The 57671-nt window shown below is 62.7% G+C and carries 48 protein-coding genes and 4 pseudogenes (2 of these 52 running past the window's edge); 26 read left to right on the forward strand and 26 right to left on the reverse strand.

The window, feature by feature from the left end:
• Window positions 1-113, forward strand: the 3' portion of a protein-coding gene (locus G6N37_RS26635) for an acyl-CoA-like ligand-binding transcription factor (RefSeq protein WP_158243996.1). 82 nt of this gene lie to the left of the window's left edge; the window shows 113 of its 195 coding nt (coding positions 83-195); its start codon lies beyond the left edge, outside the window; its stop codon occupies window positions 111-113.
• Between the two features lie 56 nt (window positions 114-169).
• On the opposite strand, the gene G6N37_RS14950 is transcribed toward G6N37_RS26635, so the two are convergent.
• Window positions 170-1000 (reverse strand): enoyl-CoA hydratase/isomerase family protein, encoded by an 831-nt coding sequence (locus G6N37_RS14950; protein WP_174813835.1) that lies wholly within the window; start codon window positions 998-1000, stop codon window positions 170-172.
• Between the two features lie 888 nt (window positions 1001-1888).
• Between G6N37_RS14950 and G6N37_RS14955 the strand changes: the two genes are divergently transcribed.
• A complete protein-coding gene (locus G6N37_RS14955; RefSeq protein WP_067923854.1) occupies window positions 1889-2794 on the forward strand; it encodes an alpha/beta fold hydrolase in 906 nt (301 codons plus the stop codon).
• 362 nt (window positions 2795-3156) lie between these two features.
• On the opposite strand, the gene G6N37_RS14960 is transcribed toward G6N37_RS14955, so the two are convergent.
• Entirely contained in the window at window positions 3157-4176 is a 1020-nt protein-coding gene (locus tag G6N37_RS14960; RefSeq protein WP_068057233.1) for a TIGR03617 family F420-dependent LLM class oxidoreductase, read from the reverse strand.
• Between the two features lie 85 nt (window positions 4177-4261).
• Here G6N37_RS14960 and G6N37_RS14965 point away from each other — a divergent pair, with 85 nt between their 5' ends.
• The 3 genes from G6N37_RS14965 to G6N37_RS14975 are packed head-to-tail and all read left to right on the forward strand — an operon-like array spanning window position 4262 to window position 7409.
• Window positions 4262-5209: an acetoacetate decarboxylase family protein gene (locus G6N37_RS14965; RefSeq protein WP_142393486.1), complete on the forward strand. Its 948-nt coding sequence runs from the start codon at window positions 4262-4264 to the stop codon at window positions 5207-5209.
• Window positions 5206-6261, forward strand: a complete 1056-nt coding sequence (locus tag G6N37_RS14970; protein WP_068057232.1) for an acyl-CoA dehydrogenase family protein — start codon at window positions 5206-5208, stop codon at window positions 6259-6261. Before G6N37_RS14965 ends, G6N37_RS14970 begins: the two co-directional genes overlap by 4 nt.
• Window positions 6262-6266: 5 nt before the next feature.
• Window positions 6267-7409, forward strand: a complete 1143-nt coding sequence (locus tag G6N37_RS14975) for an acyl-CoA dehydrogenase family protein (protein WP_068057230.1) — start codon at window positions 6267-6269, stop codon at window positions 7407-7409.
• Window positions 7410-7544: 135 nt separating this feature from the next.
• On the opposite strand, the gene G6N37_RS14980 is transcribed toward G6N37_RS14975, so the two are convergent.
• Window positions 7545-8306 carry an SDR family NAD(P)-dependent oxidoreductase gene (locus tag G6N37_RS14980; protein WP_174813836.1) on the reverse strand — a complete coding sequence of 254 codons (762 nt, stop codon included), beginning with the start codon at window positions 8304-8306 and terminating at the stop codon, window positions 7545-7547.
• 151 nt (window positions 8307-8457) lie between these two features.
• Between G6N37_RS14980 and G6N37_RS14985 the strand changes: the two genes are divergently transcribed.
• A complete protein-coding gene (locus G6N37_RS14985; RefSeq protein ID WP_082962731.1) occupies window positions 8458-9123 on the forward strand; it encodes a TetR/AcrR family transcriptional regulator in 666 nt (221 codons plus the stop codon).
• Window positions 9124-9307: 184 nt separating this feature from the next.
• Window positions 9308-10120: an SDR family NAD(P)-dependent oxidoreductase gene (locus G6N37_RS14990; RefSeq protein ID WP_068057225.1), complete on the forward strand. Its 813-nt coding sequence runs from the start codon at window positions 9308-9310 to the stop codon at window positions 10118-10120.
• Between the two features lie 10 nt (window positions 10121-10130).
• Here the strand turns inward: G6N37_RS14990 and G6N37_RS14995 are convergent, their stop codons facing one another.
• The 3 genes from G6N37_RS14995 to G6N37_RS15005 all read right to left on the reverse strand — a co-directional run bounded on the left by G6N37_RS14995 (window position 10131) and on the right by G6N37_RS15005 (window position 13500).
• Entirely contained in the window at window positions 10131-10910 is a 780-nt protein-coding gene (locus G6N37_RS14995) for an enoyl-CoA hydratase/isomerase family protein (RefSeq protein WP_102420102.1), read from the reverse strand.
• A gap of 289 nt (window positions 10911-11199) precedes the next feature.
• Window positions 11200-11682, reverse strand: a complete 483-nt coding sequence (locus G6N37_RS15000) for a hypothetical protein (protein ID WP_102419660.1) — start codon at window positions 11680-11682, stop codon at window positions 11200-11202.
• Window positions 11683-12378: 696 nt separating this feature from the next.
• Window positions 12379-13500, reverse strand: a complete 1122-nt coding sequence (locus G6N37_RS15005; RefSeq protein WP_163681525.1) for a spirocyclase AveC family protein — start codon at window positions 13498-13500, stop codon at window positions 12379-12381.
• A gap of 456 nt (window positions 13501-13956) precedes the next feature.
• Here G6N37_RS15005 and G6N37_RS15010 point away from each other — a divergent pair, with 456 nt between their 5' ends.
• The 3 genes from G6N37_RS15010 to G6N37_RS15020 all read left to right on the forward strand — a co-directional run bounded on the left by G6N37_RS15010 (window position 13957) and on the right by G6N37_RS15020 (window position 18530).
• Window positions 13957-15111, forward strand: a complete 1155-nt coding sequence (locus G6N37_RS15010; RefSeq protein WP_163681527.1) for an aromatic ring-hydroxylating oxygenase subunit alpha — start codon at window positions 13957-13959, stop codon at window positions 15109-15111.
• Window positions 15081-16658 (forward strand): AMP-binding protein, encoded by a 1578-nt coding sequence (locus G6N37_RS15015; protein WP_068057217.1) that lies wholly within the window; start codon window positions 15081-15083, stop codon window positions 16656-16658. The genes G6N37_RS15010 and G6N37_RS15015 overlap by 31 nt, the downstream gene beginning before the upstream one ends.
• Window positions 16659-16733: 75 nt before the next feature.
• Entirely contained in the window at window positions 16734-18530 is a 1797-nt protein-coding gene (locus G6N37_RS15020; RefSeq protein ID WP_102419659.1) for an acyl-CoA dehydrogenase, read from the forward strand.
• Between the two features lie 147 nt (window positions 18531-18677).
• Here G6N37_RS15020 and G6N37_RS15025 read toward each other — a convergent pair whose 3' ends face one another.
• Together G6N37_RS15025 and G6N37_RS15030 are read right to left on the reverse strand one after the other, a co-directional pair.
• Window positions 18678-19268, reverse strand: coding sequence for a carboxymuconolactone decarboxylase family protein (locus G6N37_RS15025; RefSeq protein WP_068052728.1), 591 nt, complete (start codon window positions 19266-19268; stop codon window positions 18678-18680).
• Entirely contained in the window at window positions 19261-20367 is a 1107-nt protein-coding gene (locus G6N37_RS15030; protein WP_068052709.1) for an LLM class flavin-dependent oxidoreductase, read from the reverse strand. The genes G6N37_RS15025 and G6N37_RS15030 overlap by 8 nt, the downstream gene beginning before the upstream one ends.
• A gap of 363 nt (window positions 20368-20730) precedes the next feature.
• Here G6N37_RS15030 and G6N37_RS15035 point away from each other — a divergent pair, with 363 nt between their 5' ends.
• Window positions 20731-21912 (forward strand): amidohydrolase family protein, encoded by a 1182-nt coding sequence (locus G6N37_RS15035; RefSeq protein WP_158243994.1) that lies wholly within the window; start codon window positions 20731-20733, stop codon window positions 21910-21912.
• A 282-nt stretch (window positions 21913-22194) separates the two neighbouring features.
• Here the strand turns inward: G6N37_RS15035 and G6N37_RS15040 are convergent, their stop codons facing one another.
• The 4 genes from G6N37_RS15040 to G6N37_RS15055 form a co-directional block, all read right to left on the reverse strand.
• Window positions 22195-22983, reverse strand: a complete 789-nt coding sequence (locus G6N37_RS15040; RefSeq protein WP_102420101.1) for a crotonase/enoyl-CoA hydratase family protein — start codon at window positions 22981-22983, stop codon at window positions 22195-22197.
• A 14-nt stretch (window positions 22984-22997) separates the two neighbouring features.
• On the reverse strand, window positions 22998-24140 hold the full coding sequence (locus tag G6N37_RS26270; protein WP_068052715.1) for a thiolase family protein: 1143 nt from the start codon (window positions 24138-24140) through the stop codon (window positions 22998-23000).
• A gap of 129 nt (window positions 24141-24269) precedes the next feature.
• Window positions 24270-25520, reverse strand: a complete 1251-nt coding sequence (locus G6N37_RS15050; RefSeq protein ID WP_082962369.1) for an acyl-CoA dehydrogenase family protein — start codon at window positions 25518-25520, stop codon at window positions 24270-24272.
• Between the two features lie 58 nt (window positions 25521-25578).
• Entirely contained in the window at window positions 25579-26766 is a 1188-nt protein-coding gene (locus G6N37_RS15055) for an amidohydrolase family protein (RefSeq protein ID WP_142393483.1), read from the reverse strand.
• Window positions 26767-27061: 295 nt separating this feature from the next.
• On the opposite strand from G6N37_RS15055, the gene G6N37_RS15060 reads away from it, so the two are divergent.
• Both G6N37_RS15060 and G6N37_RS15065 read left to right on the forward strand, forming a co-directional pair.
• Window positions 27062-27556 (forward strand): flavin reductase family protein, encoded by a 495-nt coding sequence (locus G6N37_RS15060; protein WP_232075020.1) that lies wholly within the window; start codon window positions 27062-27064, stop codon window positions 27554-27556.
• Window positions 27557-27601: 45 nt separating this feature from the next.
• Window positions 27602-28474 carry an SDR family oxidoreductase gene (locus G6N37_RS15065; protein ID WP_067923810.1) on the forward strand — a complete coding sequence of 291 codons (873 nt, stop codon included), beginning with the start codon at window positions 27602-27604 and terminating at the stop codon, window positions 28472-28474.
• Between the two features lie 52 nt (window positions 28475-28526).
• On the opposite strand, the gene G6N37_RS15070 is transcribed toward G6N37_RS15065, so the two are convergent.
• The 4 genes from G6N37_RS15070 to G6N37_RS26025 form a co-directional block, all read right to left on the reverse strand.
• A complete protein-coding gene (locus G6N37_RS15070; protein WP_067923807.1) occupies window positions 28527-29279 on the reverse strand; it encodes an SDR family oxidoreductase in 753 nt (250 codons plus the stop codon).
• Window positions 29279-30106, reverse strand: a complete 828-nt coding sequence (locus G6N37_RS15075; protein ID WP_067923805.1) for an SDR family NAD(P)-dependent oxidoreductase — start codon at window positions 30104-30106, stop codon at window positions 29279-29281. Before G6N37_RS15075 ends, G6N37_RS15070 begins: the two co-directional genes overlap by 1 nt.
• 264 nt (window positions 30107-30370) lie before the next feature.
• The gene (locus G6N37_RS15080; RefSeq protein ID WP_102419657.1) at window positions 30371-30973 is read right to left on the reverse strand and encodes a TetR/AcrR family transcriptional regulator; all 603 of its coding nucleotides are present in this window, start codon (window positions 30971-30973) and stop codon (window positions 30371-30373) included.
• Window positions 30966-31277, reverse strand: coding sequence for a CoA transferase (locus G6N37_RS26025; protein WP_068052724.1), 312 nt, complete (start codon window positions 31275-31277; stop codon window positions 30966-30968). Before G6N37_RS26025 ends, G6N37_RS15080 begins: the two co-directional genes overlap by 8 nt.
• 202 nt (window positions 31278-31479) lie before the next feature.
• Here G6N37_RS26025 and G6N37_RS15090 point away from each other — a divergent pair, with 202 nt between their 5' ends.
• The 10 genes and pseudogenes from G6N37_RS15090 to G6N37_RS26030 form a co-directional block, all read left to right on the forward strand.
• Complete coding sequence (locus tag G6N37_RS15090; protein WP_067923797.1) at window positions 31480-32619, forward strand: amidohydrolase family protein; 1140 nt, start codon at window positions 31480-31482, stop codon at window positions 32617-32619.
• A gap of 4 nt (window positions 32620-32623) precedes the next feature.
• Window positions 32624-33823 carry a thiolase C-terminal domain-containing protein gene (locus G6N37_RS15095; protein ID WP_067923794.1) on the forward strand — a complete coding sequence of 400 codons (1200 nt, stop codon included), beginning with the start codon at window positions 32624-32626 and terminating at the stop codon, window positions 33821-33823.
• Between the two features lie 16 nt (window positions 33824-33839).
• On the forward strand, window positions 33840-34271 hold the full coding sequence (locus G6N37_RS15100) for a Zn-ribbon domain-containing OB-fold protein (protein ID WP_163685077.1): 432 nt from the start codon (window positions 33840-33842) through the stop codon (window positions 34269-34271).
• Entirely contained in the window at window positions 34264-34476 is a 213-nt protein-coding gene (locus tag G6N37_RS15105; RefSeq protein ID WP_369807551.1) for a hypothetical protein, read from the forward strand. Before G6N37_RS15100 ends, G6N37_RS15105 begins: the two co-directional genes overlap by 8 nt.
• An 18-nt stretch (window positions 34477-34494) precedes the next feature.
• On the forward strand, window positions 34495-35310 hold the full coding sequence (locus G6N37_RS15110) for a mycofactocin-coupled SDR family oxidoreductase (RefSeq protein ID WP_067923786.1): 816 nt from the start codon (window positions 34495-34497) through the stop codon (window positions 35308-35310).
• A gap of 21 nt (window positions 35311-35331) precedes the next feature.
• Window positions 35332-36792 (forward strand): aldehyde dehydrogenase family protein, encoded by a 1461-nt coding sequence (locus G6N37_RS15115; RefSeq protein ID WP_102420100.1) that lies wholly within the window; start codon window positions 35332-35334, stop codon window positions 36790-36792.
• A gap of 11 nt (window positions 36793-36803) precedes the next feature.
• On the forward strand, window positions 36804-37826 hold the full coding sequence (locus tag G6N37_RS15120; protein ID WP_174813837.1) for a DUF2889 domain-containing protein: 1023 nt from the start codon (window positions 36804-36806) through the stop codon (window positions 37824-37826).
• A 568-nt stretch (window positions 37827-38394) separates the two neighbouring features.
• On the forward strand, window positions 38395-40854 hold the full coding sequence (locus G6N37_RS15125) for a CaiB/BaiF CoA transferase family protein (protein ID WP_102419656.1): 2460 nt from the start codon (window positions 38395-38397) through the stop codon (window positions 40852-40854).
• Between the two features lie 475 nt (window positions 40855-41329).
• Window positions 41330-42463: a spirocyclase AveC family protein gene (locus G6N37_RS15130; RefSeq protein WP_082962371.1), complete on the forward strand. Its 1134-nt coding sequence runs from the start codon at window positions 41330-41332 to the stop codon at window positions 42461-42463.
• A 315-nt stretch (window positions 42464-42778) separates the two neighbouring features.
• Window positions 42779-42990, forward strand: a pseudogene (locus G6N37_RS26030) (ATP-binding protein); the annotation flags it as partial.
• Between the two features lie 222 nt (window positions 42991-43212).
• Here the strand turns inward: G6N37_RS26030 and G6N37_RS15135 are convergent.
• Window positions 43213-44133, reverse strand: coding sequence for a LysR family transcriptional regulator (locus G6N37_RS15135; protein WP_158243993.1), 921 nt, complete (start codon window positions 44131-44133; stop codon window positions 43213-43215).
• Between the two features lie 106 nt (window positions 44134-44239).
• Here G6N37_RS15135 and G6N37_RS15140 point away from each other — a divergent pair, with 106 nt between their 5' ends.
• Window positions 44240-45193 (forward strand): alpha/beta hydrolase, encoded by a 954-nt coding sequence (locus G6N37_RS15140; RefSeq protein ID WP_067923768.1) that lies wholly within the window; start codon window positions 44240-44242, stop codon window positions 45191-45193.
• Window positions 45194-45556: 363 nt separating this feature from the next.
• Here the strand turns inward: G6N37_RS15140 and G6N37_RS15145 are convergent, their stop codons facing one another.
• The 3 genes from G6N37_RS15145 to G6N37_RS15155 form a co-directional block, all read right to left on the reverse strand.
• Window positions 45557-46390 (reverse strand): acyl-CoA thioesterase, encoded by an 834-nt coding sequence (locus G6N37_RS15145; RefSeq protein ID WP_163681529.1) that lies wholly within the window; start codon window positions 46388-46390, stop codon window positions 45557-45559.
• Window positions 46391-46905: 515 nt separating this feature from the next.
• The gene (locus G6N37_RS15150) at window positions 46906-48135 is read right to left on the reverse strand and encodes a CaiB/BaiF CoA transferase family protein (RefSeq protein WP_163681531.1); all 1230 of its coding nucleotides are present in this window, start codon (window positions 48133-48135) and stop codon (window positions 46906-46908) included.
• 69 nt (window positions 48136-48204) lie between these two features.
• Window positions 48205-49347, reverse strand: coding sequence for an acyl-CoA dehydrogenase family protein (locus tag G6N37_RS15155; protein WP_067928013.1), 1143 nt, complete (start codon window positions 49345-49347; stop codon window positions 48205-48207).
• A gap of 638 nt (window positions 49348-49985) precedes the next feature.
• Here G6N37_RS15155 and G6N37_RS15160 point away from each other — a divergent pair.
• Window positions 49986-50312 (forward strand): acyl-CoA synthetase, encoded by a 327-nt coding sequence (locus G6N37_RS15160; protein ID WP_174813838.1) that lies wholly within the window; start codon window positions 49986-49988, stop codon window positions 50310-50312.
• A gap of 446 nt (window positions 50313-50758) precedes the next feature.
• Entirely contained in the window at window positions 50759-52426 is a 1668-nt protein-coding gene (locus G6N37_RS15165) for an NAD-dependent malic enzyme (protein WP_102419648.1), read from the forward strand.
• Between the two features lie 100 nt (window positions 52427-52526).
• Here G6N37_RS15165 and G6N37_RS15170 read toward each other — a convergent pair whose 3' ends face one another.
• The 6 genes and pseudogenes from G6N37_RS15170 to G6N37_RS15195 form a co-directional block, all read right to left on the reverse strand.
• On the reverse strand, window positions 52527-53144 hold the full coding sequence (locus G6N37_RS15170; protein ID WP_163685079.1) for a TetR/AcrR family transcriptional regulator: 618 nt from the start codon (window positions 53142-53144) through the stop codon (window positions 52527-52529).
• Window positions 53145-53206: 62 nt separating this feature from the next.
• A pseudogene (locus G6N37_RS15175) lies at window positions 53207-55579 on the reverse strand (MMPL/RND family transporter); the annotation flags it as partial.
• Between the two features lie 43 nt (window positions 55580-55622).
• Window positions 55623-56510: pseudogene (locus tag G6N37_RS15180) on the reverse strand (DUF5078 domain-containing protein); the annotation flags it as partial.
• Window positions 56511-56596: 86 nt separating this feature from the next.
• Window positions 56597-56725, reverse strand: a pseudogene (locus G6N37_RS26460) (DUF5078 domain-containing protein); the annotation flags it as partial.
• Window positions 56726-56865: 140 nt separating this feature from the next.
• Window positions 56866-57192, reverse strand: a complete 327-nt coding sequence (locus tag G6N37_RS15190) for a DUF732 domain-containing protein (protein ID WP_163681533.1) — start codon at window positions 57190-57192, stop codon at window positions 56866-56868.
• On the reverse strand, window positions 57189-57671 hold the end of the coding sequence (locus G6N37_RS15195) for an MMPL/RND family transporter (RefSeq protein ID WP_163681535.1). The gene runs 2427 nt beyond the window's last position; 483 of the gene's 2910 nt are visible here — the last part of the coding sequence; the start codon falls outside the window, past its right edge; its stop codon occupies window positions 57189-57191. The genes G6N37_RS15190 and G6N37_RS15195 overlap by 4 nt, the downstream gene beginning before the upstream one ends.

Raw genomic sequence — 57671 nt, forward strand, 5'->3', positions numbered from 1 at the left:
CCGCCACGGTGGGGATGAGCCTGCTGGAAAGCGCTATGAGCCAGTGGCTGGCCGGAAGCGCTCGCAGTCCTTCTCGGACTTCACGTTCCGTACCGTCGATCGCGACGTCGTGACGGCCGAGGCCAACACCTGAGGCGGGATGCGGCGCCGTGGTGCGTCGCCATCGTCGTCACAGCCGCCCTTCGACGCGAAGCGCGGGATGGACCCATTCCGGCGACCGTTTCTCCTTGAACGCCGTGAAGCCCTCTCGCGCCTCGGGCCCCAGGACGCTTTGGTACATGTTGATCCGGTCGTACAGCCCCATGTAGTTGTCGAGATTGCCCTTGACCACTGCGCGCGCCTGCGGTGCGGTTCGGCAGCATTGAGCGAGTATCTCGCGCGCGGTGGTCAGCAAGTCGGCGTGAGGAACGACGCGGGAAATCATCCCCCATTCGAGCGCCTCCTCGGCCGACAGTACCCGGCCGGTGAACATCAGGTCCCGCGTGCGAACCGGTCCAATGATCCGTGCGAGCATCTGACTGTAGTAGGTATCAGCAATGCCGCGGTACAACTCCGGTATGCGAAAAGTCGCACGCTCGCTCACCACCGCCATGTCACTGCACATCGCAATCTGCAATCCGCCGCCCTGCGCCAGGCCGTTGACCGCGGATACCACCGGCTTGGGCGACTGACGCAAGGCCTCGAAAGGCGTGACGTCCATTCCCAGGGCAAAAGCCAATTCCATCCAGTTGTCCTCGGCGCGGTGCCCGAGATCGCCGCCGGGGGCGAACACGTCGCCGGTGCCCGTGATCAGCAGACCGGCCAAGTTGTCGTCTGCAGCCACTCGCGAGACTGCGTAGCGAATACCGAAATACATCGCCGCTGTCATGGCGTTGCGCGCGTGCGGACGATCCAGTGTGACTATCGCTAGCGCACCCTCGCGCTCGAACCGCAGGTACGGTGTGCCCAGCCAGTCGCCGTCCGGCGGTCGAGCCTCACCTGCGCTGATTTCCTTCGTCATGGACCGTTCTTCTGCGATTGATGACATAGGACTGTCATATTAGCAGCCAAAAGGCGTGCACATGCGCAGCAGAAGCTGCTCAATTCCAGGGATATACCGATCGGTGAATCACCATCTGACAGTCATCTGCCGCGACCCTTGGGGTGAACCCGTGGTCGCTGTCAACGGACAGTCCCGCTGAGCCCGGAGGAGCGGCCGACCCGGATGTACTCCATTCGAACCCATCCGGCACTCGACAATCGACAGTTCTCGGTGCCCTACCACCTGGTCATGTTGACTATTGGACAGCAGCACGCGGTCATCGAGGAGATCCCAGTGCTCAATTTGGCCAGAGCGCCCAAGATTTCGTCGACAACTGCGGATAACAGAGCGGCTGCACCCAGGGGTCCACGTATTGCCAGGACGAGCTGCTCCCCATGGGCCATGCCGAGCGACTCGACGCCTGTTTCCGTGCCTCCTTAGCGGAAGTGGACTCGTGGCCCTTGATACGGATATAACTATATGCCGGATTAGCGAAGGGTTAGGAGCTGAGCACTGCGCTGCTGCTCGAGATGGCAGTCTCGGGCCGGGTCGCCCATCCCGGATCGCATCGAAATCGTCGATCATCTGCGGCCACCGAGACCGGCAAGGTGCTGCGGCGCGAGATGTCCGAGGCCTGGGCGAAAACATCAGGAGTGCAACATGATTAGGGACAGGAGCCACCTGCAGAGCCAGTCCGCAACAGCCAGGTGACCGTCGCACCGGCCATCTCCAGCCAGGGCGGAGTCGGCGTGCTCGGGGCCAGGCGAGTGAGCTCGTATGACGATGAGTGGGCAGTGTGAGCGTATTGCGAGAACCTGGCACGGTTTACGCGGTGGCTTCACACCCAGCGACTAGTTGAGGAGCGACATGACCAACACCGGCCGCCGGCCACCACACGCGGCGCTGAAGATTCCGGCGGGTGACGTCACCATGGTCGCGGATGCCTATGGTGATCCGTCGGATCCGCCAGTGGTGTTGCTGCACGGTGGTGGCCAGACCAGGCATTCCTGGGGTTCGACCGCTGCCGATCTTGGCGCCAAGAACTGGTATGCCATCACGGTCGACCTGCGTGGGCATGGCGACAGCAGCTGGTCCCCGGACGGCTACTACGGGCTGGACCGGTTCGCCAACGATGTGACCCGGGTGGGCGACTTCCTCGGCCGCCCACCGGTCTATGTGGGTGCCTCGCTAGGCGGCAATTCCTCGTTGGCGGCGATCGGGGTCCGGCCCGATCTCGCGCTCGGCTTGGTCCTGGTGGATGTGTCGCCGTTCCTGCAACCAGCGGGGACGAGCCGGATCCGCGAATTCATGGTGTCGCACGCCGAGGCCGGCTTCGGCACGCTGGAGGAGGCCGCCGATGCCGTCGCGGCCTACGTTCCTCACCGACCGCGGCCGCGCAACCTCGACGGCCTGAAAAAGAACCTGCGCTTTCGGGACGGCCGGTGGTACTGGCATTGGGACCCTGCGTTTATGGCGTCGCCGAACGATCAGGCCGTGCAGCGCGATCAGCTCATTGACCCAGCCCGGCTGGGTGCGGCGGCGCGGGACCTGCGGCTGCCGACTCTGCTGGTGCGCGGCGGCGAGTCCGATGTGCTCAGCGTCGGCGACGCAGTGCGCTTCCTAGAGTTGGTGCCGCACGCCGAGTTCGCGTCGGTTGCCGGTGCGCACCACATGGTGGCCGGTGACGACAACGCGGTCTTCGAGAACGTGCTCGACGACTTCCTCGAGCGCCGGGTGCGCTCGCGGCTCAAGCTGTTCGACACTGCACGCTGACGAGGCGAATACGGCGAGGATGTGACGGCACTGCCTGCGACGGCGGCGACCAGCATTGGCAATCGGCCACGAATGCACTCATGGGCACCCGGCACATCGACTGGTACCTCTCCCCCGTGATCACTGCACTTCCGTCACGAGAAGCGGCCAGGGAGCGGGCCGTCGAGATCGCGTACGGCTACCTCGGTCTGCGCGCCCGGACCACGCTCGCAGAGACCACTCAGCTCGGAGACGAACTGATCGGGACGGCTGAGCAATGCCAGGGACGAGGCCGCAGGAAACGGCCGGCGAGCCGATGACTGAGGTTCGTGAAGCACACGCGGGCTCAAAGAATTCCCTGTAGCCCTGTCAGGGGCTTCAAGTCATGAACGCCGCCAGTCGCGCAACTCCTCGACGATCGGCTGCCAGAGCCCTTCCGAGGTGTCATATGGCGCAGCCAGGGCAACCCGGCTCAAAACGGAACCGAATCTGTCCGTCAACGCCCGCGCCACATCCGGCGGATCGGCGACAACGGCGAAGGCGTCGAGCATCTCGTCATCGATAACCTCGCCTAATTGGCTCCAGCGATCAGCCTTGATCATGGCCCGCAGCTCATCACCGATCACTTCCCAGCCGTGGGTCTGCAGGACGGGAAGGTACGCGGGGGTGGACGCGTAGAAAGCAATGCGGCTGCGCACCGCCGCATCGGCGGCCGCCCGAGCGGCCGCGGTTTCACCCGTTACGACGAACACCGCTCCACTGATCTGAAAACCATCCAGATCGTCTCGACCCGTGGCTGCCCGGCCCTCGATAAGCGCAGGCAACGTCACGGACCTGAGGTACCGCTCGGTTGTAAAGCTGTGCAGGAGAAAGCCATCGGCGACCTCCCCCGCAACACGCGACATTTTGGGGCCAACGCCTGCCAGAAGCACCGGCGGATTGCCGTGTGGGTTGGGCCCCGGATCGAAGAACGAGGTCATGAGCGTATGTCGGTAGAACTTCCCCTCATGGTCAAGTCGCTCGCCGGTTCGCCAGCTCCCCCAGATCGCCCGGATGGCCAGGACGTAGTCGCGCATCCGGTCGGCCGGAGCTGACCAGGGCATGCAGAACCGGCGGCTGATATGAGCCTTCACTTGCGAGCCCAGCCCCAGCATGAATCGACCTCGGGAGTAGAGCTGCAAGTCGTTCGCGAGCAGCGCTGTGGTCATAGGGTTGCGAGCGAACGCGACGGCGATATTGGTGCCCAGGGCAACCGTGCTTGTGTCCTGCGCGCACATCGCCAGCAGCGGAAACGGATCGTGCTTCATCTCGGGCATCCACACTCCGCGATATCCGGCCGCTTCCGCTTTCTTCGCGGCGGCCAGGGCGCCGACGTCATTCGGAGCAACCAGGTCGACGTCCATGACTCTCCTTGATCGCGGGGTGGTGTTACCGGCGGGATGCTTCCAGCGCCGCACTGGCAGATTCTAGTTGTCGACAGATTCTAGGGTGAAATGGACTCCCACCGCCTCTTGTCGCATTATCGAACTTTCGGTAGATTTTGATCCACCTAGGGAAGGAATACTCGAGATGTCGTCAGCCGATCAGGGGTTCACATGTCACCCGGGCGAGCGTTATGAGATGCCCATCGTGTTCGGGCCGACGGAGCTTCCGCAGGTATCACAGTGGGGATATCTCCGAGCGCTCGACATCACCTTCGTCACCGATCCGGTCGCGGTGCGTCCACTGGTACCGGCGGAGCTCGACCTCCCGGAGCAGCCGACGGTCGTCATCAGCAGGCGCTCATTCGACCAGGTGGACTACCTCGCAGGTCACGGCTACGAAGAGCTGTGCGTCGGTATCAGCGTGACCCACAACGGCGAGGAGGGGACGACCAGAGGGAACTTCTGGCCCGTGATGTGGGTCGACCAGATTCGGCCGGTCACCGTCGGCCGCGAGTTCACGGGTTTCGCCAAGCTGGGCGCAGACTTCAGCCCGATACGAGACGATTCCGGCGACCTATCGTGGGAAATGTCGGAGTACGGAACGGTGTTGGCGCGCGGCACAATACGCAACGCGAAGCCAGTCGACGACGTCGCGCTGGACAAGATCGCGCAGGCGGGCAGCATCGGGTACGCCTTTTGTTCTCGCTACATCCCACCTATCGTCAACAGCCCCGGTGTCGACGAGGTGACTCGTTGCCAGATGCGTTCGCAGATCACTTCCGTGCAGGTGGGTGAGGCCGAACTCGAGTTGGCCTCACCCTCGTGGAAGGATGCTCCGAACGGGGCACGCGCAATGTCAGCCTTGGCTTCTCTCCCGATACTCCAACTCCGTCGGGCCATGGTCATCGAAGGATCCTCCTCCTTCGACCGCTCGACGATCACTGCTCTGCCCCGCACGCGATCGCTGAGTAGCGCGACCACCGCTGTCGCCGCGAGCGGGCCGGCGCGTTGAAGGTCAGCCTCAGCGAGGATCAGCGAGCAGTCGAAGAACTGTTCTCCGAGTTCTTCGCAAAGACTTCGGAACCGATCGTCGTCCGGCGAGCGGAGCCGCTTGGCTTCGACTCCGAGCTGTGGTCGAAGCTGTGCGCTCTGGATGCGCCGGCGATGGGGGTCGCGGCGGAGAAAGGAGGCGGCGGAGCCACCATGGCCGACCTCGTGGTCTTGGGCGAATGCGTTGGGAGATCGGTAGCGCCCGTTCCCATCATCGAACACACGGTAGCCTTGCGCGCCCTGCCCGAGCCGTCCGCTGAACTGCTCGCCGGGGACGAGCTTGCGACGATCGCGCTGCAGTCTGCAACCGGCGGACTCGACTGGGGCCTCATTCCCGCCGGGGCGGTCGCCCGCACCGTCGTCGGCCCGTGTGACGAGGTCACGGTAGCCGTGTCTGCCGAGCCCCCCGGAGTGGCGCCGGCAAACCACGCGTGCATGCCCGTGGCCTTTCGGACCTTCGACCACAACACCGCATCGAACCTAGGCGACAAGTCGGTGTGGTCACGTGCGCTGTCGGAGTGGCAAATACTCACCGCCGCATCGCTGGTCGGCATCGCTGCGAAGAGCCTCGACACCGGAGTGGAGTACGTAAAGTCACGCGAGCAGTTCGGCCGGCCGATCGGCACGTTCCAAGCGGTACAACACGGATTGGCCGATTTGCCGGGGCTTATCGATGGCGCCCGGCTGCTCACTTTCAAAGCGGCGTGGGCCATGGACACTTCGGATTCCACCGCGCCGAGGTCCACCGATGTCGACGACAACGAGGTCAACGATCCGACATCGCTTGCTTTGATGGCCTATCTCTTCGCGACCGAAGTGGCGGCCCAGGTCACCGACCGTGTGCTGCACTACCACGGCGGGTACGGGTTTGCCAACGAGTACGACATCGGTTTGTACTACCGCCGAGCGCGCGGCTGGTCGCTCGTGCTCGGCGACCCCGCTGTTCAGTACCAGCACTTGGCAGACCGATTGTTCGGGGCAGTCTCTACCGATGACACGTCGAGAAAGCGGTAGCGGCAATGGATTTCAATCTCTCCACTGAGGCGGCGGCATTCCGTCAGGAGATCAAGGACGTCATCGCCCTCACTTACACGCCAGATCGTCGCGGTGAACACCATCGCACCGGCACATTCGCCTGCCCGGCCTTGTATCAGGAGCTCGCACGGCGAGGGCTGCTCGAACGCACCGTACCGGGGCTGGGCAAGGGTGATCCGATCGAACTCTGGATCCTCTTCAACGAGCTCGAGAAGGCGACGGTGCCCTACGACGCACTTTCTGTGATGCTGATCGTTTCCGCGATGGTTAACCGGCTAGGGTCCGAGTTCCATCGAGAACGCATCCTCTCCTCGTTGCTTTCTGCGAAATCCTATGCCTGCCTTGGCTACAGCGAGCCGGGGAGCGGAAGTGACGTGGCTTCGGTGTCGACGCGCGCGATTCGCGATGGCGACCAGTGGGTGATCAACGGATCCAAGATGTGGACGACGATGGCCCACGAAGCCGATTGGATCCTGCTGCTGACGCGCACGGACCCGACTCTGCCGAAGCACCGCGGTCTCACCATGTTCGTGCTTCCCATGGACACTCCCGGCATTTCAGTGGAACCGGTGTGGACGATCGGGTCCGAGCGCACCAACGCGACGTTCTTCGACGATGTCCGCGTGGGCGATGAGTGGGTCCTCGGAGGCGTTAACAATGGTTGGGCGGCGATGGGCGTCGGGTTGTCGTTCGAACGCGGCGTCGTCGGTGAGACAAACGGCGGTGTTGCGCTGTTGCGGCATTTTCGGCAGTGGGCCGAAGACACCGGTGCGGTGCGCGACCCCGCCATACGACAGCAGATGGCCCAGACCGCTATGGACAATGAAGTCGCGAAGCTGCTGACACAGCGGTCGGCGTGGCTGGCGGCGAGCGGTGAGTTGCCCGTAGTCGAAGGTGCGATGACCAAGCTCTTTGCGACCACGGCATATCAAAAGGCTGCCCATTGGTTCCAACAGCGCGCCGGAGCGGCGGGTCTGCTTCGGTTTGGCGAGGCTGGCGCAGCCGCGGATGGTTGGATCGAGTACGAGGGCCGCCATGCACCACTTTGCACGATCCGCGGGGGCACTACCGAGATCAACCGCAACATCGTGGCGGAGCGTCATCTTGGACTTCCGAAATGCGTCTGACTCAATTGCCTTCGACGCCTTGGCTGTTGGTCCGACGGCCCGGCCTGCAACCGAACGAGGGTAGCCATGTTTCGCCACGGTCGGCGTCCAGGCGACGGGTTGGCGAACCGGGCGCGGCCCGCGGGTTCGTCACCGCTAGCGGGCTGGCATTCGCAGGCCCGCGTCGAGCCGCACCACTTCACCGTTGAGCATCGGGTTCTGCGTGATATGCACGACGAGCTGGCCGAATTCGCTCGGCCTTCCGAAACGTTTGGGATGGGGTATTACTCGGGTCATCGCGCCGAGTGCCTCATCGGGCAGGACGCCGAGTAATGGCGTTTCGAAGAGTCCCGGCGCGATAGCCATCACGCGAATGGCGTGACTCGCCAGATCGCGGGCCAACGGCAGCGTCATCGCCGCGACGCCCCCTTTCGAGGCAGAATAGGCGACCTGGCCAATCTGCCCGTCGTAGGCGGCGATCGATGCGGTATTCACGATGACACCCCGCTCTTCGGCGTCGAGCGGGGTGGTCGTCATCCGGGCGACCGCGGACCGGATGACATTGAACGTGCCGATCAAGTTGACGCCGATCACCCTGGCGAAATCCGCCGTCGGGTGCGCGCCTTCTCTGCCGAGCACGCGACGAGAGATACCGACCCCGGCGCAATTCACGACTATCCGCAAGTCGCCGGCCGACTGCGCAAGGTCGAGTGCCGCTTCGACAGTGGATTCGTCGCACACGTCCGTTGGCGCAAACAGAACGTCCTCGCCGAGGTCGGCCGCAACCGCCCGACCCGCAGAAGACGGCAGATCGGCGATGACGACTGTCGCGCCACTGTCTCGCAACGCTGCGGCGGCTGCAAGCCCCAGGCCGGAAGCGCCCCCAGTGACCAACGCTACGGAATCGTCCATCCGCACCGCTTACCCCTTCCCGATCAACACCTACTTTCTACTAGCGAATAGAATATAAGCTTATCCTGCAACCCCCCGCAATCGTGCACGACGGGCCGGTGCCGAGCGACGCGGAAGCCGCTCCGACCCACCGCATGCGTCGACGGCGACCGGAGAAATGCGCGGTTTCTCGTATACTCGGGCGGTGACAACGAAGAGCCGGACCAGGGTGCCATTCGCGAAGTCAGCACGAACGCGGGCACGGATCCTCGATTCCGCCGCACGGGTGTTCAGCCAGAACGGATACGCCGGCACGCGCCTCACCGACATCGCGGAGGCCGCCGAGGTCAAACAAGGCAGCCTGTACTACTACTTCGACTCGAAGGACACGCTAGTCGCAGAGATGCTGCGCGTCGGACTCGAGAAGACGCACGAACACGTCGTCTCGGCCGTCGAAGCCCTGGGCCCCGAAGCCTCGGCGACCGCGCGTCTTGGCGCCGCGATTCATGCGCACGCCGAGGCCGTGATCGAGGCCGTCGACTACACGGCAGCCAATGCACGCATCCTCGGCCAGCTTCCCGACGAGCTGCGCAAGCGTCACATCCGCGTCGACCAACGGCCCTACGGCAAGCTCTGGGACGGACTCCTCAGCGACGCGCGCGACGCTGGCGAAATTCGAGACGACCTCGACCTGCAGACCCTGAGGCTCCTCATCATGGGATCGCTGAACTGGACCGTCGAATGGCCCGACCGCGCCAAGCGATCCCCTGAAAAGGTCGCCGACCTTCTCATCTCAGCACTGTTCGACGGGATCACCATCCGGGACCATGCGGTCCAGATATAGGCCGGCCCCTAGCGCATTCGTCCTGTCGGCCAGTCGTTCCGTTGGGGCCGCGATTCCGCATCCTTCGGTGAATCAGTAAACTATATAACATCTTGTAGCGCGATGCATGCGCGCCCTCGCCACGGTGCGCGTGCACCACTTTCAGCGCGCATGCTGTCGCCGGGGCGAGGGAGAAAAGCTAAGTATGGAACTGGCCGTAAAGGACGCGCGGGTGATCATCACCGGGGCGACCGCAGGCATGGGGCTGGCAACCGCGCACGTCTACGCGCAAGAGGGGGCACGACTAGCCATTCTGGCGCGCAGTCGCAGACGGCTCGAGCAGGTGGCGGCCGAACTTCGCGCCGCGGGTAGCCCGGAGGCGCTCGTGGTGCCCATTGATCTTGCTCAGGCGCAAAGCGTGCACGCGGCCTTCCGGCAGATCGAATCTTGTTGGGACACTGCCAATGTCCTGATCAACACCGTGGGCCCCGGCCTCGAACTCGTGGCTGGGTTCGATGAGCTGTCCGATGACGATTGGACGAGAGCGCTCGACCTGATTCTGCTCAGCGCTGTGCGGACGTGCCGCGCTGCGCTCCCGCTGCTGCGATCTGCCGACTGGGGGCGCATCGTCAACATCTCAGCGCATTCCGTGCAACGGCAATCACCCAGGCTGATCGCCTACACAGCCGCCAAAGCTGCATTGACCAGTATGACCAAGAACTTGTCCCAGACACTTGCCCGTGAGGGCATTCTGGTCAATACCGTTTCGCCGGGGACCTTCATGACCGAGCAGGTCAGCAACTTCATCGAGGCGATGCCTCGGGAGCCCACGGGGCCGCGCACTGCCGAGGATGTCGGCGCGCTTCTACAGCAGGTTTTCGGCGATGCTCTCGGATACGTCGGCCGCGCCGGGCGCCCCGAGGAGATCGCGCCGATGATCGCGCTGCTGGGCTCGCGACTCAACTCTTTCACCACAGGGGCAGATCTCAACGTGGATGGAGGTTCGGACTTTCGATGAGTCGCAGGGACTACCGCAACCTCCATTGCGGCTTGCCAGCTCCACCGCGAGTCACCTTCACGGTCTCCACGCCGTTGGCTAGCTGCGTGTAGTGCACACCATTGCGGATGGCATCGGTACGTCCGACGTCGAGTGAGTCCCAGATCGCCTTCACCGTTCCCTGCACCGCCAGGGGCTCGTTGGCCGCGATCTGGTGAGCGATCTCGTCGGCACGTGGCCAAAGCTCCTCACGCTCGGTGACCTCCGATACCAAGCCCATTTGCATGGCACGGCTGGCCGACATTCGCTCGTTGAGGCCCATGAGCGCGATCCGCAGCACTTCACCCAGCGGCATCCGGGCGGCGAGCCCCACAGGCTCGAGCACGGCAGCAAGCCCGTAAGTCACATGCGGATCGAAGAACGTCGCATCGTGGGAGCTGATGATGATGTCCGCCTCATTGAGCAAATAGAACGCGCCACCCGCCGCCATTCCGTGCACTGCGCAGATAACCGGCTTCCACACCTGATTAGCCTTGGGGGACAGATAACTGCTGGGATCCTCGCGGCTCCACAGATTGGGCCGGGACACCATCTCCAGCGTGTCGTCCGTGTCTACGCCCGTGCAGAAAGCGCGCTCACCAGCCGCTCGCACCACCACGGCGTGCACCTCGTCATCGAGCCGAACATGGCGCCAGACCTGCGAGAAATCCTCGCACATATGCTGATTGAAGGCGTTCAGCCGGTCGGGTCGATTGAGCGTGATGGTCGCAACGTGGCCATCCAACGCGTAGAGCAGCGTTTCCAGTTCCATCATCGTCCCTTCGAAACGGTCGGCTGACCATCGGCTCACAAGTTATGCAGTCGATATCTTGCCACCCTTTAGTTATCGAATCAGAAACAGATTCTATCCGATTGGGAGACGTCATTCGGGCGGCAGACCGTGACACCAAATGGTTCTCATTGTGGGTAGGCGCGAAAGGGATCCATCATCTCGCCCGCACGCGTCCACCCGCGGATGCCCCGCAGACTCGCCCACCTTCCGCGGTATCGCGCGTATCCGAGGCTTACGGCCGAATGGCCCTCACCTAAGAAGCCTTTCGTTATCGCGCCCAGGGCATCTCGGGATCGGCGACCATCACCAGCGCCTGGTAACCACGCTTGCCCAACTCCTCGGCAATCGCGGCGTAGGCTGCCGCAGTCCACCCCGCAGGAGAACGCACCATGAGGCCGTCTGCGAGATCGAGGTGATCGATATCGAAGACCAAGCCGGCCAATCCACGCGCCGTACCCGTATAGGGCAGCCCCTCGCCCATCGCATTAGTCCCGTTGTCCATCCGCCGGCATGCCGCGGCGTTGTCGACTTCGATGCATACGTTGACCGCCAACAGAATCGGACGTTGCCGATGTCCGCGCGCACACCGCGCCGCGCGCTCCTCAACGACTCGCTTCTTGGCTTGCCGCAGGTCGCTGGCCGCCACGAGTGTGGCTGGACTCACGAAAATTCGATCCTCGGGCCCCCGCAGCGAACTGCGCCCGCTCTGCGCCGGGTTCGCGATCGCCGCGCGCTCGTCCTCAGAGACCACGAGCGCTACCCGGAAAGGACGAGCAGCACGCGCAACAGTAGAGCTGCTCGCTGAACTCACGACTGACGAAGTCATCGGATGGACCCTTCGACGAAGTTCAGGTGCCAACGCAGGCTTCGATGTCCGGTCCGCTTGCCTCACCACCTAGCTGCAGCAGAATCTACTCTGCTATAGAAAATTTTTCAATGGCAGGCTCTCAGAGGTCAAGGACCGTAACAATTCAGGTCGCGGTGGCGCCCGGATGCTGACCGCCGGCGATCCCAGGCGCGTACACCCCACGGGCCGTGGTAGGTGTCTGCCAACGCGGCGGTGACCTACGCCGATAACCCTGTCCGGTCGGCGAGCTCACGCACCATGGCCATCCGGGCATGCGACACGACATCATGGCCGCCGGCCGAGACTTTCACCCGCGATGGATGCCACCGCGACATTCTTCACCTGCGAAGTGCCTTATCGTCAGGATCTTTGAACCGTAGAGCAGTGCAATTATCCCTTGCAGGACGGGCACTTTCGCTTGTCTACACCCCCGGGCACCTACACCGATCCAGGAAAATTCGAGTGAGCAGGACCGCGTCCGCTGGTTTGAATGGTCGTGGGCCCTTCCTTTGAGAATGGATAGGGCGGTGGTGCAACACGACTCGCGGTCACACCACCGCCCCACCGCGTCCTTTTCTCGCGCTGGCAGGCGCGGCTGGGTCAGCGCCCGAGATAAACGTCGACCCAAGTCCGTCCGTTGCCCGGCACGTCGCTCGGCGATGCCGGCTTGCCGCCCGTAGGTATCGACATACCGGTCCCCGGAGTGGTGCACTTGTTCTGCGGGCCGCACAGCGAGTTGGTCAGGTGCGACGGGTAGACCGCCGAGGCATCATTGTCGTTTTGCAGGCTGATGCCGATCATGACGATGTTGTAGCTCACGTAGCAGATGTTGGTCACCGCGCCCAGCGCGAGAATCTGCAGGAGGACCTTCGTCTTGTAGGACACGTTGAGGCGATCAACGCCGCGCTCCACGACCGAGTGACCACGGTCGTCCAGGTAGAACCGGAGCACCATGAGGGGCGCCCACCCGAGCCCTCCCCATACGAGCGCTTCGTAGATTGGGAACTGATGAGATGTCCCCTGCCACAACGTCAGCCAACCCACGGTGTTGAAGTAGGCGATGTTGTGACCGAAGCACAGAACGCTCTCGATGAGGATGTCCATGACAGCCATGAAGCCGACCGACCACAGGATGATGCCGAGCTTGCCGGTCTCCGGCCACCGCCTCATCACGACTTTGCGCAGGAATCCGCACCCGAGCATGCACAGCGCTGCACTCCACATGAACCCGATGCCGATCGCGGCGGTCGGCTCAGGCATCAGGTTGGCCCCCGGCGACACCCAGCCCGGCACGTCGGTCGTCCACGAGCCGAAGTTGATCATCAATGAGGTGTAGGAGAACGTCGGCACCACGTAGTTGAGCACCGGATCCCATTGGACGAGCATCACATAGGCGATCATGAGCATCAGATCGAAAGTGACGCGCCGTTCCCTGATGCATCTGCGGATCACGAAGAAGAGCGCGATGCCGACGGCGACGAGGGCTGCCACCTGAGCGCCGATATTGAACGCGATCTCGCCGCTCGTCGGCTCGTCCTTGCCGAGCGGGGTGGGTGTGGCGCGACCGCCGAAGATCCAACTCGCCGCAATATATGCCGCAAGCACCATGAACAAAGCGCCGATCGTCGCCCACACAAGGATGGGGGTTGACGTCCGCACCCGCGGCGCTTTCTTGAGTCTGTCCATGCCGCTGAGCTGCGGCTCGACATCCAATGTGGCCACGAGCACCTCCCCTGTGATTAGTTAAACAAATAACTCTTAATGTGAAATGTAACGCAGAGCAAACCCGATTGGAAGCCAGAATCGAAGCGTGAACCGAAAAGCGGCAGGCATCTGCGGACTGCGCTGGCCCGATCTCGGGCACGTCGCCGGCCCGAGGGCGGCGCGCAGGACGCGCGCGGGCGCAACCTGATTGAAAAAAACACCGCCAGCGGCTTGCGGCTGTGTGCGGGCATGTTCGCCGAACGTGTTGACGCGGGCGAGCCAATTCGCAAGAGCTGCGGATCCCGGCGGCGTTCGACGCGGTCTCGGATAAGTCAAGTTGCTCCGCGTCAACAACGGCCAATCGAGTGGCGACGCTGTCGTCCCTCCGCTTGCCTCACCACCTAGCTACAGCTAGAATCTACTCGTCTATAGAAAATAGCAATGGCAGGCTCCCCGAGGTCGAGGATCGTAACAATGCAGGTCGCTGTCCAGCACGAGCTCATCGAGCGCTTCCGCAAGCTCGCTGAGGCGAAGTCCACACAACTGAGCGATGGCCCGCGGATGTTGCCCGCCGGCGAGTACACATCGAGCGAACAGCTGGAGCAGGAACGCGAAATCCTGTTCAGGCGTCACCCGGTGGTGGTAGCGCTCACTGCAGACGTTCCGCATTCCGGGGCCGTCTTGGCGACGCATATCGATGGTGTGCCGCTGCTGGTGACTCGCGCCAAAGACGGGCGCGCCAGGGTATTCATCAATGCGTGCCGGCATCGGGGTGCGCCGGTCGTCGAGCCCGGCTGCCGTAGAACGGGTGCGCGAAATCTGAGCTGCCCGTTCCATGCGTGGTTGTACGCGCTGGACGGCAAGCTGATGCGCAGACCGATAGCCCAGGATTACTTCAACGGTGAGTCGTCCAATCTGACGGAGGTCTCCTCCGACGAGGCGCACGGTCTGATTCTGGCTCGGCTCGACGGCGCCCCCGTGGACGCCAACGCCTACCTAGGTCGGTTGAGCGAGGATCTGGACAGTTTTGGGCTGGCCAACTTCCATCACGTCGAGACACGCAAGGCAATTCAAGACTGCAACTGGAAGATGATCATCGACACCTTCCTCGAGACATATCACGTCTTCTCGCTGCACAACTCCTCGATATCGCGGCTCTACCACTCGCACCCCCAGCTGTTCGACGCCTTCGACCAGCACTGCCGCAGCATCGGCGTCCGAAAATCGATTGATGATATCGGCGAGGACCAGAGCACCTGGCAGTTTCCGCCGCATGCCACGATTCACTACGCCGTCTTTCCCAATACTCTCGTCGTGCATCAGCTCGACCATTTCGAGGTATGGCGGATCTTCCCTCACGACACGCCGGGCAGCTCGGTGGTGGAAACGAGCATCTATGCACCGGAACCGCCCAATGACGACACGATCAAGAAGTGGATTCTCAATCTCGACATCCTGATGCAAGTCACCGGTCAGGAAGACTTTCCGATGTGTAAGAAGATCCAGTCGGGGTTGAACAGCGGTAGTGTCGATTCGCTGGTGTTCGGCCAGAACGAACTGGGGTTGATCCATTTCCACGAACAGATTGCCGAAGCCTTGTGCAAAGTGAATTCTGGTTCGAGCCGCTGACGCCCGTCAGCTTCTTGCGTCGCGCCGCCACCATCTACGGCGACAACACGGCCGTCGTCGACGGTGAACGCACGTTCAGCTATCGCGAGCTGCTCGACCGCAGTACGCGGCTGGCCGGGGCGCTCATCGACCTCGCCGGCGGAAAAGCCGTGGCGATTCTTGCGCCGAACAGCCACGCGTTGCTCGAAGCGCACTACGGCGTGCCGTGGTCCGGCTCACCTTTGCTCACGCTCAACATCCGGCTGTCTGCGCCTGAGCTCGCCTGGATCATCGACCATGCGGAAGCGGCCGTCCTCATCTACGACAGTTCACTGTCGACACTGGCTCACGCAGTATCGGACATCGTCGACTCGCGGATGAAACTGGTGTGTTGCGGCGGGGAGAATGACGAATACGAACAGCTGCTCGCCGAGGCGGAGCCTCGAATCCAGCCGATCACGGACGAGAACGCCTTGCTCTCGCTCAACTACACCAGTGGCACAACCGGCAAGCCCAAGGGCGTCATGTATCACCACCGCGGGGCATACCTGCAGTCTGTCGCGATGGCCACGCAGATGCGCCTGGAGAACAAATCGAAGATGCTGTGGACATTGCCGATGTTCCACTGCCATGGGTGGTGCTTCACATGGGCCGTCACCGCTGCGGGCGGGGCCCACATCTGCTTGCGATCGGTCGATCACACCGAAATTTGGCGCCTGATCGACGACGAGGGGGTCACTCATCTCAATGGCGCGCCCGTGGTCCTGAACTCGATCGCGTACGGCGATGCGGCCCATGGGCTCGTCCCTCCGCGCAATCTACTCATCGGTACCGGTGGAGCACCCCCGACGCCCACCATCCTGGCGCGACTCGCCGCGCTCAACATGGACGTCGTGCACCTTTACGGTCTCACCGAAACCTATGGGCCGGTCGTCATCTGCGAGTGGCAGCGATCGTGGGATTCATACGACGCACCGCGGCGCGCGCGACTCAAAGCCCGGCAGGGGGTGTGCAACATCGTCTCGCAACCCGTCCGGGTCCTTGATGCGAATGGTGATGACGTACCGAAGGACGGGCGAACCATGGGCGAGGTCGCCATCCGCGGAAACAATGTGATGGCGGGCTATTTCAAAGACCCCGGGGCGACTGAAGCTGCCGTGCCCGACGGGTGGTTCCGCACCGGAGATCTCGGCGTACTCCACGAAGACGGTTATCTCGAACTTCGCGATCGCAGCAAGGACATCATCATATCCGGCGGCGAGAACATCTCCTCGATCGAAGTGGAAAACGCTATCGCCTCGCACGAGTCGGTGCTCGAGGTCGCCGTCGTCGCCGTGCCCGACGATCGTTGGGGCGAAGTTCCGGTTGCACACATCACCCTGCATCCGGGAGCAACCGCGGACCAGGCCGACATCGAAAGACACGTCCGAGAGCAACTCGGTGGGTTCAAGGTGCCCAAGCGAATAGTGTTCGAGGCGCTGCCGAAGACTGGCACCGGCAAGGTGCAGAAATTCGCACTGCGAGAACAGTGGCGTCAGAAGCTGCAGTCGCCTGATTTAACAGTCTAATTGGCTACCGGCACCGGCGGGCTCGTCACCGGCGCCATGTGCTGTGCCGCCACGATCGAAAAGTAGGGAGCGTCCATGCCCAACGACCTCATCTCACGGCGCGACGTCGAATTCTTGCTCTACGAGTGGCTGGGTGTGGACGAGCTGCCGAAGCGTGAGCGCTACTCCGACCACAGCAGGGAGACATTCGACGGGGTCCTCGACCTCTGCGAGCAACTCGCCGAGAAGTACTTCGCACCGCACAACAAGCTCAATGACACCAGGGAACCGACCTTTGATGGACGTCACGTCCACGTCAACCCCGAGGTGAAGCGAGCGCTCGATGCATTCGCGGCCGCCGACCTCATCGGCATGAGCATGGATTACGAACTCGGCGGCGCGCAGTTACCGGTCACCGTGGCAAGCGCCGGCTTCGCCTGGTTTCACGCCGCCAATGTCAGTACCGCAGCCTATCTAATGCTCACCATGGCCAATGCGAACTTGCTGGCCACATATGGGAGCACGCGTGACCACGAGCTCTTCGTCAAACCTATGCTCGCCGGCCGGTTTTCGGGCACCATGTGTCTGTCCGAGCCGCAAGCTGGGTCGTCGCTCGCCGACGTCAGCACCCGCGCCGAACCCACCGATGATGGCCATTACCGACTTTTCGGCAGCAAGATGTGGATTTCGGGCGGTGAGCACGAGATGACCGAGAACATCGTGCATCTGGTCCTCGCGCGCATCGCCGGGTCGCCGGCGGGGGTGAAAGGGCTTTCCTTGTTCATCGTGCCCAAGTTCCTGGTCGATGATAATGCCGCGATCGGAGAACGAAACGACGTCTCCCTTGGTGGACTCAATCACAAGATGGGATACCGCGGCACAACGAACACCGTCCTGAACTTCGGTGAGGGTGCCCATCGCCCGTTGGGTTCAGCAGGTGCGGTGGGGTACCTGGTTGGCCGACCCAACGCCGGTATCTCTTACATGTTCCACATGATGAACGAGGCTCGGCTTGGCGTCGGCATCGGCGCCGTTGCACTGGGGTACACCGGCTACCTCAAGTCCGTGCGATACGCAAGTGAGCGGTTGCAGGGCCGCGTTCCGGCCCGCAAATCCGCGGAGGACAAGCCCGTGCCGATCATCGAGCATGCCGACGTCAGGCGAATGCTGCTAGCTCAAAAAGCCTATGTCGAGGGCGCTTTGGCCCTCGCGTTGTATTGCGGATACTTGATCGACACCCGCGCCAGCAGTGAGGACAACAAAGAGGCTGAAGAAGCGGCGCTGCTGCTGGACGTGCTGACCCCGATTGCCAAGAGCTGGCCCTCGCAATGGTGCGTTGCGGCCAACGATCTCGCGATCCAGGTACACGGAGGTTACGGATATACCCGCGACTACGACGTGGAGCAGCACTACCGCGATAACCGCTTGAATCCGATCCATGAGGGCACACACGGCATTCAGAGCCTCGACCTGCTCGGCCGCAAAGTGACTCAGCACGACGGCGCAAGCCTGGCCTTGGTGTCCGACCGTATCGGTAAGGCGATTGACGGTGCGACCGCGCTGGGCGGGGAGCTCGGGCACCTCGCCGATCAGCTGGCTCAGCGGTGGGTCCGTCTCGTCGAAATAACGACGAAACTGGTCGGCGAATCCGATCGCGAACTGGCGCTGGCCAACAGCGCGATCTATCTCGAGGCGTTCGGCCACTTGGTGATTGCGTGGATGTGGCTCGAGCTGTTGATCATCAGCGCGCCGAAGAACACTGACTTTCACGCTGGCAAGGTGCAGGCCGGCAGGTTCTTCTTCCGTTACGAACTGCCCCGCGTCGATCCCCAGCTCAATCTGCTCGAAACCCTCGACAGCACGACCGTCGACATGAAGGCGGAATGGTTCTAAACGGCGTCCGGTCGAGCTGCTCGAAACCCTCGACAGCACGACCGTCGACATGAAGGCGGAATGGTTCTAAACGGCGTCCGGTCGACATTTCGCCGGCGAAAGCTGGCCTGGGCGCGCGTCACCGGTAAGAGGGCACTCGCTCCTGGGTCATTCGACGGCGCGCGCCGCTGAGACGGGCCGGTAGGCGGGCTCAATCGCCACGCCGAACGAGCGCGCCGCGAAGGCCAGCATGTGGTAGTGCCCAACCACCATCGGCACCTCGATCAGCTGCTCCTGGTCGTAGTGCGCCGCCAGGACCGACCATGTCGATGCGGAGATCTCGCACTCATCGTGGAGTTCGTCGGCGCTTCTCAGCAGCGCCGACTCCAGTTGCGTCCAGCCGTCGGCGTCGGCGCCGGCGCGGACCCGGTCGACCTCCTCGGAGGTCAACCCGGCATCCGCGGCAAACACCAGGTGATGGGCCCATTCGTAGGCGGCCCCGCAGCGATCGGCGGTCCGCAGGATCAGCAATTCCCGGTCACGGGCCGACAACTTCCCGCTGAGCAGGCCTCCGCACAGCGGCAGCCAGCGCCGAAACAGCCGCTGGTGTCGCACCAGGGTAGTGAACAGATTGAGGTCACGACCCGGCCCGACTTTATCGAGCAGCTCGTTCGTCGCGTTATCGCGCTCCTCGAGCGGGAGCGGCGCGATGCGGACTTCGGAGCCGTCTTCTCCTGCCGAGCCCACGCCCTCAGGCATGCGCCGGGACGGCAACGGGTGGGAAAGCACGCTCCGTGTCGATGCCCTTCAGGCGCGGCAGCACCTGCTCTGCAAACAATTTCTGATTGGCCGCACCGATTTCGGGGCTCATTCCCGCGAAGGACAGTACCGAAGTCATCCCGACGCCGTCGATGCGACGAACATGGTCGGTCAACTGTTCCACCACCTCGTCCGGAGTGCCATAGACCTGCAATTCGGCGAGGAATTTCACGAAGCTATCCGCCCCGTGCTTTTCGATGTTGGCGGCGAACTTGCCGTAATACTCGTAACCGGGAACCTTCGCTAGGCCGGGATTGCTGAACTCGTACCAATCGAACGTCGATTTCGCGTACCGATAGTGATATTGCTCGTGCAGCTCCTGTGCCGCGGACGAGGACTCGTGCACGATCACAAAGGACATCAGCAGCGGTTTAGGCGGCTCGTAACCATTCAACTCGACGAACCGCTCGTTGTACTTCTTGACGTCGGCAACCGTTACATCCCACGGCTTTTGGGCGATCACCATGATACCCGCACCGAGTTCAGCGACGATGTCCATCGATTCAGGCGACACCGAAGATGCGTATGTGCGGTTGCGCAGCGGAGCCAGCGGCTGGGGTCGAAGTTGCACGGGCGGCTGCTTCCAGAGTTCACCGTCCGACTCGATGACTCCCGTGTCGAAGGCGTTGAGGATGCCCTGTGCATACTCCTGGAAACGCTGGCGCGACTCCCCCATGTTCAGCCGGAAGCCCTCGAATTCGTGACGGCCCAGGCCGCGGCCGATGCCGAGCAACAGACGACCGTTCGACAGGTGGTCAAGCACCGAGAGCTCCTCAGCGACCCGCAGCGGCTCATGCCACGGAAGCACCACCACCGAAGGTCCCAGCCGGACGTGCTTAGTCTTGGCCGCCAGATAAGTCAACAGCTGCAACGTGTTTGGCGACACGTCGTAGCCACCGAAGTGGTGCTCGGCGATCCACAACGACTCGAAGCCCAGCGGCTCGGCCTGTTCTGCCAGCGCTATCTCATGCTTGTAAAGCGCCGAGTCGGAACGATCCTCGTCGGGATTCTGAAAGAAGACACTCTTGCCAACATGCATGTGCTTGACCTATCTGAAGTCCGATTGACGGCTAGATTCTACCATATAGTAGAATTTATTTGTCAATCCATCCACCCCTTAAGCGCTTTCCATACGGGTGAACGCTTCTCGGCGTACCAGATTCAAGCTGTTCGACGACCCTGTCGAGGGTCATCTGTGCGCCCCACCGGCGGAGTAATCTACTTAGTACAAGAATCTGTGCCTCGCTAGAAAGCCATTGACGCGCGCCTGATCGTTCTATAGGCTACCGATATGATGTTCTATAGGCTAACTATATGAATGCTCGACGTGCTCTGGCCCTCTCGCCCCACGGCGCGAGCGCTGGGAACAAGATCAAACGAAATGGAATGGAGAGTGTGTGACGTGACCAGCGAGCCTTATGGTCTGTGGGATGCAGACAATCACTTCTATGAGGTCCGGGACTGCTTCAGCCGTCATATCGAGTCCAAGTACAAGGATGTCGCGATCCAGGCCCGGATGCACCCCGATGGCAACGAATACTGGCATTGCGGTGACAAGGTTCTGACCTTCTGCAACGTCAAGTTCGACAAGACCGAGGCTCCGGGTTCGTTCAAGGAAATCCTGAATAATCCCGAGCTGGGCGGTTTCGACGATGCGCGGGACGAATCGTCGATGTTGCCGGCTTTCCATGACCAGCAGGCGCGGCTGGAGCTGATGGACAGCCAGAACGTCGAGGGCACGATCCTATTCCCGTCGATGGCGAATGGGATCGAGCAGGATCTGCTCGACAACCCCGAGGTGCTGTATGCCAACCTGAGGTCGTATAACCGCTGGGTCGAGGAAGACTGGGGCTTCGGCAGCAATGGCCGCATTTTCGGCACGGGGTGTCTGTCGCTGGCCGACGCGGACCTGGCCGTGGAAGAACTGGACCGCCTGCTCAAGGCGGGCGTGAAAGTCGTCTATCTGCGACCGGCCCCGGGTGGCGGAGCACAGCCCTGTTCGATTGCCGATCCCAAGTTCGACCCGTTCTGGGCGCGCCTCGAGGAGGCGAAAGTGCCGGTTGGGTTCCACGTGTCAGCCGGTTTCTTCGACGCGTCGACCGTGTGGGGCGAGAAGCCCCGGCCGGGAACGCGCGACACCTCGGCGTTGCAGTTCGCGATGTTCCACGTCGAGATTCCCATCATGACCACGCTCGCGGCGATGGTCCTGCACAATCTGTTCGGCCGCTTCCCGGGACTGCGGGTCATCAGCGTCGAGCATGGCTGTGGATGGGTCCCCTATCTGTTGAAGACGCTCAACAAGGCAGCGTGGTGGGGACGTTTTGGCGATTGGCCGGGCGGCACGCTCCCTGATCGCCCATCGGAGATGTTCAAGCGCAATGTCTATGTCGTTCCCTTTCACGAGGACAACACGCCCGAACTGGTCAAGCGCATCGGCGCGAACCGCGTGTTGATGGGCTCGGATTATCCCCACGCGGAGGGGCTGGCCCAGCCAGCCGAATTCGCGGAGGGGCTCACCGACCTGGACCCGGGTTGCGTGCACCGGATCATGCGTGACAACCTGCGCGAGCTACTGATGAACTGAACCCCGGCAGTCGGCTGCCGGTTCGCCGTTAAGCCTGCCGCCACCTCGCGGCAGATATCTGCCGCGAGGTGCAGGTGTTCGTGATGCGCAGCGTTGTAGTCGGGGCCTAGCTAGTTCTAAAACAGCACGGTGCCGAAGCGCGGCGAAGAAGGCGCGGACCTGCCGATCGGGAGACTTCCGATCCCTCATAACGGTGTAGCGGCAGACATCGGCGAGGACAAAGCCGGCCACGTCGATCGCGCGCACCATGACATGCGCGACATCAGCGCGGATCCTCATCGCTTAGCGTGCTTCCCATACGGGTGCACGCTTCTCGGCGAACGCGCGCGGCCCCTCCTTCGCGTCCTCGCTGGCAAGGAGTGCCTCGCCCTCCCGTGCGACTCTCGCCCACTTTGGTTCCTCGGCTTCGATGATGCGGTCATCGGCTCCGTAGGCCACGCGCTTGCTCGCCTGTACGGATAGCGGTGCATTCACGGCGATCTGCTCGGCGAGCTGCAGCGCATACTCCACCACCGTGCCGTCGGGCACGACCCTGTTCACCAATCCCCAACGTGCCGCCTCGGCAGCCGAAATCGGGTTGCCCGTATACAGCAGTTCGAGTGCGACCTTGCGCGGCAGCTGCTCGACGATACGGAAGACGCCACCCGCACCGGCAATCAAACCGCGCTTCACCTCCGGCAGGCCGAATACGGCCCGCTCCTCCGCCACGACCAGGTCGCTCGCAAGCGCCAGCTCTGTGCCGCCGCCGAGCGCTGACCCGTTGACGGCGGCGATGACCGGCTTGTCGATGAAGTGATGGACGAGTCCGGCGAACCCCCATTCTGGATGGTCCGGATGCAACACGCTCTCGCCGCGCGACAACGCCTTGAGGTCGGCCCCTGCGCAGAACGACTTGTCACCGGCACCGGTCACCACGACCGCCCAGACTGTCGGATCCTGCTGCGCCGCCTCGAGCGCATCACCGACGGCCGTACTAACCGCTTGGTTCACCGCATTGCGGGCGTCGGGTCTGTTGATAGTGATGACGAGGACCCGTCCGGACCTCCGGATGAGTGCCGCATTCGTGGTCACGGCCTCCGACGTTGTCACACCAGCTCCACGATGGTCGCGTTGGCCTGCCCGCCACCTTCGCACATCGATTGCAGCCCATACCTGATGTTGTTCGCCCTCATGTGATGGATCATGGTCGTCAGCAGTCGGGCACCTGAGCCCCCGAGGGGATGGCCGAGCGCGATCGCGCCGCCGTTCGGGTTCAACAGCTTCTCGTCCGCGCCGATCTCGAGCTGCCATGCCATCGGCACCGGTGCAAACGCCTCGTTGATCTCGAACACCCCGATGTCGCCGACGTTAAGTCCAGACTTGCGCAGCGCCTTCTGGGTGGCAGGAATAGGTGCGGTGAGCATCAGGACCGGATCGGCGCCCGCGAGCACGGCGGTGTGCACGCGAGCGATCGGCGTGCAGCCGAGCTCCCGGGCCTTCTCCCCCGACATGATCAGCAGCGCCGCCGAGCCATCCGAGATTTGTGAGGCGTTGCCCGCGTGAATGACGCCGTCCTCCTTGAAGGCCGGCTTGAGACCAGCGAGCGTTTCTACCGAAGTTCCGCGCCGAATACCTTCATCGGCTGTCACGACGGAACCGTCGGCGCGTCGAATGGGCACAATCTGGTCATCGAAAACGTGCGAATCCTGTGCGGCCGCGGCCTTCTGGTGGGATTGAGCGGAGAACTCGTCGAGTTGTGTTCGGCTCAGTCCCCAACGCTCGGCGACCAGCTCCGCTCCCACACCTTGATTTGGGATTCCGTAGCGTGCTTGAAACCGCTCGGGGAAAGGGCCGGCGCCGAATTCGGCCGCAGAACCGATGGTCACCTGGGACATCGACTCCACTCCCCCGGCGACCACGACGTCGTACTGCCCGGCGATCACGCCGGCGGCGGCGAAGTGCAAACTCTGCTGACTCGATCCGCATTGCCGATCGACCGTCACGCCGGTGACCGTGTCCGGCCATCCGGCAGTCAGCGCCGCGGTGCGTGCGATGTCACTGGACTGTTCGCCGATCTGGCCAACACAACCCCAGATCACGTCGTCGACGACGGCGGGATCGACGCCGGCTCGGTCCACCAGCGCGGCGAGTACTTGGGCGGATAGCTCCGCGGGGTGGACGTCGGCCAGCCCGCCGTTGCGCTTACCGACGGGCGATCGAACAGCCTCTACGATGTATGCGTCGACCATGGAATGTGTTCCCTTCTTGCTTTGCGTTGAGGACGCGCCGATTCGATGTTTCTGCGAACGCCATTGCGTCACAGTTGCTTTGAGTGAGGCCAGTGCCCGAGAGCACTGGCAACTCGACGTGACAGGGAGTCAGAACTTATAGGCGCCCGACAGGAGATACTTGGCGATGGTGCGCCGCTGAACTTCTGGCGGACCCTCGCTGATTCTCGACACGCGTGTCGTGTGCCAGCCATGGATCATCGCCGCTTCGTTGCTCAGGCCGATCCCGCCCAGGATCTGCATTGACCGGTCGTACACGCGGTACATCGCCTCGGCGACGAGCGCGTGGCTCATCGCGGACTCAAATCGTGCCTGATCCCCGGCGTCGTGCTTGCGCGCCACGTCGAGCGACGCCAAACGCGAGGTGTAAATGTCAATGCAGTTGTCGGCAAGCATGTTTTGGATCGACTGATGCTCACTCAGCGTCTTGCCGAATGTTTTGCGTACCTTCGCATAGTCGACGGCCTTATCGTTCGCCCACCGGCCCAGACCGATCAGCCGCGCGAGCTTCGTCATCTTCAGCAGGCCAGAGCCCTCCATCGCGACACGGAAGCCCTCGCCAACTTCACCGAGCCGGTACTGATCCGGGATGCGGACGTCGTTGAAGGTGAGGATTGCTTCTTCGCCGCCGATTTCGTCGAACACCTTGACGATCGAGTACAGGTCGTATCCCGGAACATCGGTGGGCACGTAGAAGCCCGTCAATCCTCCCTTTCGCGCCGCAAAGCGCTCGCGGTCGGTGATGGCGAACGTGATCAAGAAGTCAGCGGTCGGAGCCCACGAGGCCCATTGCTTTGTGCCGTTGAGGACCCAGTGGCCTCCGTCACGGACAGCGGTGGTGGTCATCATCCAGGCGTCGGAGCCTGCGTCGGGCTCCGACATCGCAAATGATCCCTGTACCTCGCCGCGCAGGAGCTTGGGCACCAGATCAGCCTTAAGAGCGTCGGATGCGTAGGTCCACAACGCCGTCGGACCTGTGCTCGCGTGTGCGAGGACCTGGAAGGCCAGCTGCGTCTGGGGTGAGCCATACCGGTGACAGAGAGCCTCGAATACTTCGAAGTACAGTTCGGCACTCAGCCCGCCGCCGCCGAGTTCGGTAGGGCAGAACATCGTGTAGAAGCCGGCCTCGGCCGAAGCCATCCGCGCAGCCCGACGGGCCTGAACTACCTCGTCGGCGATGCGCCCGTCCTCGCGCCAGTACAGTCGCGGATCATGCAGAGCCGCCTCGATGGGTTGCTGAATTTTCGCGACTTCTCTGTCGATGAAGGCGAATAGCGCATCACACACCTCCTTGGCGCCCGGAGCGGCGGGCTCGATGTCGTGATTTGTTGCGACGGCCACCTAATCACTCCCTTGGAACCTCGGTCTGGCCCATTTCGGACCAGACCGAGGCAAGTCGCTAATCCTGAAGACAGGCTTCTACGTCAATGTGATACAGGCGGGCCGCATTTTCGTAGAAGATCTTGCGGCACGCGTCGATGGGCAATTCGTTGAGCGTCTCGTCGACCACGTCGCGCGGAGACATCGCGGTCGAGGCCGGCCCGGGAGACAGGCTCGTCGGGTGGGGGAAGTCCGTCTCGAACATCAGGTTGTCGGCGTACGCCGCGCCCATGTAGCGCACGGTTTCGCGTTCGAACCAGTAAGTGGTGTAGATCTGGTTGCGGAAGTAGTGGCTGGGAAGTTCGCGATCCGGATGAGCCTTCGCAGCACCGGAGTTCTTCCAGTTCCAGTCGGCACTCTCGATCAGGTAGGGGATCCACCCGAAGCCGCTTTCGACATTGACAAAGTTCAGGCCCGGGTATTTGTGACACACTCCGGACAGCAACAGCTCGGACACGTTCTCGCACAGACCCATCAACGACATCGTGGTCTCCTGCGCGTAGTCGGCCGGGCCCTGGACGTCCTTGATCATGCGAACCCAGTCCTCTTCGGTCTGAGATTGATATCCGACATGGAAGTTAACGGAGAGCTGACGTTCCTCGGCCGCCTTCAGGATCGGGGCCCAATGGTCTTCCCGCAGGCGCGGCAGGCCCAACTTGTAGGGCTTGGCTATGAAGTTGATTCCGCGGTGCCCATTGTCGTGGCACCGGTTCATCTCCTTCACCGCCTCGTCCAGGTCCCAGAAGGGCAGCGTCGTAAGGCAAACGAACCGTTCCGGAGCCACAGAAGCGAACTCGGTCAGGAAGTCGTTGTAGGCGCGGATGCAATCCAAGACGAGTTCGGGCTCGTTGTAGCCCATGAAGGCGTCCATGGAAAACGCCAGTAGGTTGGGGTACGGAACCTCGGCAGCGATCTTCATCGCGTCCATCCGCTTCACCCGCTCCTTGGCATCGAACGCGGCGGGGTCCGCCGTCTCCGCGGACGGCGGATGCTTTGGCGGATACTCGTGCCACCCGGCCATCGCATAGCCGGACACCCCGGACAGTCGGCGCCCCCCGATGATCCAGATGTCTTCGCCCCGGCGCTCGTCGAAGACCACCTTGGGAGCGAGCTCGCTCCACTTCGAAGGCAGCCGCGACGTCCACAGATCGGGCGGCTCGCTCAGATGTGTATCGGTATCGATGATCGGCATCACTGGGGTGCTCAATTGAGCAACCTCCTTCTCAGGCACGGCCAACTGCAGCAGCCAGATGACTTTCTACTATATAGTCGAAACTAGCATTTCGTTAGGACGGAACGCAACAAGCATCCGACGCCGTCGATCACGTCCGCGCAGCCTCGCTTGAGGGTCCGCGGCCGCGGGTGGCGGCCTACTGCCACCGCATGCATTCGAGCGGCTGCCGGAGCCCGGTAAGCGACGCATGACGACCGAACACGCCAGCGCCGCTATTCTACCTTGTGCTAGATTCTGTTGCCGTACCGAATCTTGCCCGAAGGCTGCCGTGACTGCTTCGTCGTTCGACCACGCACTGCTGCGAGATGTATTCGCCTGTCACCCCACGGGAATCGTGTTCATCGGCGCCATGGTCGATTCCGCTCCGTGCGGAATGGCCCTCAGTGCGTTTACGCCCGTATCGCTTGCCCCGCCCCTGGTTTCGGTGTGCGTGCAGAACAGTTCGTCGACCTGGCCTCGCCTTCGCACGTGCGGCCGCCTTGGCATCAGCGTGCTGAGCCACGGTCACAGCGGCGCCGTCCCGTCACTGTCAGCGAAGACGGGCGGCCGCTTCTCCGGCGTCACGGTCGTCTCATCTCCGAGCGGCGCCGTTTTCCTTGGCGGGTGCAGTGTGTGGATCGAGGCCAGTCTTTACCAGGCCGTCGAGGCCGGGGATCACAGCATCGTCATATTGCAGATCACCGACATCACCCGGCATGACGATGTACAACCAATCGTTTTCTATCGCAGCCGGTGCCATGCGCTGGCCGTCGTCGAAGCGTGAACCACCATCAAATCCGCCGTTCGGCATCATCAGGAAGGAACATTCATGGCAGGAGTGCAGGATCGGGTCATCGTCGTCACCGGAGCCGGGGGCGGCTTGGGACGCGAGTATGCATTGACGCTCGCGCGAGAGGGTGCCAGCGTTGTGGTCAATGATCTCGGCGGGGCACGCGACGGCAGCGGCGCCGGGCAGAACATGGCCGACGATGTGGTCGAGGAGATCCTGGACGCCGGCGGGCGCGCAGTGGCCAACTACGACAGCGTGGCCGAGCCAGCGGGTGCCGAAAACATCATCAAGACCGCGCTCGATGAATTCGGCAAGATCGACGGCGTCGTCAGCAACGCGGGCATTTTGCGTGACGGCACCTTCCACAAGATGACGTTCGACAACTGGGACGCCGTGCAGAAGGTGCATCTCTACGGCGGGTACAACGTCATCCGCGCCGCGTGGCCGCACTTTCGCGAGCAGCACTTCGGCCGCGTGGTCGTCGCCACCTCGACCAGCGGGCTGTTCGGCAACTTCGGCCAGGCCAACTACGGCGCGGCCAAACTGGGACTTGTCGGGCTGATCAATACGCTTGCGCAGGAGGGCGCAAAATACGACATCATGGCCAACGCCGTGGCGCCCATCGCCGCGACGCGCATGACGCAGGACATCATGACACCGGAGGTCTTCGAGCGCTTGACACCCGAGTATGTCGCGCCCGTGGTGGGCTACCTGATGACGGAGGAGAACTCCGACAGCGCTTCGGTGTTCATCGTGGGCGGCGGCAAGGTGCAGCGCGCCGTGTTGTTCCAGACCGACGGCGTGACCTTCACCGGGGCGGCGCCGAGCATCGACGATGTTGCGGCGAAGTGGGACGAGATCACTGACGTCTCAGCCGCCAAGCTGGCCACCTTCGACGTCGACGCGCTCTAGATGCACGCCCGAGAGGGCCGCCACGGGTGCGACGCGGCGGCCCTCTCGGGCGTTACGCCTCGTAGCCGTCGGTGCCTGCCCGCGCTATCACGACCCGACCGATGACCGAGCGCGCCGACATCCTCAGCAGGAACTCGACCAAGGTCGCCACGTCTTCGGCCGGGATCATTTCCTCGGGCGCGATGCGGCCACGTACCCACTCCGACATGTCGGTGTCGACGTAGGCAGGCGCGATCGCGGTAGCAGATATGCCGGTGCCCGACTCTTCGGCGTTCAGCGTGTCCACCAGCGAGGCAATCGCGGCCTTCGAGGCGCCGTACGCAGCCAGTTGGGCCTCGGCGTAGATGGCGGTGATCGAGGAAAGCACGATGATCTTGGCCCCCTCAGACGGATGCCGAGCGACCGCCGCGCGGAGCATCGGCAAGGCTTCCTGGATCAGGACGAAGGGGTTCCGGAAGTTGACCGCGATGGTCTTGTCGAGTCGCTTCAGCGGGTAGTCGGCGATCAACCCTGCCGTACCGACGCCGGCATTGAGTATCAATGCCGACATGTCGCCGTATTCGTCACGGTGCCGCCGGATCAGACCGACCGGGGCATCCGGATCAGCGATGTCCGCGGCGACGGAAAGTACTGCAGGCGCGCCTAATTCGCGGAGTTCGTCGCGCACCGCCACCAGGGCTTCTTCGTTGCGAGCGGTGATGGTAAGCGCCATGTTCCGCTCGGCCAGGCGCCGTGCGATAGCCAATCCGATCCCGCGAGAGGCGCCGGTGATGAGGGCAGAACGCGCATGCGTGCCGTCGGCCATCACGCTCGACTCGGGGACGTCTCGAACGCGGCGTCGATCTTTCGGAATCGGCGCGCGATCGGCTCGCGGCACTCCTCGTGAGTGAACAAGTACAGCTCGTTGGAACCGATTGCGTCGACGACGATCTTCGCGGCGTCGTGGGGCGACACGATGCGGCCCGCAAATCCAGGGTCGTCGAAGTCAACATCGGAGGCGGCATTCGGACCGCCGAGGTGAGCCGGGCGATTGCGATGCGAGTGCTCGATGTTCGTCCCGACCTTCATCGGGCAGAGCACGCTGACCTTTACCAGCGATTCGCGCAGTTCACGATGCAGCGTCTCGGCGAGCGCCACAACACCGTACTTGGTGACCGAGTAGGGACCCAGTCCTGCATTGGCGACGAGGCCCGCGAACGATGCCGTGAAGATGATGTGCGCACTCCGGGCGGCCCGCACGATCGATGGGAGAAACACCTCGACACCATGAATGGGACCCCAGAGATTGACGCCGATCATCCACTCCCAGTCCTCGTGCGTTGCGTCGACCAGCGGCCCCGTGGCTCCCACGCCGGCGTTGAGGAACAAGATGTCGACGGGGCCGAAGTGCTGACTTGTGCGCGCTGCAAGGCTCTCGACGTCCGCACGCTTGGAGACGTCAGTACGGACTGGCAACACCTCGGTGCCGGCAGGCAGTTCCGCTGCAGCTGAGTTCAAAGCCGCCTGTTCGATGTCGGCCAGCACGAGCTTGCAACCCCGATCCGCCAGCCTTCGTGCCGTAGCCAAACCGATCCCGCTGGCGCCGCCGGTGATGACGGCGACTTTGCCCCTCAATGATTCACTCGAGCCCATGTGCTGACACCGTCCTTTGCTGGCACCGTGCGTGAACGCTGGGCGATCGGTATCGCGAGACACGCATCGAGAGATCGGTCGTGACCATACTTTCTATATATCAGTAGATTCTAGCTTAGGCTGGTGCGTAGTGACAACGAACTCTCAGGCGAGCGACACTACCGAGACCGTGTTCTTCTGGGCGTCGCTGGGTGGGATGCCGAAAGAGTGGGCGCTGAGACATGTTCAGACGATCGGCACGAAGCTCGCTTCCTTGCTGAAAGACTAAGCGGCGCCCAGACCGCGCAGCACGAAACCCAGCAGATAGTCGACCTCGTCGGTGACGTCTGTCGTCGACTTCTGGTGAAACCGGTCGAGAAGTGCGGCCTCGAAAGCCGCCCGAATCGACCGAGCATCCACCTCCGGACTGCACGCGGTGAAGATTCCTTCTGCTTTGCCTCGGTGAAGTATGGCGGCGATCGATGCCTGATCGGCCGCCATCCCGATTTCGAGTTCGCGCGCATAACCTGGAGTGCGCCGCAGTTCCTCGGAGTAGAAAATCGCCACCCTCTTGCGCTTGCGCGGATTCGACACCAGCTCGAACATGTGCGTCATCCACGACCGCAGGGCCTCCACCGGGGTTTCCGCGCGCGCCACTACCTCGCGCAGTTGCTCCTGCACCGCCTTGCGATCCCTCCGAAACATCTCCAACAGAAGATCGTGTTTGGTGCTGAAGTTCCGGTAGAAGGCCCGCGTGCCGAGACCGGCTTCATCGAGTATCTCGGTGATGGATGTCAGCGACTCGCCACTGCGATCCAAGCACCGGTAGGCAGCGTCGATGATGTGCTGTCGCTCCGATGAGCGACTGATCGTCCGAGTCTCAGCCACAATGGATTACACCGGCGTCCTGCCATTTCGCGATTGTTGCGTCATCGTAGCCGAACACCCGCAGCACCGCGACCGTGTGCCGCCCGGCCAGACGTCCGCCGGGCGCCCTGATCTCCGACCGACTCGGCCCGACCAGCGACGAAAACCGCAGGGGCGCCTCGAGCATCAAACCCTCTGCCCCGCGGTCCGCCAGGAACTGCTTGCAGAACGCGCCGGGCAGCGTGGTGGACAGGTCGACGACGCGGATGCCAGCCAGCGGTGTCGTCGGTTCGGGGGCGGCAAGGGCGTCGGAGGTCGAGGGCATTCGACGCGACTCCTGCGAAAGGTCGGTTTTCGGCACTGCATCGCATTCCGAGCCAATGTACGTGGCTTGTGTCGCACAATAACCTGCCAGCGCTGGGGATTCAATCCGTCGATCGGTGGAATCGCCGTTGACATGTGACACCCAGCCTCCTAGCCTAGTGAAAAATGCTTTTTCAAAAGCCAGTACCCGGTTGGAGGCAGGCATGACCAAGATCTGGACGAATTCTGGTGATTCACACTTTCTGGAACCCGACGATCTCTGGCAATCCCGGCTGCCGAAGCGGTTGGCCGAGTTGTGTCCGCGGTCGGAGAAGGATCCCGACGGTGAGTACGAGACGGTTTACGTCGACGGTCAGATCTTTCGGCGGAAGCTGCCGTCGTCGGCGATGGTGGCCTTCGTTGAGTTGGCCTCGAAGCCGCAGGGCCTGCGAGATGCCCGGGCGCGGCTCGGCGACTTGGATCAGGAGGGCGTGTGGGGTGAGGTGATCTTTCCGTCGCTGGGCATGTGGGCCTCATCGTTCCGGACGCCGGAGCTGCTGAAGGCGTGCATGCGCGCGAGCAATGAGTGGGCGCTTGAGGAGATCTGTGCGGTGTCACCGCGCTATGTGGTCACAGCGCAGGTCTCGACGCTGGTGGTGGACGACGCGGTGGAGGAACTGCAGTGGGCGGCCGGCAAGGGGTTCAAGGCGGTGTTCCTGCCGACGTCGCCGCACCCGAGCGCCCCGGACTGGCACCGCGACGACTGGGAGCCCTTATGGGCGGCGGCCGAGGAGGCCGGCATGGTGCTCGCGTTCCATATCGGCACCGATCCGGTGCCCGTGGAGGCCGGCAACAGTGTGACCGGCGGCGCGGGTCAGGTATATCGCGGCCCGGGTGGGGCCATCATGAACTACGCCGAGACGACATTCTCCGGGCAGCGGGCCACCATGAAGCTGGTGGCTTGCGGTGCACTGGACCGGCATCCGAACTTGAAGGTGTTGATCTCTGAGGGCGGCGCGACGTGGGTTCCGTTTTTGGGTGACCGTCTGCTGGAGGGGTATCGCCAGCACCATATGGCGGTGCGGCCCAAGCTGAGCCGCAGCCCGAAGGAGATCCTCTACAGCCAGGTCTACGCGTCGTTCCAGCACGACGAGACCGCGGTGGCGGCCTTCGACCACATGGGGTATCGCAACGTGATGTTCGGCAGCGACTATCCGCACATGGAGGGCACGTTCGGCCACACCCAGGACACGCTTAAGACGCTGTTCGACGGGGTCAGCGACGATACACGGCTGCGCATCACGCAGGGCGCGTTCTTCGAGCTGTTCCCCGACGTCCCGCCCGTACCAGCCGAAAGCATCTGAACTGGTGGGCAATTCGGATGGTCTGCGTGACGTCGCCATCGTCGGAATTGGCGCGACGCCCTACTACAAGCGGGGCGGGTCGTTGCCGAAGACCGTAACCGAACTCGCCGGTGAGGCGATCCTCGCCGCCTGTGAGGATGCCGGGCTATCGGTGCGCGACATCGACGGTTTTGCCTATTACTCGGGTGCCAGCGCCGGGTACGCCGAGAAGATGGACACCGGCGATTTCGTGGAAACCCTCGGCATACCGGAGGTCCGGTTCACCGCGGCGCTGACCTCGGGCGGCGGTGGTTCGGCCGGGGCGATCGGGCTGGCGCGTGCGGCGATTGTCGCCGGCGATGCTTCTGTGGTCGTCACTGTGATGGCGTTGCAGCAGTCCAAACAGCGTCTGGGAGCGGTGTTCTCGGCGATGGAGCCCGACGCGATCAACTCGTTCCTGCAGCCGTCGGGGCTGTTCGGTCCGGGTCAGCTGATGTCGGTGTTGGCGCGTCGGCATATGCATCTCTACGGCACGCGGCGCGAGGCTTTCGCCGAGATCGCGATCTCGACGCGGGCCAATGCGCTGAACCGGCCCAAGGCGATTCACCGGGAACCACTGACGCTCGAAGACTATTTCAACGCGCGGATGATCGCAGAACCGTTGTGCCTCTACGACTTCTGCCAGGAGACTGACGGTGCCGTCGCGGTGATCACGACGAGCGCCGACCGTGCCCGCGATCTGCGCCAACCACCGGTCCCAGTGGTCGCCGCCGCCCATGGTGGAGTCAAGCAGTGGGGTCGCGCGTTCGCGTGGATGGGTATGCCCGATGAGTACTTCGCTTCCTCGGGTAACAAGCCGATCGCCGAGCGGCTCTACCGGCAGGCCGGGATCAGCGCCGCCGACATCGACGTGGCGCTGCTCTACGACCACTTCACCCCGATGGTGCTGATGCAACTCGAGGACTACGGATTCTGCGAGAAGGGGGAGGGCGGCGCGTTCGTGGAGAGCGGGGCGATTCGCTACGACGGCGGCTCGATCCCGCTCAACCCACACGGCGGTCAACTATCGGAGGCCTACATCGTTGGCATGACCCATATCATGGAAGGAGTCGAGCAGATGCGCGGCACCGCCATCAACCAGGTGACCGACGCCGAACTCGCGTTGATCACCGGGGGGCCGGCCAGTCTGCCGGTCAGCGGTCTGATCCTGGGGCGCGCCGCATGAGCGCGCCCCCGCCACACTGGCGACAACCCTTCCCGGCGAGCACATCCGGATCGCGGTCAACAAACACACCGAACCGTTTTGGCAGGCAGCCAAAGAGCAACGTCTTGTCGCCCCGCAGTGCGCCGACTGCGGATCCTTCCGGCTGCCGCCCACACCGTTCTGCCCGGAATGCCAGTTCACGGCCGTCAACTGGGTTCAGCTGAGTGGCGATGCGACCGTCTACAGCTTCGCGGTTGTGCACGGCATTCCCGGCATGCCCGAATTGACGTTGGTACCAGCGGTCGTCGACCTGCCCGACGCACCGGGTGCGCGACTGGTGAGCAACGTCGTCGACATCGCGCCGACCGATTTGACGATCGGAATGGCGCTGCGCGTGGACTTTTCGCCCATCGCCGATGGCTGGATGCTTCCAATTTTCCGGCCGTACAACGGAGCCACTGGTGGCTGACGACGACAGCGCCCTGCACGAGAAACCGCTCGAATTTTTCGCCAGCATCGCCAACACCGGCGGCGACTGTGACGGGCAGGCGATCCTGCCCGACAACGGGCGCTTCCGTGCCTGGTGCTCGTGCGGCAACTGGAGCGTCGAGGTCGACGACTCCGAAGACGGTTTGAGATTGGCACGCATCCACACCGGCAGCCCGCCGCACTGAGGTCAGAGGAGAAAACTCGTGGGGAATCTCGAAGGCAGAGTCGCCTTCATCACCGGCGCGGCTCGAGGGCAAGGTCGCGCGCACGCCGTCCGCCTGGCCAGTGAAGGCGCCGACATCATCGGGCTGGACATCTGCGCCGACATCGACTCCATGGACTATCCCAACGCGACCCCCGCTGACCTCGAAGAGACAGTCAAGCTCGTTGAGGATCGTGGCCGACGAATTGTGGCCCGCCAAGCCGACGTTCGCGACGCCGACGCCGTCAACGCTGTTGTCCGCGAAGGTGTCGCCGAATTCGGGCGCCTGGACATCGTGGTGGCCAACGCCGGAATCGTGCGACTCAGTGAAGGCTCGAAGCGACGCGAGATCTTCCGCGACATCATCGACGTGAACTTGGTCGGTGTGTGGAACACCGTCGAGGCGGCGATCCCCGCTCTGATCGACGGCGGCCGCGGCGGATCGATCGTGATCACCAGCTCGAGCGCTGGTTTGAAGGCCACCGGCACCGACCGTGCAGGTGGCCAGGCCTACGCCGCCGCCAAACGCGGTCTCGTAGCTTTGATGCAGGTGTGGGCCAACCACCTTGGGCCACAATCAATCCGAGTCAACACCATCCACCCAACCGGGGTGGCTACCGGCATGGTGATGAACGAGACGATGGCCAAGCTATTCGAAGCCAACGACGCGGCGCTGACCGCCATGCAGAACGTCCTTCCGATACAGATCCTGCAACCCGAAGATGTCGCGGAAGCTGTCGCATGGCTGGTTTCCGACGCGGCCAAATTCATCACAGGCACCGCTTGGCCCCTCGACGCCGGCTTCGCGGTTCGGTAACACACAACGGGAGAGCCAATGATTACGTCGACACTTGCAACGCCGCGCCCGGAAGTCTCGCTGAGGATCGGCGGCGAAAAACGGCATACCGCGTCTGGAGGCACCTACCAACACATCAACCCGTGCGATGGGACACCCGACGCCGAGATCCCCATGGCAGGCGCCGCCGAGATCGACGAGGCTGTCGAGGCCGCCCACGGCGCGTTTCTTGGTTGGCGGCAGACCAATCCGGCCGAGCGCAGGCGTATTCTGATGCGCTTTGCAGACCTGATCGAGCAAAACACCGACGACTTCACCCGCCTCGGTACCTTTGACAACGGCACGCCGTCGGGGTTGGTGGGCGGGCTCGTCGCGATGTCGGTCGAGTGGACGCGTTACTACGCGGGTTGGGCCGACAAGATCAGCAGTGACATCGCGTCCTCGTTCCGAACCCACGGTGAGTTCAGCTATACACTCAGTCAGCCTTACGGGGTGATCGGCGTGATCATCACCTGGAACGGCCCCCTCATCTCCTTGGCGATGAAAGTGCCTGCGGCACTTGCCGCGGGCAACACCGTGGTGATCAAGCCGTCCGAGCTCACCCCTTTCAGCGCCAATCTGTACGCGGATCTCGCTGCAGAGGCCGGTATTCCCGCCGGCGTCATCAACGTGGTTCCCGGATCCGCTGAAGCCGGGGCGAGGCTGGTCGCCCATCCGCTCGTCAAAAAAGTCACCTTTACCGGCGGCCCGGATACGGCGCGCAAGATCCTCTCGACCTGTGCCGAGCAGATCAAGCCGGCAGTCATGGAGCTCGGCGGCAAATCCGGCAACATCATCTTCGAGGACGCTGATCTTGACCTCGCCTGCGGCTACGGAACGATGATGTCGGTGGGCTTGATGAGCGGCCAGGGCTGCGCCCTTCCGACCCGAATGATCGTGGCAAGACCGCTCTATGACGACGTCATCGCGCGAGTCTCGGCGATCGCGTCGATGATCAAAGTGGGTGACCCGTTCGATCTGGACACCCTGAGCGGTCCTGTCGTGAATGAAGCAGCACTGGAGCGGATCGTGGGCATGATCGACCGCGCCAAACAGGACGGCGCACGATTGATCACGGGCGGTGAGCGCATCGGCGGTGACCTCGCGGACGGATACTTCCTGCAGCCCACGGTGTTCGCAGACGTCGACCCCAATTCCGAACTGGCGCAAAAAGAGGTCTTCGGTCCGGTGCTGTCGATCATGCCGTTCGACACCGAAGACGAAGCCATCGAGATCGCGAACAGGACCCCCTACGGGCTGTCCGGGTGCCTGTTCACGAACAATCTCAAACGCGCCCACCGTGTCGTTGAAGCGCTCGAGACTGGAGAAGTCCTGATCAACGGCGCCATTAACCTGGGGGTGCACCGACCCTTCGGGGGTATCGGCATCAGCGGTATGGGCAAGGAAGGCGGTCGGCAAGGGCTGGACGAGTTCCTGTGGACCAAGAGCGTGAGCATCGCCTAACTAGCCCAAGTATGAGCGGAGACGACTTAGGCACGCCACGTTTCGGCCTGCACCCGTTGCATGGAATTCACGAGCCGACCCAAGGGACGCCGCGACTACTGCCTGGCTCAGTGCGGCGAACCAGCTCCATCGATATGACGCGCAAAACCGGCTCCATAGATCCGGTCTACTTGTCGGGCCGAGCACGCGACGTCAAGACGGCGTGCGACGGCACCACGACGGAGGTGGGCCACGCCCGCCTGGAAGCGACGGTCGAGACGTTCGCTCGGGTCGTTCAGCACCTCGAGGTCGAACCGATCGTTGCCAACATGAATCTCAGTGGGGCGCCGGCGATGAGCGGCTTTCGCGCTGCGGTTGACAAGGCCGCGCCCGATCTGCGGCGACGCCGCGACTTGCGCTATACGTTGCTCGATGATGTCCCCGTCGCCACACTCATCTCCGGTCATGCGCTGTCAGCGTCGGGAGTGCTCGGAGTCGCAGCGAAGTCAGGTTATCTGCCGATCGCCGACCGGTGCGCCGGCTTCGTCACCGGCGGTCTGCTGATGACCTCGTTCGAGGGCGGTGACCCCGCCGTCGTGACCGGCCCGCCGGCCCCTGCGCTCGAGGACCCGGCCGATCCACTCGCCTGGCACGCCATGGCCCCGCTGCCTGTTCACGGGATGCGACGACGGCGCCGACTTGACGTTCAACCCTGCTCGGATAGTTCAAAGGTGTCGATCAGTGCGATGTTTCGCGACAGCTATGTCCGCGCCGACAGCACCGAGACCATCATCCACGAATACACGCTCGATGCATCGGTAGATGCAGACACGGGGGTCATACTGCACTCGCAGGCGATACCCAGAGTTCTGCCTTGGCAGGAATGTCCAGGCGCCGTTGCGAGCGCAACTCGCATCACCGGAATGAGGCTGGACGAGCTGCACTTCCGGGTCCGCCAGGAGCTGGCCGGCACGTCGACGTGCACGCACCTGAACGATCTGCTGCGCAGCGTCGCCGATACCGCGGCGCTGATCCCGCTGCTGAGCACCCCCTGAGAACAACCGGCGAATGGACCATCAATGCCCCTACCTTGAATTTCGACGTCTCCGACGTCATCGGCAGCGAACGGCTCACACAAGCGGCGTCAGCCTTCCTCCCGGCCCAACCACTGGAGGCACCGGCGATCCTGGCACGTCTGGCGGGAGGGTTGTACGACAAGCACTACTGACACATGGAGATTCCCGGTCACACCCGACGTTCAATGGTGAAGTGCCGGTGTAGTTTCTGCGAGACTTGGCGTCCGTGTAGCGGTTCGGGTCGTCGCCGAACTCACCGAGCAGCCACTGATCCATTAGATTGTCGCCAGGCGTCCTCGTGCCCGATAGTGGTTGCACCACAAGATAAGTCGAAGACGGTCCGCCAACAGGTCCCCGACAGCGATGTCTTCGACGTGCGCACCCTCGCCGCGCATCTGGGTTGGGTCGATGGCGCTGCCTCGGGCGCCGGAGAGGCTCGCGAGTAATGTCTTGACAGTTCATCAAATGTTTTGACATTTAACCGTTTCGGGTGTCATCCTGGCGTTACACACGTCACACCATGCGTCTTTCCCCATGAGGAGCGTTTATGGCAGCAGTAACTCCGGCACCGGGCCGGCCGCCCCTCGCTGATTTGCTGGTTGTCGATATGTCCACCACCCTGGCGGGCGCATACACCTCGCAGTTCCTCGCCGATTGCGGCGCCAACGTAATCCTGGTTGAACCGCCCGACGGCAGCTCCCTCCGACAGCTCCCGGGATGGCCCGCGCTGCTACGCGGCAGACGTTCGGTCACCCTCGATGTCCACGAACCTGACGACCGTCAACGACTCTGGCAGCTGCTAGAAAACGCCGATGTGCTCGTGACGACCGCGCGGCCGGCGGACGGGAGCCGCCTCGGACTCACGCCCGAATTGGTGACACAGCGCTGCCCCAGACTTGTGCACGCGTCGATTACCGGGTGGGGGTCGAAAGGCCCGTGGCGAAACTACAAGGGCTGGGAAGCGTTGGTCCTGGCCAAGATCGGCATCATGCACGAGAAGCGTGGCGTCACCCCACGAAGCGGGCCTGCCTACGTCTCGGCCCCCTATGCGTCTTGGGGCGCGGCCCACGCCGCCGTGCAAGGAATCCTGGCAGCATTGATCGAGCGGGATTCGAGCGGTCGCGGTCAAGTCGTCGAATCCAATCTCGTAACGGGCGTGGGGGCGAACGATACCTGGAACTGGTTCCACGAATTAGTGCTCGACCGGTATCCGGGCGCCTTCGAACCAGCGGGCGCGGTGTACGACGAACAGAGCCGCCCGCTGATCCCCCTGGTGTATTCGGTCTTGGCGGCCCCCACCAAAGACGGTCGCTGGTTGCAGTTCGCCCAGGTATCGCCGCGATTGATGCATGCCTGGCTAACAGAGCTCGACTTGTTGACCGAACTTGCGAACCCAAAATGGGAGGGTTTTCCCACGCTACCCACGCAAGAACTGCGCACGGAATTCTGGGACCTGATGATCGAGCGGGTCAGGGCGCGCACTCTCGCGGAATGGCAGCAGGCATTCGATGCAAACGAAAATCTAAGTGCCGAGATTTTCCGCACACCCAGCGAGTCACTGAACCATCCCCAGACTCTTCATCAAGGCCGAGCTGTGACTGTGGACGACCCCGAGCTTGGCCCGGTGCACCAGCCGTCGACGTTGATCCACTCCGATGGCCAGCCACTCGCGGCGTTGCGTCCAGCTCCGGGCGTAGGACAGCACAATGCGTCGGTGTGGGGGTTGCGCCGGGAGCCGCCCAACCTCCCTGCGGCCGGTGAGGTCGCTGCGGGACTTCCTCTACATGGGACGACGATCCTCGAATTCGGTTCGATGTTCGCCGGGCCCTACGGCGCCACGCTGCTCACCGACCTCGGTGCGCGGGTAATCAAAGTCGAACCGCTCGACGGCGACAACATCCGAAACATGCTTCCGTTCCCGGAGGCTGGTGGTGCAAAGGTGCTGCAAGGCAAGGAAAGCTGCGCGGTCGACTTCACCAAACCAGAGGGGCTCAGCCTGATATACGAGCTGGTAAAGCGTTGCGACATCGTCGTTCAGTGCTTCCGCGGGCAAGCAGCTGAACGAGCCAAGATCGACGAAGCTACGCTCAAGGCGATAAACCCCGATTTGGTAGTCCTGAGCACCTCCGGCTACGGCCTCGATGGGCCATTCGGACATCGACCCGCGTACGCACCGTCCATCGCCGCGGCGTCCGGTCTGGCCGTTCTCGACAGCGGCGACGCAATGCACCCGCCGACCGACTTGGATGACCTGCACCGCACGGCCGCCACGCTGTTCTCCGGCGGAACGATTTCTGCGGTGCAGGCCGACGGTATCGCCGCGCTGGGTGTCGCCTCCGCGTTGCTCGTGTGCCTTTACGCGAAGCGGCGCGGCATCGATATGCACCACACCGAAACCACCATGCTGGGCACGGTTCAGAACGCCCTCATCTGGTCGAACGTCAGCTATCGCGACCAGCCGCCGGTGCCGACAGCCGACGCGGAGTTCCTCGGCCTCACGGCCCTCTACCGGCTGTACCGCGCCGCCGACGGTTGGGTGTTTCTCGCCGCTCCCCTGGCGCGAGAATGGGAACCTTTCGCGAAGGCTATGCAGGCCTACGTCGACCTGCTGGGCGACGAGCGCTTCGTCGATACCGCATCACGGGCACGCAACGACGATGTCTTGGCACGCGTCTTGGAACAGGTCTTCCTGACGAAGACCAAACTCGAGTGGGAGTACGAGCTGACCGCACAGGACGTCGGATGCGTCGAAGTCGCCGACCGCAATTCGGGCATCGTCCTGCAAAGCGACACGTGCCGCGATGCTGGGTATTCGGTGGAAGCTGACAGTCCCATCTTCGACAAACATCTTCGGCTGGCACCGCTTTACCGGTTCTCCCGGTCGTTGACAAAGGCCAGCGGAGGCTGCACCGTGGGTCAGCACACGACCGCAATTCTGAGCGAGATCGGCATCGACGACAACCAGATCGCTGATCTGCGGTCGCGAGGGATCATCGCATGCGGTTAAAGGTGTCGACGGGCTTGTTGCGTTGCCGTGTGTGGCGCCAAGCCGGCGACATCGGCCACGATAGTGGCTCACGCTCCGCCAGCGCAGCAACGAAGACACCAATCGTTTTCTGCGGCAGTACTTCCCGGACAACACCACCCTGAACGCGTATACCGTCGAGCGTCCACTCGCAGTCGAGTACAAGATCAATCAGCCCACGCTGGCCTGTCGGTGGTGATCACTTGTTCCTGTTCTACGACAGATTCTCTGCGCAATTAGCTAAGCTAGTTGACCTCTCCGCGATATAGGCATCTCAAATCTCGCCTAGGGCAGCAGCTCTCGCGCACTCGGTTTCGGCCCGCCTGAGAAAAGGACGACGGACAGATTCGGCGCCGCGCCGATGGCACTCACGCTCACCAGCGCTATTGATAATTTTCTAATAAATGGTAGATTCTAACTCTCGGACGGTTATCGCGATAACGCAAGGAGGCGTTGTATGGCTGCGGTCGAAGTTGAACCGTCGCGTGGGTGGTCCGTTGCCGCCAAGACGAAGAGGGCGCCGCGGGTCCGCACCATCCCCCCGATCGTTGTGTGGGCGACAGTCGGTGCGACGTTTGTCGGCCTGGCCATCTATGTCGCGGCGAGCTGGATCCTGGGGGGGCGCGCCACACCGACACCGATCGGTGACCACAACCCCGACTTGGGTAACGACCTTAAATTCTGCATTGCGTTCCAGGTGTTCACGGTGATCACGGTCGTCGGCACCCTGGTTTACGTAGGACGTCAGTGTATTCGCGAAAGGCGCTTGACGTTTGACGCCATCCTTATCATCGCCTATCTGCTGCTAATCCAATGGGATCCGATCCTCAACTACATCCTGCCGCAGTTCTCATACTCGTCGTTGATGGTGAACTTTGGCTCGTGGACAACCGACATGCCCGGGTGGGTGTCCCCGCGTGGCAACCTCATGCCCGAGCCCACCATCCTCATCGGGGTCGGCTTCATCTGGAGCGCTGCGCTGTGCATGATCGGGTGCGCGTTCCTGCGCAAATTTGTGATGAGGCGGTGGCCACAGACAGGCAAGCTGGGCGTTATTGCATGGTCGATTGCCTTCATGGCAGTCATGGATCTCAACGAGGTGGCCCTCACCAGTTTGCACGTCATTGCATATCCAGACACCGTCGGCTGGTTGACGCTGTTGAAGGGCACGACCCATCAGTTCCCTCTTTACGAACCGATCGTGTGGGGCGCCCTTGGCTGGGCGCCGTTGATGGTGCTGCGGTTCTACCGCGATGATCGCGGTCAGTCGGTGGTCGAGCGGGGCGTGGAGCGGCTCAATGTATCCAGCAAGACCAAGGCCGCCCTGCAGATCCTGGCCGTCGCCGCCGTGACCAACATCGGGTACTTCGCCTACAACATCGTGTTCATTTGGATTGGCCTGCAAAACGATAACGACAACTGGGAGATGTACCCCTCCCATCTGAGAAATGGGATGTGCGGTCAGGGAACGCCTTATCTCTGCCCGGACCCGGCGCATGGGCGGCCGATACCGACCGGCGGTCAGCCAGGTTCGCCGAACGACATTCCTGGCGACGGCAGCACGTGGGTCGATCTCTACCTAGGCCGATAGCGCCATCGGGTAGAGGGCTACTCCAGCCCTTGGGCAGTCATCGAAGGGGAATAGGACCTCGCGGACGAGTCCAGGATTGCTTCTATGCAAACAACAACGAATCGGTCAACGGCTCCTACGTCGTCGGTTGATAAACATCCTGCCGGAGACGAGCTCGAGGCAGTGCTCGGCGCCTGGCGTCCCGGTTACCTGGGCTGACTAAGCGGCCGACCACTTCCGCGATCATGCGGCGCTCGAAGCTGTCGACCTGACCGGGTCGCCGACGGAGTTGACCGTGGCTTGGCGCGGGCGGCCCTGGAGGTGGGCCGCCACGGTCGTCGCGCTACGGAGATGCCTTTCCAGGTTCTCACCGAGCGCGAGTAAACCGCCAACGTCGCCATCGCGAGCACAACTCCTTCTCGAGCTGGACCAAGACCTTCACCGATCTGCGGCTGTGCGCGGCGATCGTGGACCGTTTGACGTTCGCCAGCAACATCATTGAGACCGGCACCGAGTCCTACCGACTAGCGAACGCCCGCGCGGTGCGGGATAAGGCGTGGCAGCAGAATTGTTCGCAGGGTTCGATCAGTTCGGTGGTGAATCCGTTCGGGTGCAGCACCGTAATGGTCAGTGCAACGAAGGAGCGAAGCGGCTCATGTCAGGGCGAAGGCCTATGTATGTCGAGTCCTGATCCGGGATTAGCTCGTCGGGTCCTTCCGGGGTCTGGGAGCGGCGCACTCACAGTCTGGTTCGGAAGGCGAGAGACCCGCCTACCTGTCTGCGTGGTTATATGCGGGATTGCGGCCGGCGATCGCGGCAAGGATGTCCCCTGGATCGATGCCCCACCGCTGCGGGGCGCGGGGGCTCCACGCCAGCGAAAGGACGTAGGGCGGCGGTGGTTCGCCGAACGGGCGCACCGCGAACGCTGGGTCGTCGAATACCCGCCACGGCCCGCCGGCCTCTAGGCTCAGCGACGGAATCACGGTGCGATGAGTGCGGATCCGGCTTGCCATCGCGGCCACGTCGAGGCTGTCAATGCGGTCGAACCGTGTCACGCTGTGGCAGACCATGAAGTGGTGCAGGTTGTTGAGCACCGAGGGGAACGGCGTATCGGGCGGCAGTGTCACTTCACGTCGGGCGAGGTCCCCCCAGTCGATGTGGTCACGCGCGGCGAGCGGGTCGTCGCCGCGCATGACGAGCACGTAGTCGAAAACGGCCACCTGCTGGTACGGCAGCCCGGCGCAGTCGGACGTCGGGTTCACCAATGCGAAATCCAGCGTGCCGGCCGCAAGCCGGCGCGGCAGCTGGTCCGGTTCAACGAGTTGAACCTCGACATTCGACGTTGTCAGGTCGCGCAGCGCATCCACCGTGCGGTCTAAGACCGTCGGTGGCGAAAGATGAAATGCGCCAACCGTTATTGCGAGCGCTTCATACCCTAACGATCGCGCGTAGTCGCCCAGCGAGTCAGCATGACGCACGACTTCAGCAGCTCGTTCGCAAAGCGCTAAACCCGCGGCCGTCAGGCGCACGTCATGGTGTTCGCGAATGAACAAGTCCACCCCGAGTTCGGTCTCCAGCGCCCGCACGGCGCGGCTGACCGGTGCCGGGGTCAGATGCAAACGCTGGGCTGCCCGGCCGAAGTGCTGCTCTTCAGCGACCGCGACAAAACAACGCAGGTGGCGCAGTTCCATGGCGCCAGTTTGACACTCGACACTCGTCGCGCGCTGCGGTTTACGCAACGTTGGGATGCACAAAACGCACTGGACATCGGTAGCTGCGGTTTGAACAATTTGTGCCATGCCAACGCCATTGACGTTCGAAGTGACGGCCAGTATCGAGACCGGTGAGCGGCTGACCCAGACGGCATGGGCCTTCCTGCCGCCGCGGCCGGCTGGTGCGGTCGCGGCGCTCTTGTGTCTGGCCGGCGGGCTCTACGACAAGCGCTATTGGCACATGCAGATTGACGGGCACCCCGGCTACAGCTTCGGAGAGCACCTGGCCGCCGCTGGCTATATCGTCCTCGCCCTGGACCACCTCGCCGTCGGCGAGAGCACTGACCCAATCGCATCCGGCCAGCTAGGGCTGGAGTTGCTGGCTGCCGGCGACGCGGAGGTGGCCCGGCAGGTCCGTGAAGGCCTGCGCAATGGCGATCTCATCGACGGCGTTTCGCCGCTGGCCGGCCCTCTGGTCGGTGTAGGCCACTCAATGGGCGCATGCCTGACCACGATGGTGCAGGCCAACACCGGTATCTACGACGCGGTGGTGTTGCTCGGGTACGGGGTACAAGTCACCAACATTTACCAAGAAACAACAGATGCCGCCGATCTCGAAAGCCGGGTCCAGCAATCAATGTCGCTGGCTTGCCAGCTCTCGGGTGCCAGTCCGCAGGACAGCCACATGACCGTTCCGCGGTCATATCTTGAGGGCCTGTTCTATGCCGGAGAGGTACCACAGCAGGTGATCGACGCCGACACCGCCGCGCAAAGTCGGGTGCCGGTGCGCGCGGGCGCCGAGGTCGCCACGCCGGGATTCGTCGAGCGCTACGCGCCACAGGTGAATGTTCCAGTGTTCCTAGGATTCGGCGCAGCGATTGACGTGTCGCCCAATTCGTACGCCGAACCTGCCAACTATACGGGCTCTGCTGACGTGACACTGCACCTCGTGCCGAAGTCAGGTCACTGCCACAACTTCGCCAGCCACCGTTACGAGCTGTGGGATCGCATCGCCGCGTGGGTTCCGACGGTGACTTGACGATCTGCTCATGCCGCCGACCGCCGGCCGACGTAAGTGTGCTGCTGGAAGAAAGCGCCGATACAAACAGAGTCCTCCCGCGGGACCTTCTTGCGCATCGAGGAATCGCACGCCGCGCCCGCCATATCGAGCAGTTCGGCCTTGCCCGTGGTACGGCGTCCGTCGGGCCGACTGCGACGATGGCGGGTGCGTCCGGATCTAGGAGCGATCCCTCAAGCACGAGCATCCTCGGATAGGAGCGTCGTCGATCGCCGCGTCGGATGCGCCGTAGCCGGTCCCGTCGGCGTCTTCGGAGGTCTTTGCATTCGCTGTTTCGGCTGCGTCGACTATTATCTGTGGCTCCTCCAATTATCTTGGCAAGAACTAAAAGTCATGAGTTACCACTCTCGAACCAGACCAACCTGGGTCACAGAGGCCACGTGATTGCCGCCCACCGAAGAGCCGGCCCATACAGAACGCCCTGCCTTCCGAGGCACTGGGCGACACCTGCTCGAGGAGCAGCCACTCATCAATGCGGAAGGGGCGATGAAACCATAGACAATGATCGAGGGTGAACGTCTTGATATCGCGATGGGGCTTGATTTCGTGGGGCGTAAAGGCGCTCATCAACAATGTCAGGCCAGCGACACATGTGGCGATGGCACTGTGGACCGCTTGGGGAGCGTCGAAGGGTGCCGATGTCCGCACCCATTGGCGCGACAGCGTACCCCGGCCGGTTGTCGTGAGAGGTCCGCGCACATGCGAATCCGGGTACCAGTCGACTTCCAGAGAAGACCATCGTCGATAGAATTCCGGCCAGTCCTCGGGAAATGGACGCAGGCCCGCGCCAGCCGACGGAGGACCGTCGACAGCCTCGGCAGCCAGTTGATGCTCCGGTCCGTTTTCTGGAACGTGGAACGCGGCCTGCTGGGAAAGCAGCTGTCGACCCTGCTGCTCGGCTATGACCCGCCGGTTGGACAGCGAGCCGGAGTCGCGCAACCGCTCGACGTGAAATTCAATCGGCGGCCCGATTAGCCCCGTGGAGAGGAAGTGGGTCTGAACAGAGTGCGGGACACGTTTTTCCTCGACGGTCTTGGCCGCTGCCATCAGAGCTTGACCCGCGGCCTGTCCGCCGAAGACCCGAGGCATACCAATGTCGGGCGTGATCCCTACGTAGCAATCGCTTGCGACGAGTCGGACGTCAAGCAGGTCGATCAAGGAGGCGACAGTGGCGACCACTTAACTGCCCTCTCGCAGCTCGGATTTCCGAGTGGCGTGCGCGATGCCCGCTGCGCGTGTACAAGTCACAACACGCCTCTGAGATGTCCGCCCGCTTGCCCTGCAACCTTTTCACGGACCCCGAATCTACTGCAGAAAATTACGGTATACCGGCGCAGACGAGATAATCCAGCCCTTCCGAATTCGCGTCACCCGGAACTGATCGCCTGCAGCGGCCGATAGCGCAGTTCGCGATGGCAGCAACATGTTTGAGCGTCAAAGGTGGTACCCAGCCTGTCGCCGCCAAGCGTACGCGGGCCTCCATGCGCATCCAGAGATCGAGTGAATACTTTCACGAGGTCGGCGCGTTGCCCATAAGACAGATATATAATATATATATATATATATAGTTGGATGATCTAGATGCTGGGCGTGACGGGGTGACCGCGGTATCAGTAGATTCCAACTCAGGCTAGTACAGCGCGACAACGAACTCTCAGAGGCGAGCGGCCACCTTAAGCGATGACGCCTTCCATCTTGAGCTCGCCGAACGTGACATCGTCAACCCCGATCTCGCGCAGGATGGCGTCGGTGTGTTCGGCGAATTGCGGCGCCCGCTTCGATGGGACAGTCGCAACGTCGAACTGAACCGGATTCGCCACCAGCTTGCGCCGAATACCCTGCGCGTCAACGACTTCGACGATCCCACCGTTGGCGACCAGGTCCTCGTCGTTGGCGAGGTCCCAGCTGTCCTGCCACACCGTCCACGCGCCACTACATCCGTTGAGCCGTCGCTCGCATTCGTCGAGGGGATACCGGCCGATCAACTCCGCGACGATCCGACATGCGGAGTGGATATTCTCGGCGATACCGTCGATTGTCGCAAAGCGCTTGTCCGCGGCGGCTTCCGGGCTGCCCATGCACATGCAGAACTCCGACCAATAAGACAACGGGTCGAGCATTGTCAACTGAATGAACCGGCCGTCGCGCGTGCGGTAGCTCGCGACCAGCGGATTGCCTGCCATGGGCGTGTCGAGTTCCACCTTTGGCAGGTGCCCGCCGCTCATCAGCGCCATGTTGACATCGAACTGCGTCGCCCATGCCCCGACGCCCAGCAGTGACACGTCGATCACCGACGGTTGTCCGGACATGCGACGCCGGTAGAGCGCGGCGGCCACGCCGCCCGCGATAGCCAGCCCGCCGACGTTGTCGCCATACGCACCGCACGGCATATAGGTCGGTCGATCGGCGAGGCACGGCGTCGCGCCGTCTGCACTTCCTCCCCTCGCCCAAAATGCGGTGGAGTCATAACCCGGCCGGTCCCTGCCAGGACCACGACCGCCGAATCCACTACCCACCACGTAGATGATGTCGGGATTGATGCTCCGAACATCATCGACATCGATACGCAACTTGGACCGGACAACAGGCAGGTGGTTGGTGAGGACGACGTCGCTGCGCCGGAGCAGCGCCTCCAAGATTGGCCGCGCCAACGGGGATGTCAGACCCAGCCCGATACTCCGCTTACCTCGATTGGGTGCCTCGATGTGGGGTGTGAACTGGCTCGATTGCTCTGACGACTCGCCGTGCGACGCCATGAAAAGCTGACGCTGGGCATCGCCCGTCAGCGGATTCTCCACCTTGATGACGTCAGCACCCCAGTCGGCGAGTATGGCACCTGCCGACGGCACGAAGGTGAACTGCGCTATTTCCAGGACTCGTACGCCCGTCAGGGGTTTATCCATATCGACACCCTCTTGATCTCGATCAACTGGTCGCAGATGTGTAGCGACGTCATGTCGTCTGCTGCGAAGTCAAAGCCCGAGGTCACGCCCGATCAGGTCCTTCATGATCTCGGTCGTCCCCCCGAGGATGGTCTGGATGCGTACGTCCGCGTAGTCGTTGGTCACCCGGTACTCCCTCATGTAGCCGTAGCCGCCGTGAAGCTGCACGCAGCCGTCGACGACCTTCTTCGCAACTTCCGTGCACCACCACTTGGCCTTTGCCGCCTCGACCGCCGATAGGTCGCCCTCGACGACGGCGGCCAGGCATCGGTCGATGTACTGCTCGGAGACTTCGAGTTCGGTATCCATCTCGGCCAGCAAGAATCTGTTGTGCTGGAAGCTGCCGATGGACTGACCGAACGCTTTGCGATCCTTCGCATATTGCAGCGTCTGACGCCAGGTCTCGCGGGCGCCGGCAATCGCGGAGATAGCAATCGACAGTCGCTCAGAGGGAAGGTTGTGCATCAGATGGTAGAACCCGCGGCCTTCTTCGCCCAAGACATTCGCCACGGGCACCCGAACGTTCTCAAAATGCAACTCGGCAGTGTCGTGTGTGTGCAGACCGAGCTTGTCGAGCTTGCGACCGCGGATGAAGCCCGGCATGTCACGCTCCACCACAAGGAGCGAGAACCCCCGGTGGCCGGCAGAGGGATCGGTTCGCGTCACGACGACGACGAGATCTGCGTTGATTCCCGAGGAGATGAAGGTCTTCGACCCGTTCAGGACCCATTCGTCGCCCTCCCGCACCGCGGTGGTGCGGATCCCGGCAAGGTCGCTACCCGCACCCGGCTCGGTCATCGCAATCGCGACGATGGTTTGTCCGCTAACGATTCCCGGCAGCCAACGGCGCTTCTGCTCATCAGTCGCCAAAGACTTGAAATACGGGCCAACAACGTCGTTTTGAAGCGTGAGAGCGGGGACGCGGGTTCCGAACTTCGACAGCTCCTCGTTGATCACCGCGTTGAAGCGGAAGTCGTCGCTGCCGCCACCGCCATACTCCTCAGGCATATTGAAGCCGATCAGACCGTATTTGCCGGCGGCGATGAACGCTGATCGGTCAACGATGCGCCGCATCTCCCATTCGTCGGCGTAAGGCGCGACCTCACGTTCGATGAAGTTCTTAGTCGTCGCACGGAGTTGCTCGTGCTCGGCACTGAAAATGAGACGTCTCATCCGATATCCTCTGCGCTTCGTCAGCGGTCCGTCATGCGGCTGTCGCGTAGTTCGTCGGCATGCCCGCCGGCCAGATTTTTGGTTTCTAAACAGATTAGACTAGCGAGTCGAATTTGCCTACGTCCCTGTTCCCTCTTATTCGGCTTCTCGCGATCACAAACCACGCCGACGTGCGGCATGCGATGCTCGTGCCTCTCCGCCAACGTCTCGACGGGTGCGTCGACCGATGATGACGTGCCGAGTTGGAAGGTGGGGCCAGCGTCGCAACTGCGCGGCCGGGCCCGCTCTGCGGGCCAGGATCGTGGCGGCGTGCGCCGACGGTGGCAGCAACGTCGAGGCCGCCGATCACTTGGAGTTGGATCGGAACACGTTTTCCAAGTCGCGCAACCGTTTCGCCGCCAAGCGCCTGGCCTACCAGAGCGCACTGGCCGTCGCTCGATCGATGGTGCTGTTCCTCAAACGCCCAGGTGGACAGTCGCAGGACCGAGCTCGCCTCCGCTTGGCACAATTGCATCATCGACGGATTGCATCGTAGGCATCGATCACCTCACCAATAACCAGATAATTATTTAGTTATATAGAACAACGCCATCCTGTCGCTTATATGATGGGCCCCAGAGGCGCGTACAGGGATGGAGATGACGATGACGGACTTCGTCGAAGGAACGGCCCAAATACGGACGGACCGCGACAGGTTGGATGAGGACGACCACGACCTGCTGACGTTCGTGGAGGCCGGTGAACGGCTACGAATCGAAATTGCCTCCGTCCAATGCCAGCTTGAACAATGCCGGCGGCTCGGCACTCCGCAAGAGGTTGATTCGGCGCAGAGGCGTCTGGATGCGTTACGCGCAGCCGCTCAACGCAACTCCGCGCAACCCATCAACGACGAGAACTTCGAGAAATTCTTCGGCTACCCGGGTAAGGCGCGGCGGAATGCGTCCGCTGGCGATGAACCGCGCTAATACCTCGCAGCGGCGAGAACTCACCCCCGCTCGGACGGCGGGCAGGCTACACGGTTTCGGCAGCTTTGATTATGGGCGACGCGCCGTAAGAACGCGGGAGCTCATCAAGGCAGCAGCTTGACCGCAACGCAAGTCGCGCTGGCGCCAAGTGTGCGACTAGCCCCCAATTGCCGCACCGCAATCGCGGCACCGTTAGCGGCATGAAGCCGGCTGCGGAATCCGCGATTGCCCCGGCTCAGCGCCGACCGCGCGGTTGGTTGGCCCATGCGCCACTCCGTCGGGGTGGAACGACCGCCGAGGCGTTCTGCGTCGATCAGGAGGTCGCAGTTTACTTCTCGAGCTCACACGTTGACGACACGCCTTGAGCGATCGCCTGAGCGGCCAGCTTCGTTGTGTCTCAATAGGGTTGAGATGGTTTTACTGCGTGACTAGGAAGGAATCTTATCGTGTCTGACCAAACACGCGGTGAAGCAAGGCTTCTTGATGCTCTGACCACCAAGGGCACCGCCTTCACCGAGCAGGAGCGGCGCGAGCTTGGACTTTTGGGCCTGCTACCCACGGCAGTCAAAACTCTCGACGAGCAAGCCGAGCACTGCTGGCGTGAATTCTGTTCGCGCCGTGACGATCTTGACAAACACATCTATCTTCGCGCTTTGCAGGACCGCAACGAGACGTTGTTCTACCGCGTGCTGCACGACCACATTCGCGAAAGCCTGCCGATCGTCTACACCCCCACGGTTGGCGAGGCGTGCCAGCGCTTCAGCGAAATCTACCGACGGCCAAGGGGTTTGTTTATATCGTATCCCGACCACGATCGTCTTGATGAGATCTTGAGCAATAGGCCCCGACGTGACGTTGACGTCATTGTGGTGACCGACGGGCAGCGGATCCTAGGTCTGGGCGATCAGGGCATCGGCGGTATGGGGATCCCGATCGGCAAGCTCTCGCTCTACACACTTATCGGCGGAATCGACCCCGCGCGAACCCTGCCGATCGTGCTCGACGTCGGCACCGACAACGTCGAGCTCCTCGACGATCCGCTGTATCTCGGTTGGCGTCACCGGCGGATCGCCGACGATGAGTACTACGCATTCATCGACACATTCGTCAGCGCGGTCCAACAACAGCTCCCCGACGTGCTCCTCCAGTGGGAGGACTTCGCAACCGCGCATGCACAGCCGATCCTGGACCGCTATCGCGACCGGCTGCTCACCTTTAATGACGACATCCAAGGGACCGCCGCGGTGACTCTTGGCGCGCTGCACGGCGCAGCGAAGGTGGCCGGCCGACCGCTGTCGGAGCAGCAGGTCGTGATGCTAGGTGCGGGCTCAGCCGGTATCGGTGTCCTGGACATGATCCGGCGGGAGATGGTCAACGAGGGCCTGTCCGAAGAGGATGCTCGACAACGGATCTGGGTCGTCGATGTGATTGGGCTACTCACTGACGATCGCGCCGACCTCACAGATGGCCAGCGTGACTTCGCGCAACCTGCCGGGCGGGTGGCAGGTTGGGGGCTGAAGGGCCGCGCTCAGCTCAAGGATGTCGTGCACAACGTCGACGTCGGAGTTCTTCTGGGCCTGTCCACCGCCGCGGGCGCCTTCACCGAAGACATCGTGCGGGAAATGGCCGGCAAGACCCAGCGGCCCATCATCTTTCCGCTGTCCAATCCGACAAGTCGCGCCGAGGCGCACCCCGCCGAACTGGACCGTTGGACCGACGGACGTGCCCTGATCGCCACCGGCTCACCCTTTGCGCCGGTGGAGCGCGACGGCACCACACGTCCGATCGCCCAATGCAACAACGTCTACATCTTCCCCGCAGTAGGGCTCGCAGTCACCGCCGCGCAGGCGACCCGGGTAACCGACGACATGATGCGCGTCGCCGCCGCGACGTTGGGAGACCTGTCACCGGCGCTAAACGACCCCGACAAACCGCTGCTGCCGGAGTGGGCGGACGTGCCCGACGTCGCCGTCCGGATCGCCCACGCGGTGGCCAAGCAAGCGGTAGCCGACGGCGTGGCCCCCGAACGCCGCGACCAAGAACTCGCGCAACGGATCACACAGGTGCGGTGGACACCCAAATATCCCGGCACCGCCGACGAACCGGATCAGTGACACAACGCCACATGCGGCGCTCGTCTGCCAGCAGTTGACACTCGGTATACGCCCTCGGGCCTGGAGGCGCCGGTGGATCGGTCACATCGGCGCTGAAGTTTTATCCGTTTGTTGGTGTGCGGACCGCGGGCAGGATCAGGGTATCGATCACCTCGCGCACAAAATTCGCGTCCACGCTTTGTCCGCGGGCAACCTGCAGCAGACCCATCGCCAAGAGTACGTCTGCCACCAGTGACCAGTCGCGACCGGCCGCTATTTCGCCGCGGTCGGCGGCTTGCGCCAGGATCGCGGTAATCGTGCGTTTGCCTTTGCCGAGCATGAGGTCATCGAGCGCCGAGGCGAGTTCGGGTTCGTGTGCGGCTTCCATAGCGACTCGCAGCACCAGGTCGTTGCTGACCAGGTTGCTGTCGGTGCGTTTGACGCGTTCGACGAGGGCGTCCAGATCGCCTTCCAGGCTGCCCGTATCGGGGACGTCGACGCTGCAGAGGTCGGGGCGCCAGTACACCAATGCGTCGGTCATCAGCGCGGCTTTGGAGGACCAGCGCCGGTAGATGGCGGCCTTGCCCACACCTGCCCGTGCCGCTATGTCATTCATGTTGGTGGCGTGATACCCGTGTTCTGTCAAGGCCGCTAGGGCGGCGTTGAGAATGGCCGGATCGCGGGACCGGTCCAGGCGCCCCTCGGTGCGTTGCCGCAGTTTTGATTCCGCTTCTGTCATGGGCCCTGATCCGTCAACCGACAACCTTGTCGTCGACAGTGTGACAGACCGGCAGGTGAGTTTCATGGGGCCGTCAGCTGCGGGATGGGCGCCGTGTGCTCCTCGTCCGTGGCGCGCGGGGCCCGCTTGGTGCGGTAGGTGTTGAGGGGCCACCAGAACCAATGCCCGAGCGCGGCGGCGATCGACGGGGTCATGAACGAGCGCACGATCAGGGTGTCGACCAGAAGACCCAGGCCGATGGTGGTGCCCAGCTGTCCGATCACGCGCAGCTCGCTGACGATCATCGACATCATGGTGAATGCGAACACCATGCCGGCCGCGGTGACCACCCGTCCGGAGGCGCCCATGCCGCGGATGATTCCGGTGTTGAGCCCGGCGTGGATTTCCTCCTTGAGCCGGGACACCACCAGCAGGTTGTAGTCCGAGCCCACCGCGAGCAGGATCACGATCGACAGCGGCAACACGATCCATTGCATGCCCAGGCCGATGATGTCCTGCCAGAGCAGGACCGACAGGCCGCAGGCGGTGCCCAGTGAGGCGGCGACCGTGCCGACAATGACCAGTGCGGCCACCAGGCTGCGGGTGATGAGCAGCATGATGCCGAAGATCAGGATCAGCGCGGCGATCCCGGCGACCATCAGGTCAATGTTCACCCCCGCTTGCATGTCGCTGTACATCGATGCCATCCCGGCCAGATATACCTTCGAGGTTTCCAGCGGGGTGCCCTTGATGGCGTCGGCGACGGCGTCCTTGATGCCCTTGACATGTTTGATGCCGTCGACGGTGGCGGGGTCGCCTTGGTGGGTGATGATGAACCGGACGGCCTTGCCGTCGGGCGAGACGAACATCTTCAGGCCGCGTTCGAAGTCGGGGCTCTTGAAGACTTCCGGTGGCAGATAGAACGAGTCATCGTTTTTGGCTTCGTCGAAGTATTGCCCCATCAGGGTGGAGCCTTCGGCGGCTTCTTGCTGGTGGGCCTGGATGCCGGCCATCGTGCTGTGGGTGGAGAGCATGAAGTCGCGCATCGTCTTCATCGTGTCGATCATCGACGGGAAATCGGCCAGCAGCTGTGGCATCGACTGGTCGAGACGGTCGAGATCACCGCCGAGCCCTTCGATTTGGTCGGCGAGTTCGTCGATTCCGTCCAGGGCGTCGAAGACCGACCGCAGCGACCAGCAGATGGGGATGTCGAAGCAGTGCCGCTCCCAGTAGAAGTAGGAGCGGACGGGCCGCCACATGTCTTCGAAATCCGCCATCCTGTCGCGTAATTGGTTGGTGGTGTCCACCATGTCGTGGGTCCTGCCCACCATGCTGTGCGTGGTCGCGGTGAGCTCGCGCATCACGCTATACATGTGTTCCATGGTGGCGATCGTCTTACCCAGCTCGTCGGCCTGCTCGAGCATGTGAGCCATGTTGTCGTTCATGAACTTCGCCGTTTGCAGCGTCCCGGAGTTCTGCATCGCGATCTGAAACGGGATCGAACTGTGCTCGATCGGCGCCCCCAGCGGCCGGGTGATGGTCTGCACCCGCTCGATACCACGCAGGTGGAACACGCTCTTGGCGATCCTGTCGACGACCAGCATGTCCGCCGGGTCCCGCAGGTCGTGGTCGGCCTCGACCATCAACATTTCGGGATTCATGCGAGCCTGGGAGAAGTGCCGATCAGCGGCCGCATACGCAACATTGGCGGGCATATTCGGCGGTGTGAATTTTTGATCGTTGTAATTGGGCACGTAGGTCATCAGGCTGACGAAACCGATGATGGCGATCATCACCGTCACGACGATGATCGGTAGCGGCCAGCGCACCACGGCGGTCCCGACCTTGCGCCAATTGCGCTTGGAGAGATTGCCTTTCGGGTCGAAGAGCCCGAATCGCGAGCCCACCGCGAGGACGGCCGGCGCCAGGGTCAGCGCCGAGGTCACGATCACCAACAGCGCAATCGCGCACGGCAGACCCATGGTCTGGAAATACGGCAACCGGGTCGCCGTCAGGCACACACAGGCGCCCACAATGGTCAAACCCGAACCCAAGATCACATGCGACACGCCCTGATAGGCCGTATAGAAGGCTTCTTCTCGATCCTGGCCCAGGGCCCGAGCCTCGTGATAGCGACCCAATAGAAAGATGATGTAATCGGTGCCCGCCGCGATGCTCAGCATGGTCACCATGCTCACCGCGTACGGGGTCAGGCCGATGATGTTCAGGTCGCCTGCGGTGGCCGTAACACCTTGTGCGGCAAATAGTTCGATGCCGATCACCACGAGGCATAGGATGGTCGTGCCGATCGAGCGGTAGACGAGCAGCAGCATCCCCAAGATGACGCCGATCGAGACCAGCGCCATGGTTGCCATGCTCTTGTGCCCGACGACGCTGACATCGGCGTTGAGTATGGTGTTGCCGGCCACATACGCCTAGACACCCGGCGGCGCGGGTTAGAACCGATGAATTCGTGACTTCAAGGCGGTCCAGGGGTAGTCACACGCGGGTGCGACGGGCAAGTTTCGCCTGGTCAACGATGACCAGCGTCTTGCCTTCTCGATAGATCCACCCACGTTGGGTGAAGTCCGAGAGGGCTTTGTTGACCGTTTCGCGCGACGAGCCGACCAGTTGGGCGAGTTCTTTCTGGGTCAGTTCAAGCTGGACGCTGAGCGTCTTTTCGGTGGACGTTCCGAACCGGCTGGTCAGGTCGAGGAGTTGCTTGGCCACCCGGCCCGGCGCATCGGTGAAGATCAAGTCGCACAGCGTGTCGTTGGTGCGCCGCAGCCGCCGCGCCAGCACCCGCAACAGCTGTTGTGCGACGTCAGGGTAGGCGGCGATCCAGGTCCGAAGTGCACGACGATCCATCCGTAGCGCGGTCACGTCGGTCAAGGTCGTCACCGTCGACGTTCTCGGGCCGGGATCGAAGAGGGCGAGCTCGCCGAACATGTCGGTGGGGCCCAGCACGGTAATCAATGTTTCACGGCCGTCGGTTGCTGTCTGATGGATCGTCACTTTGCCTGCCAGCACGATGTACAGGTCGACCCCGGGCTCCCCTTGTGTGAAGACGGTGCATTTCGGCGGGAATGAAACCTGCTGTAGCTCGCCAACCAACGCTGCCGCAGCGTCGGGAGGAACGCCCTGCAGGATTCCGGCTCGCATCAACGCGTCTTGCACTGAAGCACCCCTCTGGTTTGCATCCCAATCTGCTAAAGACTGCCCGGCCGGTGGCCAGTACGCCCGTCGGTCGACATGGGTGGAGCGCAGGCTTGAACTCTCCTGGACGCCTGACCAATTCCAGACCGACATATCGTCGGGCGGGTAGTGGTCGCAGGTCTCGGTGAAATGCGCTGCGAAACCTTTGTTCTTGAAGAATCGCTTCGCCCGACTCGGCCACTTTCACGCGAGCTGCTCGTGAACGCGTCGGTGGCCTTGTGCTCCGAATCGGCCCGCCGGCGGTTGTAGTTCATCGAGTAGAACCTGTCGCTGTGGCCCCGGGGCCCGGGTTGCACCTCAGGTGAGTTGTTCTCATCGTCAACCCTGTAACGCTCGTAGTAGACCGGTTCGACGTCGCGTGCAGTGGCCAGGAGTTGCTCTGCGATGCAGGTGGTCTGGGCATAAGGTGCGAATCAGGTAGTCGTCGGTGGCGCCCGCCACGGTCGCCGAGGCCAACGCCACTGCGTTTGCGAGGGAAGCCACCAATTCAGTGAGCTTGCGCGCCAAAGCCGCGGGTGTCTCCCGCCTACTGAGTAGCCACATCGAAACGCCGCAGCTGATCAGGACAGTAAGTCCCCAGCGCTGCGGCGAGGAACTGCCAGGCTTGCCCGGTGGTGGCGCCATGCGCGAGGTTGCTGCCGACGAATGTGGCTGAAGCATAGACATCCTTGTCGATTCCGCGTTGCAGCCGCTCACAGGTGGTCTTGCCGATCCAGGCGTTGTGGTCCCGCTGCCCGTAGATGCCGTAGGTGTGCAGCTCGTTGCCGAAGTCGGTGTCGGGGTCGGTGGCCGCGGGTGCAGCCACTATCACCGATGTGAGAGTCGTCGCGACGAATGCGGCCAACAACCTCATGGCGTCACTCCGAACGCTGAATCCGTGTGCAAGCGTTCGACTTTGGGCCATGGGGCGGGCAAAGGGCGCACCCGCACCCGCTGCGGCCACCAGTACCACCGCCCCAGCAGGGTGGCGATCGCCGGCGTCATGAACGACCGGACTATCACGGTGTCGAAGATCAATCCCAGGCCGATGGTGGTGCCGACCTGACCGATCACCCGCAGCTCGCCGACCGCCATGGTCATCATCGTGAAGGCGAACAGCATCGCGGCGGCGGTGACCACCGGACCGCTCCCGCCCAGGGTGCGGATAATGCCTGTCCGGACGCCCGCGGTGACTTCCTCCTTCAATCGTGAGATCACCAGCAGGTTGTAGTCAGCGCCTACGGCAAGCTGGATGATCATCGCCATGGGCAGCACCATCCAGTGCAGTTCGAGCCCAATGATGTGCTCCCACAGCAGTACTGAGATGCCGAATGAAGCACACAACGACATCAC

This window comes from Mycobacterium seoulense, from assembly GCF_010731595.1.
Lineage (GTDB): Bacteria > Actinomycetota > Actinomycetes > Mycobacteriales > Mycobacteriaceae > Mycobacterium > Mycobacterium seoulense.

Excerpts from the sequence above, each read along its gene's own strand:
- G6N37_RS14950 (WP_174813835.1), bottom strand. The coding sequence starts at position 1,000 with ATGACGAAGGAAATCAGCGCAGGTGAGGCTCGACCGCCGGACGGCGAC.
- G6N37_RS15125 (WP_102419656.1), top strand. The coding sequence starts at position 38,395 with ATGGCAGCAGTAACTCCGGCACCGGGCCGGCCGCCCCTCGCTGATTTG.
- G6N37_RS15140 (WP_067923768.1), top strand. The coding sequence starts at position 44,240 with ATGCCAACGCCATTGACGTTCGAAGTGACGGCCAGTATCGAGACCGGT.
- G6N37_RS15190 (WP_163681533.1), bottom strand. The coding sequence starts at position 57,192 with ATGAGGTTGTTGGCCGCATTCGTCGCGACGACTCTCACATCGGTGATA.
- G6N37_RS15075 (WP_067923805.1), bottom strand. The coding sequence starts at position 30,106 with ATGGGCTCGAGTGAATCATTGAGGGGCAAAGTCGCCGTCATCACCGGC.
- G6N37_RS14960 (WP_068057233.1), bottom strand. The coding sequence starts at position 4,176 with ATGGACGTCGACCTGGTTGCTCCGAATGACGTCGGCGCCCTGGCCGCC.
- G6N37_RS14995 (WP_102420102.1), bottom strand. The coding sequence starts at position 10,910 with ATGGAACTGGAAACGCTGCTCTACGCGTTGGATGGCCACGTTGCGACC.
- G6N37_RS14985 (WP_082962731.1), top strand. The coding sequence starts at position 8,458 with ATGCGCGGTTTCTCGTATACTCGGGCGGTGACAACGAAGAGCCGGACC.
- G6N37_RS15025 (WP_068052728.1), bottom strand. The coding sequence starts at position 19,268 with ATGCCTGAGGGCGTGGGCTCGGCAGGAGAAGACGGCTCCGAAGTCCGC.
- G6N37_RS15070 (WP_067923807.1), bottom strand. The coding sequence starts at position 29,279 with ATGGCCGACGGCACGCATGCGCGTTCTGCCCTCATCACCGGCGCCTCT.
- G6N37_RS15120 (WP_174813837.1), top strand. The coding sequence starts at position 36,804 with ATGAGCGGAGACGACTTAGGCACGCCACGTTTCGGCCTGCACCCGTTG.
- G6N37_RS15130 (WP_082962371.1), top strand. The coding sequence starts at position 41,330 with ATGGCTGCGGTCGAAGTTGAACCGTCGCGTGGGTGGTCCGTTGCCGCC.
- G6N37_RS15020 (WP_102419659.1), top strand. The coding sequence starts at position 16,734 with ATGCCCAACGACCTCATCTCACGGCGCGACGTCGAATTCTTGCTCTAC.
- G6N37_RS15170 (WP_163685079.1), bottom strand. The coding sequence starts at position 53,144 with ATGACAGAAGCGGAATCAAAACTGCGGCAACGCACCGAGGGGCGCCTG.
- G6N37_RS26025 (WP_068052724.1), bottom strand. The coding sequence starts at position 31,277 with ATGCCCTCGACCTCCGACGCCCTTGCCGCCCCCGAACCGACGACACCG.
- G6N37_RS15090 (WP_067923797.1), top strand. The coding sequence starts at position 31,480 with ATGACCAAGATCTGGACGAATTCTGGTGATTCACACTTTCTGGAACCC.
- G6N37_RS14975 (WP_068057230.1), top strand. The coding sequence starts at position 6,267 with ATGGATTTCAATCTCTCCACTGAGGCGGCGGCATTCCGTCAGGAGATC.
- G6N37_RS15065 (WP_067923810.1), top strand. The coding sequence starts at position 27,602 with ATGGCAGGAGTGCAGGATCGGGTCATCGTCGTCACCGGAGCCGGGGGC.
- G6N37_RS15155 (WP_067928013.1), bottom strand. The coding sequence starts at position 49,347 with ATGAGACGTCTCATTTTCAGTGCCGAGCACGAGCAACTCCGTGCGACG.
- G6N37_RS14955 (WP_067923854.1), top strand. The coding sequence starts at position 1,889 with ATGACCAACACCGGCCGCCGGCCACCACACGCGGCGCTGAAGATTCCG.
- G6N37_RS15010 (WP_163681527.1), top strand. The coding sequence starts at position 13,957 with ATGCAGGTCGCTGTCCAGCACGAGCTCATCGAGCGCTTCCGCAAGCTC.
- G6N37_RS26270 (WP_068052715.1), bottom strand. The coding sequence starts at position 24,140 with ATGGTCGACGCATACATCGTAGAGGCTGTTCGATCGCCCGTCGGTAAG.
- G6N37_RS15150 (WP_163681531.1), bottom strand. The coding sequence starts at position 48,135 with ATGGATAAACCCCTGACGGGCGTACGAGTCCTGGAAATAGCGCAGTTC.
- G6N37_RS15160 (WP_174813838.1), top strand. The coding sequence starts at position 49,986 with ATGACGATGACGGACTTCGTCGAAGGAACGGCCCAAATACGGACGGAC.
- G6N37_RS15030 (WP_068052709.1), bottom strand. The coding sequence starts at position 20,367 with ATGCATGTTGGCAAGAGTGTCTTCTTTCAGAATCCCGACGAGGATCGT.
- G6N37_RS15135 (WP_158243993.1), bottom strand. The coding sequence starts at position 44,133 with ATGGAACTGCGCCACCTGCGTTGTTTTGTCGCGGTCGCTGAAGAGCAG.
- G6N37_RS14990 (WP_068057225.1), top strand. The coding sequence starts at position 9,308 with ATGGAACTGGCCGTAAAGGACGCGCGGGTGATCATCACCGGGGCGACC.